At 52.8% G+C, this 57,518-nt stretch carries 52 protein-coding genes (2 of these 52 cut by a window edge); 18 read left to right on the top strand and 34 right to left on the bottom strand.

Annotated elements, in window-relative coordinates; all coding sequences use genetic code 11:
* On the top strand, positions 1-826 hold the 3' portion of the coding sequence (locus K3T83_RS38415) for an aldo/keto reductase (RefSeq protein WP_220208427.1). Its footprint begins 227 nt before the window's first position; 826 of the gene's 1,053 nt are visible here — the last part of the coding sequence; its start codon lies beyond the left edge, outside the window; the stop codon is at positions 824-826.
* Between the two features lie 166 nt (positions 827-992).
* Here the strand turns inward: K3T83_RS38415 and K3T83_RS38420 are convergent, their stop codons facing one another.
* The 8 genes from K3T83_RS38420 to K3T83_RS38455 form a co-directional block, all read right to left on the bottom strand.
* On the bottom strand, positions 993-3,668 hold the full coding sequence (locus K3T83_RS38420; RefSeq protein ID WP_220208428.1) for a peptidase domain-containing ABC transporter: 2,676 nt from the start codon (positions 3,666-3,668) through the stop codon (positions 993-995).
* A gap of 23 nt (positions 3,669-3,691) precedes the next feature.
* Entirely contained in the window at positions 3,692-3,859 is a 168-nt protein-coding gene (locus K3T83_RS38425; protein WP_220208429.1) for a hypothetical protein, read from the bottom strand.
* Between the two features lie 26 nt (positions 3,860-3,885).
* A complete protein-coding gene (locus K3T83_RS38430) occupies positions 3,886-4,503 on the bottom strand; it encodes a hypothetical protein (protein WP_220208430.1) in 618 nt (205 codons plus the stop codon).
* A gap of 147 nt (positions 4,504-4,650) precedes the next feature.
* The gene (locus K3T83_RS38435; RefSeq protein ID WP_220208431.1) at positions 4,651-4,908 is read right to left on the bottom strand and encodes a hypothetical protein; all 258 of its coding nucleotides are present in this window, start codon (positions 4,906-4,908) and stop codon (positions 4,651-4,653) included.
* Between the two features lie 161 nt (positions 4,909-5,069).
* Entirely contained in the window at positions 5,070-6,956 is a 1,887-nt protein-coding gene (locus K3T83_RS38440; RefSeq protein WP_220208432.1) for a hypothetical protein, read from the bottom strand.
* Between the two features lie 626 nt (positions 6,957-7,582).
* On the bottom strand, positions 7,583-8,146 hold the full coding sequence (locus K3T83_RS38445; protein ID WP_220208433.1) for a GNAT family N-acetyltransferase: 564 nt from the start codon (positions 8,144-8,146) through the stop codon (positions 7,583-7,585).
* A gap of 16 nt (positions 8,147-8,162) precedes the next feature.
* A complete protein-coding gene (gene thiO, locus K3T83_RS38450) occupies positions 8,163-9,284 on the bottom strand; it encodes a glycine oxidase ThiO (RefSeq protein WP_220208434.1) in 1,122 nt (373 codons plus the stop codon).
* Between the two features lie 116 nt (positions 9,285-9,400).
* Positions 9,401-10,831, bottom strand: a complete 1,431-nt coding sequence (locus K3T83_RS38455; RefSeq protein ID WP_220208435.1) for an APC family permease — start codon at positions 10,829-10,831, stop codon at positions 9,401-9,403.
* 448 nt (positions 10,832-11,279) lie between these two features.
* Here K3T83_RS38455 and K3T83_RS38460 point away from each other — a divergent pair, with 448 nt between their 5' ends.
* The gene (locus K3T83_RS38460) at positions 11,280-12,587 is read left to right on the top strand and encodes an MFS transporter (RefSeq protein WP_220208436.1); all 1,308 of its coding nucleotides are present in this window, start codon (positions 11,280-11,282) and stop codon (positions 12,585-12,587) included.
* Here K3T83_RS38460 and K3T83_RS38465 read toward each other — a convergent pair.
* A complete protein-coding gene (locus tag K3T83_RS38465; RefSeq protein WP_220208437.1) occupies positions 12,584-13,621 on the bottom strand; it encodes a helix-turn-helix transcriptional regulator in 1,038 nt (345 codons plus the stop codon). The two genes, K3T83_RS38460 and K3T83_RS38465, sit on opposite strands and share 4 nt — an antisense overlap.
* 441 nt (positions 13,622-14,062) lie before the next feature.
* Between K3T83_RS38465 and K3T83_RS38470 the strand changes: the two genes are divergently transcribed.
* On the top strand, positions 14,063-15,070 hold the full coding sequence (locus K3T83_RS38470; protein WP_220208438.1) for a hypothetical protein: 1,008 nt from the start codon (positions 14,063-14,065) through the stop codon (positions 15,068-15,070).
* 264 nt (positions 15,071-15,334) lie between these two features.
* Here K3T83_RS38470 and argF read toward each other — a convergent pair whose 3' ends face one another.
* The 5 genes from argF to K3T83_RS38495 form a co-directional block, all read right to left on the bottom strand.
* Positions 15,335-16,336: an ornithine carbamoyltransferase gene (argF, locus tag K3T83_RS38475; protein ID WP_220211052.1), complete on the bottom strand. Its 1,002-nt coding sequence runs from the start codon at positions 16,334-16,336 to the stop codon at positions 15,335-15,337.
* A gap of 407 nt (positions 16,337-16,743) precedes the next feature.
* Positions 16,744-17,190: a hypothetical protein gene (locus tag K3T83_RS38480; protein ID WP_220208439.1), complete on the bottom strand. Its 447-nt coding sequence runs from the start codon at positions 17,188-17,190 to the stop codon at positions 16,744-16,746.
* Between the two features lie 84 nt (positions 17,191-17,274).
* Entirely contained in the window at positions 17,275-18,090 is an 816-nt protein-coding gene (locus K3T83_RS38485; RefSeq protein ID WP_220208440.1) for an NAD(P)-dependent oxidoreductase, read from the bottom strand.
* Positions 18,091-18,168: 78 nt separating this feature from the next.
* Positions 18,169-18,555, bottom strand: coding sequence for a MerR family transcriptional regulator (locus K3T83_RS38490; protein WP_220208441.1), 387 nt, complete (start codon positions 18,553-18,555; stop codon positions 18,169-18,171).
* Between the two features lie 82 nt (positions 18,556-18,637).
* Positions 18,638-19,222: a VanZ family protein gene (locus K3T83_RS38495; RefSeq protein WP_220208442.1), complete on the bottom strand. Its 585-nt coding sequence runs from the start codon at positions 19,220-19,222 to the stop codon at positions 18,638-18,640.
* A 287-nt stretch (positions 19,223-19,509) separates the two neighbouring features.
* Here K3T83_RS38495 and K3T83_RS38500 point away from each other — a divergent pair, with 287 nt between their 5' ends.
* The gene (locus tag K3T83_RS38500; RefSeq protein ID WP_220208443.1) at positions 19,510-20,622 is read left to right on the top strand and encodes a carboxylate-amine ligase; all 1,113 of its coding nucleotides are present in this window, start codon (positions 19,510-19,512) and stop codon (positions 20,620-20,622) included.
* Between the two features lie 367 nt (positions 20,623-20,989).
* Here the strand turns inward: K3T83_RS38500 and K3T83_RS38505 are convergent, their stop codons facing one another.
* Positions 20,990-22,015 (bottom strand): ADP-ribosyltransferase, encoded by a 1,026-nt coding sequence (locus K3T83_RS38505; RefSeq protein WP_220208444.1) that lies wholly within the window; start codon positions 22,013-22,015, stop codon positions 20,990-20,992.
* Between the two features lie 243 nt (positions 22,016-22,258).
* On the opposite strand from K3T83_RS38505, the gene K3T83_RS38510 reads away from it, so the two are divergent.
* From K3T83_RS38510 to K3T83_RS38535, 6 genes are all read left to right on the top strand, one after another.
* Positions 22,259-22,864: a TetR family transcriptional regulator gene (locus tag K3T83_RS38510; protein ID WP_220208445.1), complete on the top strand. Its 606-nt coding sequence runs from the start codon at positions 22,259-22,261 to the stop codon at positions 22,862-22,864.
* A 66-nt stretch (positions 22,865-22,930) separates the two neighbouring features.
* Entirely contained in the window at positions 22,931-23,806 is an 876-nt protein-coding gene (locus K3T83_RS38515; RefSeq protein ID WP_220208446.1) for a hypothetical protein, read from the top strand.
* Positions 23,807-23,953: 147 nt separating this feature from the next.
* Positions 23,954-24,505, top strand: a complete 552-nt coding sequence (locus K3T83_RS38520; RefSeq protein ID WP_220208447.1) for an RNA polymerase sigma factor — start codon at positions 23,954-23,956, stop codon at positions 24,503-24,505.
* Positions 24,498-25,961, top strand: a complete 1,464-nt coding sequence (locus K3T83_RS38525; protein WP_220208448.1) for a WD40 repeat domain-containing protein — start codon at positions 24,498-24,500, stop codon at positions 25,959-25,961. Before K3T83_RS38520 ends, K3T83_RS38525 begins: the two co-directional genes overlap by 8 nt.
* Before the next feature lie 212 nt (positions 25,962-26,173).
* On the top strand, positions 26,174-26,713 hold the full coding sequence (locus K3T83_RS38530; protein WP_220208449.1) for an RNA polymerase sigma factor: 540 nt from the start codon (positions 26,174-26,176) through the stop codon (positions 26,711-26,713).
* A gap of 13 nt (positions 26,714-26,726) precedes the next feature.
* A complete protein-coding gene (locus tag K3T83_RS38535) occupies positions 26,727-28,223 on the top strand; it encodes a WD40 repeat domain-containing protein (RefSeq protein WP_220208450.1) in 1,497 nt (498 codons plus the stop codon).
* Positions 28,224-28,309: 86 nt separating this feature from the next.
* On the opposite strand, the gene K3T83_RS38540 is transcribed toward K3T83_RS38535, so the two are convergent.
* A complete protein-coding gene (locus K3T83_RS38540) occupies positions 28,310-29,746 on the bottom strand; it encodes an MFS transporter (RefSeq protein ID WP_220208451.1) in 1,437 nt (478 codons plus the stop codon).
* A gap of 124 nt (positions 29,747-29,870) precedes the next feature.
* On the opposite strand from K3T83_RS38540, the gene K3T83_RS38545 reads away from it, so the two are divergent.
* Positions 29,871-30,563, top strand: a complete 693-nt coding sequence (locus K3T83_RS38545; protein ID WP_220208452.1) for a CGNR zinc finger domain-containing protein — start codon at positions 29,871-29,873, stop codon at positions 30,561-30,563.
* Here the strand turns inward: K3T83_RS38545 and K3T83_RS38550 are convergent.
* From K3T83_RS38550 to K3T83_RS38575, 6 genes are all read right to left on the bottom strand, one after another.
* Positions 30,496-31,758, bottom strand: coding sequence for a zinc metalloprotease (locus tag K3T83_RS38550; protein WP_220208453.1), 1,263 nt, complete (start codon positions 31,756-31,758; stop codon positions 30,496-30,498). The genes K3T83_RS38545 and K3T83_RS38550 overlap by 68 nt on opposite strands.
* Before the next feature lie 89 nt (positions 31,759-31,847).
* Entirely contained in the window at positions 31,848-33,818 is a 1,971-nt protein-coding gene (locus K3T83_RS38555) for a prenyltransferase/squalene oxidase repeat-containing protein (RefSeq protein WP_220208454.1), read from the bottom strand.
* A 308-nt stretch (positions 33,819-34,126) separates the two neighbouring features.
* Positions 34,127-34,318: a hypothetical protein gene (locus tag K3T83_RS38560; RefSeq protein ID WP_220208455.1), complete on the bottom strand. Its 192-nt coding sequence runs from the start codon at positions 34,316-34,318 to the stop codon at positions 34,127-34,129.
* Positions 34,319-35,195: 877 nt separating this feature from the next.
* A complete protein-coding gene (locus K3T83_RS38565; protein WP_236065163.1) occupies positions 35,196-36,095 on the bottom strand; it encodes a GNAT family N-acetyltransferase in 900 nt (299 codons plus the stop codon).
* A 54-nt stretch (positions 36,096-36,149) separates the two neighbouring features.
* Positions 36,150-36,548, bottom strand: coding sequence for a hypothetical protein (locus K3T83_RS38570; protein WP_220208456.1), 399 nt, complete (start codon positions 36,546-36,548; stop codon positions 36,150-36,152).
* Entirely contained in the window at positions 36,511-36,834 is a 324-nt protein-coding gene (locus tag K3T83_RS38575) for a hypothetical protein (RefSeq protein WP_220208457.1), read from the bottom strand. Before K3T83_RS38575 ends, K3T83_RS38570 begins: the two co-directional genes overlap by 38 nt.
* A gap of 486 nt (positions 36,835-37,320) precedes the next feature.
* Between K3T83_RS38575 and K3T83_RS38580 the strand changes: the two genes are divergently transcribed.
* The 4 genes from K3T83_RS38580 (at position 37,321) to K3T83_RS38595 (ending at position 42,433) form a co-directional block, all read left to right on the top strand.
* Positions 37,321-38,541 (top strand): tetratricopeptide repeat protein, encoded by a 1,221-nt coding sequence (locus tag K3T83_RS38580; RefSeq protein ID WP_220208458.1) that lies wholly within the window; start codon positions 37,321-37,323, stop codon positions 38,539-38,541.
* Positions 38,542-39,716: 1,175 nt separating this feature from the next.
* Positions 39,717-40,745, top strand: a complete 1,029-nt coding sequence (locus K3T83_RS38585; RefSeq protein WP_220208459.1) for a patatin-like phospholipase family protein — start codon at positions 39,717-39,719, stop codon at positions 40,743-40,745.
* Between the two features lie 427 nt (positions 40,746-41,172).
* Entirely contained in the window at positions 41,173-41,769 is a 597-nt protein-coding gene (locus tag K3T83_RS38590) for a DNA-3-methyladenine glycosylase I (protein WP_373324738.1), read from the top strand.
* Between the two features lie 181 nt (positions 41,770-41,950).
* Complete coding sequence (locus K3T83_RS38595; RefSeq protein WP_220208461.1) at positions 41,951-42,433, top strand: cupin domain-containing protein; 483 nt, start codon at positions 41,951-41,953, stop codon at positions 42,431-42,433.
* A gap of 302 nt (positions 42,434-42,735) precedes the next feature.
* On the opposite strand, the gene K3T83_RS38600 is transcribed toward K3T83_RS38595, so the two are convergent.
* The 4 genes from K3T83_RS38600 to K3T83_RS38615 all read right to left on the bottom strand — a co-directional run bounded on the left by K3T83_RS38600 (position 42,736) and on the right by K3T83_RS38615 (position 46,958).
* On the bottom strand, positions 42,736-42,990 hold the full coding sequence (locus tag K3T83_RS38600) for a helix-turn-helix domain-containing protein (protein ID WP_220208462.1): 255 nt from the start codon (positions 42,988-42,990) through the stop codon (positions 42,736-42,738).
* Positions 42,991-43,165: 175 nt separating this feature from the next.
* Positions 43,166-43,687: a hypothetical protein gene (locus K3T83_RS38605; protein ID WP_220208463.1), complete on the bottom strand. Its 522-nt coding sequence runs from the start codon at positions 43,685-43,687 to the stop codon at positions 43,166-43,168.
* Positions 43,688-43,762: 75 nt separating this feature from the next.
* The gene (locus tag K3T83_RS38610) at positions 43,763-46,495 is read right to left on the bottom strand and encodes a PEP/pyruvate-binding domain-containing protein (RefSeq protein ID WP_220208464.1); all 2,733 of its coding nucleotides are present in this window, start codon (positions 46,493-46,495) and stop codon (positions 43,763-43,765) included.
* The gene (locus tag K3T83_RS38615; RefSeq protein WP_220208465.1) at positions 46,452-46,958 is read right to left on the bottom strand and encodes a MarR family winged helix-turn-helix transcriptional regulator; all 507 of its coding nucleotides are present in this window, start codon (positions 46,956-46,958) and stop codon (positions 46,452-46,454) included. Before K3T83_RS38615 ends, K3T83_RS38610 begins: the two co-directional genes overlap by 44 nt.
* 244 nt (positions 46,959-47,202) lie before the next feature.
* Here K3T83_RS38615 and K3T83_RS38620 point away from each other — a divergent pair, with 244 nt between their 5' ends.
* Positions 47,203-47,703, top strand: coding sequence for a GNAT family N-acetyltransferase (locus K3T83_RS38620; protein ID WP_220208466.1), 501 nt, complete (start codon positions 47,203-47,205; stop codon positions 47,701-47,703).
* Between the two features lie 92 nt (positions 47,704-47,795).
* Here K3T83_RS38620 and K3T83_RS38625 read toward each other — a convergent pair whose 3' ends face one another.
* The 5 genes from K3T83_RS38625 to K3T83_RS38645 all read right to left on the bottom strand — a co-directional run bounded on the left by K3T83_RS38625 (position 47,796) and on the right by K3T83_RS38645 (position 51,348).
* Positions 47,796-48,152, bottom strand: coding sequence for a hypothetical protein (locus K3T83_RS38625; RefSeq protein ID WP_220208467.1), 357 nt, complete (start codon positions 48,150-48,152; stop codon positions 47,796-47,798).
* A gap of 130 nt (positions 48,153-48,282) precedes the next feature.
* Positions 48,283-49,098, bottom strand: coding sequence for a methyltransferase domain-containing protein (locus K3T83_RS38630; RefSeq protein WP_220208468.1), 816 nt, complete (start codon positions 49,096-49,098; stop codon positions 48,283-48,285).
* Between the two features lie 107 nt (positions 49,099-49,205).
* Positions 49,206-50,099, bottom strand: coding sequence for a mechanosensitive ion channel family protein (locus K3T83_RS38635; protein ID WP_220208469.1), 894 nt, complete (start codon positions 50,097-50,099; stop codon positions 49,206-49,208).
* 213 nt (positions 50,100-50,312) lie between these two features.
* The gene (locus tag K3T83_RS38640; RefSeq protein ID WP_220208470.1) at positions 50,313-50,780 is read right to left on the bottom strand and encodes a hypothetical protein; all 468 of its coding nucleotides are present in this window, start codon (positions 50,778-50,780) and stop codon (positions 50,313-50,315) included.
* A gap of 31 nt (positions 50,781-50,811) precedes the next feature.
* The gene (locus K3T83_RS38645; protein WP_220208471.1) at positions 50,812-51,348 is read right to left on the bottom strand and encodes a MarR family winged helix-turn-helix transcriptional regulator; all 537 of its coding nucleotides are present in this window, start codon (positions 51,346-51,348) and stop codon (positions 50,812-50,814) included.
* Positions 51,349-51,814: 466 nt separating this feature from the next.
* Between K3T83_RS38645 and K3T83_RS38650 the strand changes: the two genes are divergently transcribed.
* The gene (locus tag K3T83_RS38650) at positions 51,815-52,717 is read left to right on the top strand and encodes an aminoglycoside phosphotransferase family protein (protein ID WP_220208472.1); all 903 of its coding nucleotides are present in this window, start codon (positions 51,815-51,817) and stop codon (positions 52,715-52,717) included.
* 156 nt (positions 52,718-52,873) lie between these two features.
* On the opposite strand, the gene K3T83_RS38655 is transcribed toward K3T83_RS38650, so the two are convergent.
* From K3T83_RS38655 to K3T83_RS38665, 3 genes are all read right to left on the bottom strand, one after another.
* Positions 52,874-53,773 (bottom strand): transketolase family protein, encoded by a 900-nt coding sequence (locus K3T83_RS38655; RefSeq protein ID WP_220208473.1) that lies wholly within the window; start codon positions 53,771-53,773, stop codon positions 52,874-52,876.
* A gap of 7 nt (positions 53,774-53,780) precedes the next feature.
* Positions 53,781-54,458, bottom strand: a complete 678-nt coding sequence (locus K3T83_RS38660) for a thiamine pyrophosphate-binding protein (protein ID WP_220208474.1) — start codon at positions 54,456-54,458, stop codon at positions 53,781-53,783.
* 115 nt (positions 54,459-54,573) lie between these two features.
* The gene (locus K3T83_RS38665; protein WP_220208475.1) at positions 54,574-55,638 is read right to left on the bottom strand and encodes a LacI family DNA-binding transcriptional regulator; all 1,065 of its coding nucleotides are present in this window, start codon (positions 55,636-55,638) and stop codon (positions 54,574-54,576) included.
* A gap of 475 nt (positions 55,639-56,113) precedes the next feature.
* Between K3T83_RS38665 and K3T83_RS38670 the strand changes: the two genes are divergently transcribed.
* On the top strand, positions 56,114-57,518 hold the 5' portion of the coding sequence (locus tag K3T83_RS38670; RefSeq protein ID WP_220208476.1) for an ABC transporter substrate-binding protein. It continues 68 nt past the right edge of the window; 1,405 of the gene's 1,473 nt are visible here — the first part of the coding sequence; it begins with the start codon at positions 56,114-56,116; the stop codon falls past the right edge of the window.

Genomic DNA, 57,518 nt, shown 5'->3' on the forward strand with positions numbered 1-57,518 from the left:
TTACGCGAATCGTGACGAAGTGGTGATTGCCACGAAGTTGCGACATCCGATGCGGTCAGGTCCCAATGGGAAAGGGTTGAGTCGCAAAGCCATTATGACTGAGGTAGAGCATAGCCTGAGCCGATTGGGAACTGATTATATTGATCTCTATCAAGTTCATCGCAACGACCATACGACGCCTCTGGAAGAGACGCTTGAGGCGCTCCATGATCTGGTCAAAGCGGGCAAGGTTCGCTACCTTGGAGCCTCATCCATGCCAGCGTGGGAATTTGCTAAAGCGCTTCACATGCAACGTGAGCGCGGATGGACTCGTTTTGTCAGCATGCAGGATCACTATAATCTCCTGGCGCGCGAAGAGGAGCGAGAGATGATTCCGCTCTGTCTTGACGAGGGTGTCGGAACGATCATCTGGAGTCCATTGGCTCGCGGAAGACTTGCACGTGCCTGGAGTGAGGCAAAGTCCACCACACGTTCAACGAGTGATGCGTGGTTTGCCGATATGTTGTACACCCCTTCCACTGAGGCAAGCAACAAGGCCATTATCGAGGCGGTTGGAAAGATTGCTGGTGATCGCGGGAGGAAACGCGCCCAGATCGCGCTGGCATGGCTACGCAGCAAACCGGTGGTGACGGCACCGCTCGTTGGCGCAAGCTCCATTGAACAGGTCGACGATGCGATAGCATCACTCGACATCGAGTTGACGGAACAGGAAATCCAACAACTAGAAGCACCATACACCCCACGCTACGACTTCCAGGGAATCTCTGATGATGCTCAACTCCAGGCGATCATGGCGAAAATACCACAATTTACCACAGCGAGTTGAGGGGGAGAGAAGGAATGAACTCCCATCTCCAGATGAGCAAAAGCGCTCGCTTGAAGAGGGGGTTCATTACTACAGCTCATTAATGACATTCCCAGAACGAACAGGGTATGACGCGATAGAAGCGTAAGGAATGGCTAAAGGTCTCTCATTCACATCATCCTCCTGGTTATCGCGCCGCAAGTTCGCCATTTTGCAGTTGCGTTTGAATCAATTGCGTATAAAATCCTCTTTTACGCAAGAGCTGTTCGTGCGTGCCCTGCTCCACGATTTTTCCCTGATCCAGCACGAGAATTACGTCGGCGTTGCGGATGGTGCTGAGCCGGTGCGCGATGATGATCTGAGTGCATGGACAGCGGTTGAGATTTTGCTCGACGAGATGTTCCGTGACGACATCGAGCGCGCTGGTTGCCTCATCGAGCAGCAGCAACGAGGGACGATGAGCCAGCGCACGAGCCAGGGAGAGCCGCTGACGTTGCCCACCGGAGAAGACGCTGCCACCTTCTGAGACCAGCGTATCGTAGCCCATTGGCATCTTCTGGATATCATCATCGATGGCTGCGATGCGCGCCGCTTGAATGACCTGCTCAAGATCCATATCGGGATTGTTCAGCGCAATATTTTCTCGCACCGAACCGCTAAAGATGAACGATTCCTGCATCACCACACCAAACTGGTTGCGCACCTCCTGATAATTCAGCCGATCGAGCGGGATACCATCGAACAGAATCGATCCCTCGCCCGGCGTAATCAGGCCAACCAGCAGCTTGCCAAGCGTGCTTTTGCCCGATCCGGTGCGGCCAACCAGCGCAACCTTCTGGCCTGGACGAATCCTGATGCTAATGCCATCCAGAATCATCGAGGCCGTCTGGTCATAGCGAAAGCTCACATTGCGTACCTCAACAGCGCCGCGCAATTTATGGGTTGTGGTGGCCTCGGTTGGCGATTGCTCAGGTTCGGCCTGGATCACATCGGAGATGCGAGCAAAGTGCGCCCGCACAATTTGTAGCTCCTGTACGCTGCCCGCAAGCGAAGCGAGCGGTCCCAGCAATTGCGCTGCCAGCGTATCAAGCGCCAGCATCGTGCCCACACTCATTGCGCCGTCGATCACCTGCATCGCACCAATCCAGAGCAACAGCAGCGGCGAAAGGAGGCTGACAGTACTGAGCAGTGTGCCGATGACCGAGGAGAGGTAGCTCAGGCGCAACGAGATATTCATTTCGTCAAAGAAGAGATTCTCCCAGCGCGCGAAGGCCCGGCGCTCGGCTCCAGCCGCCTTGAGCGTGACAATGCCAGAGAGGATCTCGTTCATGTACCCCTGCGCCTTGCCCTGCGCCTCCAGATCGCGCTGGGTCAACCGACGAATAGCAGGCGAGGTCAGTAGTAACAGCGCAATTTGCACGGCACCAATGGCGAGCGTCACTTCAGCGATCAGGCGGGAGAGCGAGATCAGAATAGCAAGATAGACAATCACCGTGCCGCCATCCAGCAGGGTTGAGATCATCTGGTTGGTCAGGATATCGCGAATCGCCCGGTTGCTACTCATGCGAGCCAGAAGATCACCGTTCAGACGTAACTGGAAGAAGCGATAGGGCAGGCTCAAGAGATGCTCGAAAAAGTTGAGCATCATATCTGTATCGATGCGCGTCTGCAAATAGATCAGGAGAGATGAGCGCAGAAATGATGTAAGCCCCTGCATCACCACCAGAATCAACATACCTCCAACCAGCAGAAAGAGCAAATCAGACTCCTTGCCAGGTAGAATGCGATCAACCACTATTTGTGTGAGCAAGGGAGCGCCCAGACCCAGGAGTTGCAATAAGAGCGAGGTGCCGATAATCTGCATAATAATGGCGCGCATTCGCAGCAGCGAGCGCATATAAGACCAGGGAGAGAGCGAGGTCCGGGCCGATTTTTGCTCAAACTGTGGACCCGGCTCAATCATCAGCGTAACGCCGGTAAAGCCTTCGTCGAACTCTTCGGGGGTCAATGTTCGGCGACCAAGCGCGGGATCAAGGACATCAATTTGTTTGGGTGACCAGCGTTCGACGATCAAGAAATGGTTGAACTCCCAATGGACGATGGCGGGCTGGGTCACATAGCGAAAGTCTTCCAGATTAAGCGAGACCGCACGCACGCGCAAGCCATATAAACGGGCAGATTTCACCAGCTCGAGCGCGGTCAGGCCATCACGTCCAACGCCGCAACGCTCCTGCACCTCTGATGTACTGGTGGCATATCCATAATAGTTCAGCAGCATCGCCAGACAAACCGCGCCGCATTCGACTGCCGTCACCTGCCTCATCTCGGGGATGCGCCGCATCTTTCTGCGGAGCTTGCGCCTGGGAGCCTGAATCTGAGCCTGAGTTTGTATTCCAGGTTTTGTCTGAGTAGTGGTGGCAGCAGGTATCACAATAGCCTTCATTTCCTGCGTCTCGGTCTGGATGATCTCCAACAGTTCCGCAGGATAGCGCTCGCTCTGCTGCTCCCATCTGTAATGGCCGGTTGGTCGCGCAAAGGGAACACCACGAGGGTATCCCGGAAATTCTGCCCCGCTCGTATACATGCCCCGCGACGGCATCGGCAACGATCTCACCAGCCGCGATGAGGACAGCTCATCGCTCTGACTCTTGTTCGCCGCTGGTTGCGCCACTTGAGCAAAGGGATCGTTGTTATCCATAGTGATCGGCGGCAACGTTGGCCACTCAGGGATCGGGATCGGCACATTGCCAGTGGTCTCTCTCTTATCTTCCGGTGAGCGATGTGGCAGCAATATTGTCGGGGTGACTATTGCTCGCTTCTTGCTTGTCTGTCCTAACGATCTGGTGGGCTGTACAGGTTCCATAGCGACTACTCACCTCTAATTATTTATTGGTGCATCCGGCAAACCACCCGAATATGGCAGGGGCGATGGCTGGTCTTCGCCCGTTGTTGCCCCATCATTGCGCCTGGGGAGCCGGGCGAGGACCAGCCATCGCCCCTGCCATATTTGATCTTCATCCAGGAGGATTTTGTGGGTGCACCATTTATAAGCATGAATCAAATAATTCCGGTAACGCATGTTATTTAAATAAGCGATGCCATTGTTGCGAGATAGTAGAGAAGAAGGGCGACAAATTATCAATGCCGGGTAACATGGTAACGATACTCTCCGATCCAATCTGTATTTGCGCCTGACACTGACTCCCTAAATATGTTTGCGCCTGTGACATTGGCTCGACAGCAGCGGTGGCAACAACAGCCGGGCCGGAGAGCGTCTGAGCCAGAGGTGCGGCCTGGGCCGTGTACTTGCTGCTGATCGCGGTCGGACTCATGACATCTTTTTCAACCTGATCGATAGTGCTGTTAAAAATAATATTGGACCCGATAGTAATGCGAACGGGCTGCCCGACTTTCAGGTTCGCCTGCTGATTCGTGGGAAGCAGGAGCAAAACAATGATCTTCTGGGCAGTTTTTGTATTAGCTACATTCTGCTCAACGACAACGCCTTTCCCCTGCACAACCACCGGCTCCTGAATGGTCCAGACGAGCGCTCCACCAGCGACGGAAAGCGCCAGCAAAACCCAGAGAAAGACAAACATTGGTGGAGAAACGAGGCGCAAAATAACGTGTCGCTCCCTCTTCTGGATATGCTTTTCTACGGCACGCTGACGAAAAATCGAACGGTCCAGAGCAGCCATGACTTTATCTCTCTCTCAATACTCCAAACAGTATTACATTCATTATGTATGGAAGGGCCGCTCCCATCGCAACGCTCATCATGATGATAGTATGTAGCGACGGCGAGCGGCCTTACAGACAGCTTCTACACGAACCTTCTTCCCTGATTACCAGTGCAAAGGTGGGTTTTTGTAGTTGTTCCAATCGTAAACGTTGGTGTTGTTCGTGGTGGTCGTGCAATTCATCTTCTTGTGATGATGATGGTGATGATGGTGATGATGGTGCTTCATCTTCTTTTTATCATCATCGTCGTCATCGCTTTTGGATGAGGATGAACAAGTCCCGCCAGCGACCTGGAGTAACTGTTCGTCGGTCAATTCCTGTGCAAAGATATCCTGAGCGGGTGCAGCTTTTTTAGAGAACATTGTAATGTTTCCTTTCTACATCACGGTAATCATCGAAGTAATCTGTAGTGATCGAAATCCGATCTACTTATTGACACGACCCAGATATACAATATTTGCAGGATAGGACTTTCAGAACAAAGCATAGGACTTTTGCCTACCCTGCAAATACCATGTCAATATTAGTTGTTATGGTGGCGATGTTTCTTGCCGCCATTGTTCCCAGTATTCCCAGTATTCCCAGTATTCCCAGTGTTTCCATTGGCACCAGTGTTGCCATTGTTGGCAGCCGTGAACGTCACCGTTCCCATCGCGCCGCCGTTCGAGACTGTAACGGGTGCGCTGGCAAGCACATTGCCCTGCGCATCGGTCACAGAGGCTGTCCAGGTTGCGGGCAGCATCGTCACTCCCTGCAAGTTGTTAATGACGGTGGCAGCTGCGTTAGCGCCGTTTGCATCGGTATTTTCTGCCTGATGAAGCACCTGATTGTTATTCGCTGTATCGGTGATATTGACGAAGAACTGCTGGTTAGCAAAGTTGGTAATGTTAAGATTTGTCGCGACATTAGCGTTCCCGGCGTTCTGATCCAGCGTGATGCCGATTGTACCAGTTACGGCTGGGGTGGTGGCAGCACCGCCATTGTTGCCGGTGTTGCCCATGTTTCCATTGTTTCCGTTATTTCCGTTGTTCCCATTGTTAGCAGCGGTGGTCAGGGTTGCGGCGGTCACAATGCCGTTGCCATCGGTAGTGAGCGTGACGGGGTTCTGGATCTTCAACAGGCCGACGCAGTTCAAGCCATCAGCTCCGAGAGCGCCATTCAAGCGGTTTGCCAGGAAGGTGAACATATTGTTGGCCGTTGCGCCACCATCAGGAGATGGGCGGTTCTGGAAATTGGTCATGTCAAGCTGCAAACGTGGGACACCGACATTGACGAGATTCTGACAATACGTGGTAGTACTGGCATCGTTGAGATTGGCGGCGGGCGTCTGGTTCGCGCCAGCGCGATAGAGATTGGTTTTCTGAAGGCTGGGATTGTTATTGACCAGGACCATTGGATCGCCAGCGGGAACCAGCGCGATGGGAGCCTGCTGATCGGCGGCGGCCATCAATTCGTCGGTAGCATATGTTGCGACAGGATTATTGTTGTCGGTCAGGTCAGGCACCGTCCAGGGAGTACAACCGAGTGCCGGATCAAGGAATGTAGTCAGCAACGCGTTGTCGCTGGGGTTGGCGATGACGGTTGCATTCGCCAGTTTCGCCTGGTTCGCGGCTGAGAACTGAGCGATCTGCCCATTACCATTTGCAAGATACTTTGTCTGAACGTTATCGCTCTGGTCCATATCAACCATACCGAAATCGCGGGTCGTCATACACGGCTTGCCATCATTGGCCATGCCCAGAGCCGGAACCTGCAACATGCCAGCCTGAATAGCTTGATTGGCAGCCTGGAAGAAGGCAGGGGCGTTACAATAGGCAAACTGTCCGAAGGGAGAGCCGGGAGTACCGTTGACGCAGTTACCGTTTGTGCCGCCCTGCATGGTCATCTGGATACGCCTGCGACCGTTCATGCCTCGCCCGCCGTTACGAGCATTATTTTGCAAGGTCAGAGTTGCGGAGTTGAAGCCATACCAGATACCCACAACAGCATTTGCAGGCAGCGTGGGAGCGGTGGGCGCAACAGCCGGCTGCGTTCCCTTGTCAACGACGACTGGCGAATAAGTGGTGATCTGACCTGTGGCCGGATCGATAATATCAGCCTGGACAAAGGCAGATTGAGCAATGTTCGCTTCGTTACAGGGGCCATCAGCCGCATTGGTGGCGACCAGTTGATATGGCGTTGCGAGTCCCTGAGCTGACAAGGGGTTCGGCGGCACGATCAGAGTACAGTTCATATTTAAAGCCGCCGCTGCATGCGATGCCAGGCGTTGCTGAATGATAAATCCGCCAACGCCAAGCACTGTGACAAGCACTGTAACACCAATACCGATCAACATAAGCGGGGACATGCGATTCTTTTTGCGCGAAGAGCTGACAAGCACTTTCGCGGGATCACGTGGTTTTGTGAGCATCGTTGTTCTCCTCAAACCTTTTCAATGTACTTCGTACAAAGTCCGTACAAATACATCTCTGACATACTATCTCAAGGACATCTGCTCATATGGTCACAATTGACAGATGTCGATGACCCAAATTCAGCAACCCACTGTCGCGGGATGTCGCGGTTGCAACTGTTCTGTGTGAAATAGTAGCATGCAAATTGAATAATCCTGCTATATTCTCTATTTACCACACGAAAAGTACTATTATCGCATTAAGAAACCTTAACTACGAAAAGCACTTTTTGATACATTTTTACTACAAAAAGGAGATCCTGTAAAAATATGGCTTCTGATACGTGGGCTGTTTATGAAGTCAGGTGGAATAGGTTGGAGAGCCAATGCCTCTCGCCAAACGAGGAAATTTGGAGAGGTTTGCAAGGGTTGCTCTATCTAGTATACATCAACATTGCAGGGATACCATCACCAATAGTACTCCAGAAAAATTATTTTTCTCTTCATGTCGTCGTTTCGCAATAATTGGTGCATCCGGCAAATGCGCCAGGGAGAGAGAGGATTTCCCCACACGTAGCGACAATGGGAGGCCCAATATGCTCTGTTCCCTTAACATTGTCCATTCAATTGCTGGATGCACCCAATTATCCATGCCACTCATGCTTGAGCAAGCCAAAGTAATACTCGTCCTCGAAACGATCTTCAAAGTAATAGCGCTGGCGCAAGTTTCCCTCGTAAGTGAAACCCAGCTTTTCGAGCAACGCTTTGGAGCGCTGATTCTCAATGTCAATAATCGCTTCGATGCGGTGCAATTCGAGCATGGTAAAGCCATAGGTGAGCACGGCAGACATCGCCTCCGCCATCACGCCCCGGCCCCAATAGGCACGATTGAGGTCGTAGCCTGTCTCCACGCATTGTCCATGAGCGGCGAAATGGTGGAAGCTACAGGAGCCGATAATCTCGTTCTGATCGGCAAACGTAATGCCCCAGCGAATCGCCTCGCGTTGTGTATAGCGTGTGTCAACCTGTGCAATCCACTCGCGGGTTTTGTCAAGGGTACTATGAGGGGCATGCCCATAGTACTTCATGGTTTCCTCATCAGAAAAGATGGCGAAGAATGCCTCCGCATCGCCTGGTCGAACCTGCCGCAGCCGCAATCGTTTCGTCGTCAGTTCGGGAAAGCGCGTGAACGCAGCATCGATAGTCATAAGCAGTTCCTTTCTGTCAAGATGGAAACCGTTCAGGGGAGAATGGGCGGATGATCGGCGCGATCTGGCCGGTGATGAGAAACTCGGCGATGGTCTGGCCGGTGAGCGCACCCGTCATGATACCGATGCTGTTGTGTCCCGCCGCCATGACCACGTTCTCCCAACCAGGGAGAGGGCCAAGCAAGGGCTGATTATCGGGCGTCTTTGGGCGCAGGCCAGCCCAGGCCGTGACCATTTCGCTGTGAGCCAGGACTGGCATCAGCCGTTGAGCCGTCGTTTGCAGCCAGGCCGTGCCATCTTCTGTCACCGCCAGATCAAAACCCGCCTCCTCGCGCGTGGCTCCGACAATGATAGTCTCGTCTCCCGGCACCAGATAGGCGGCCTCACCAAAGATGATACGCTGGAGAGGCGGGACAGGTTGTTGCAGGGAGAGCAACTGGCCTCGCAGGGGACGTATGGGTAGCGCATGGGATTGTTCAGGGAAGAGCCACGCGGCACAATACGCGGCCCAGGCTCCCGCCGCGACGACCAGCGATTGACACGGCAACACCTCACCCTGAGCAGTTCGTACTCCCGTCACCCGCGCGCCGCTCCGCTCGATTGCGAGGACCTCTGTATGTGTGCGGAAGATCGCTCCCCGTTGCCGCGCCGCCTGGACGAGCGATTGCACAAACGGTCTCGCCTGAATCTGCCCCTCTGTGGGCGCGTAGACGGCAGCGCACACATCCGGGGAAAGCTGCGGCTCAAGCTGGCGTGCTTCGTCTCCACTCAGCCAGTGCATCGGCAAACCCAACGGCTTCCAGGACTCCCAACGCTTCTTGAGGCGCGCAACGCGTTTCGGATGCAGTACTGTGCGCAACGCTCCGATCTGTCGATAGCCCGTGCGCAAGCCGGTTTCCACCGCTAACGTCTCCACCAGTCGGGGCAGCAACGCGCAACCAGCCAGCAGAAAATCGGCCAGAGGACCAGGGCCAGAGAGTGGACCAAGCGGGGCCAGCAAGCCAGCAGCTGCCCCCGAAGCCTGTGCGCCGATCTCTCCCCGTTCCACGACCATCACGCTCACACTGGCCTTGCTCAGATAATACGCGATGGCACAACCAACGACACCACCACCGATAATAACGATATCCGTTTCCATAATCCAACGATCTCCACGTAGCGACAATCCCTTGCGGTTGTCGCGGGCAACACACCCAATAAGGGCAAACAGCGACAACCGCAAGGGATTGTCGCTACGTGGAGAGCATACACCAATTATACAGGCACCACAAGCCTCTTTCTGACTATAAGCAGCACGACGAGTCCCAGCACGACCCAAACGGCGAGGACATAGGGAATGAAGTTGAGCGGCGCATCTCCCGGCGAGGCCAGCGCCGCAACGAGAATCAACGCAACCATCAAGAGGCTGAGTGCAGGCACGAGGCCATGACGAAGCCAGTGAAATTGCGAGCGTCGTTTGCGCCAGAAGAAACGGATGCAGGCAATATTGACCAGCAAGTACAGCAGCAGGATCAACATAGCATCAAACGTTCCTAGAAAGGCAAAAGCAGCAATGGGAGAGAGAAAGATGCCAAGACCGATGCCAGCAACCAGGCCAACCAGCGAAAGAGCGAGGATTGCGCCCACCGGCGTATGATGCACTGGATGCGTCCAGGCCAACCAGCGCGGCAACAAGCCATCGCGTCCCACTGCAAAAATGATGCGTGCCCCGCCATTAATGATCGCAATAGCGGCGCTGAAAAACGAGAGGATGCCGACGATATCGATAAATGCTGTGAGCGGACCGCCACCAAAGCGGCGACCAATCGTATCGAACGGGGCGGTATCCTGTGCATAACCATTCACCATATGATCGATCCCATAGCCAACCGTCGCAACGTAGGCCATCAGCACGTAGAAGATGCCCACAACGAGCATCGAGCCATAGACGGCGCGCGGAATATTGCGGTGGGGATTGCGCGTCTCCTCGCCCAGCGTGGCAGCTGTCTCAAAACCAATGAAGCTCAGGACAGAGAAGATAATGCCAGCGGTCAGATCGCCATTCGCGGGAACGGCAGCGAGCGTAAATGGTGCTGCGGTGAGACCTCCCTGTTCGCCAACACGAAACAGCACAATCAGCGCCAGAATGAGACAGATAATCGTCTCAAATATCAAGAGCGTAAGATCGACGCTCATAGAGCGCCGAATTCCAGCATAGCTGATGGCAAAGACAATGCCGATGGCAGCGACGAACCAGAAGCTCCAATGCAGATTCAGGCCAAACCAGCGCTGCATCAAGGTCTGGATATTAGCGCTCATCAAAACAAACGAATATGGGACGCCAACCAGCACCGCCATAATGCCGATCCAGGCCGTGAGCAGTCCCCAGCCTGGACCGATCCCCTCGGTCACAAAAGTATATGCCGAGCCACTGGAAGGAAGTTCGCGCGAAAACTCGCTGTACTGATTGGCGACCAGCAGCGCCAGCACGAAGCCAATCAAATAGCAGAGCGGAATGGCCGCACCAACCAGCCCGGCCTGGGGCACGGAATTAAAGAAGATTGAAGCGGCTGGCGACATCACCGCCACCGAAATAACAATCGCATGGCGCAGATCGAGTGTGCCATGCTTGAGCGTCGGGAGATCGCTGGCCGTCATTACCACATTGTCCTCGTCGGCCGGCAGGGGAGAGGCTGTTTCGCTCATGAGATCCTTCCTTAACAAGCAATAACTCACCGAAACGCAGACTTCATATCAGCACATCCGCTAGACTCCGCCGTCAGGATGCACCAGTTATCGAGGAAGAGAAACAAGAATGATACTACTATTGTACCGTATTTGACGCCAGTTATGCGCGCTCTGATCAAAATCATGAGTCATCCCGGATTTTTTTGCGGCGCCTCTGTCCGCACTGCTCGCCGCGCAGCGGCTCGCTGGTTGAGGAGGGGATGGTGGCTAGAGGCAGGCTGTGCCTGCCTCTAGCCACCATCCCCTCCTCAACCAGGACGAAGGGCCGAAGGCGCTGAGGTGTACGAGAACCACAGGAAAAAAATCCGGGATGACTCATAAATATCAAATATGACATAGGGCTGACAGGTAAGCCGCTGTATCCTTGCTTGAGTATATATTGCATGACAACAAGGAGCATTTCTCTATGTCCAGCAAACAGTCTGAACCATCAACCTCCACTAACATAACACTCCAAATAGAAGATGAGTTGAGCAGGCAAACAATAAACAGATCGTTATGGCGTCATGGCGACTTTATGAAATTCTGGCTTGGCGAGACGGTCTCGCTCTTTGGAACGCAGGTGTCCTTGCTGGCGCTACCGTTGACGGCGGTGCTGGTTCTCAACGTCAACGCAGAGCAACTGGGAGTGCTGCGCTTTCTCGAAACCTTCCCATACGCGCTCTTCCCGCTGCTCTTCGGTGTCTGGGTGGATCGCGTGCAGAAACGCCCATTAATGATAGTGGCAAATGCGGCACGCGCCGTTCTGATCGGCCTGCTCCCCTGCCTCGCGTTCTGGCACGAGTTAGCGCTCCCACCGCTCTACGGCATCGCCTTCTGTGTGGGAATCTTTACCGTCCTCTTCGATGTCTGCTGGCAATCGTTTCTGCCCGTTGTGGTATCGCAAGCACGTCTGATTGAGGCCAATGGCAAGGTCGCCACCAGTTCTGCGGCTGCGGAAGTGGGAGGTCCAGGGCTGGCAGGCCTGCTGATCCAGGTCTTTACTGCTCCGATAGCCCTGTTCGCAGATAGCCTCTCGTACGTGGTCTCCGTTGTGTCGCTGCTGCTGATTCGACAAAAAGAGGCACAACCACAGCGCAACGACAAAAAGCATCTCTGGCACGATATCGCAGAAGGGTTGCGCTTCGCCTCTGGCAATCCCTCTCTGCGCACGCTGGCTGTGCAGGCGGCAGGATGGAACTTTTGCTTCCTGCTGGTTGAGACTATCTTTCTCATCTACGCGCCGCGCGTCCTCGGCTTCAGCCCCGGCCTGCTTGGACTGGTCTATGCGGTTGGTGCGATAGGTGGCCTGCTGGGAGCGGGCATTGCCAGCTCGCTGGCACGGCACTTCCGCCTGGGCTGGCTGCTCTGTGGCACTTTCACGCTGGGAACGGTGCCGATGCTGCTGATCCCGCTGGCAACCGGTCCTCTAGCCCCGGTGATATGCGGTGCGGCCCTGTTTCTTATTCGCACCGCGCTGGGTATCTGGTTTGTGCTGACAACGACGTTGCGCCAATCGATTACACCACCACATCTACTGGGGCGGGTCAGCGCCAGCCTGCGCCTGATAGCGTACAGTGGCAGCACAATAGGGGCGTTGGTGGCCGGTTATCTGAGCAGTGTGATCGGGCTACGAGCCGGCCTCTGGGTTGGCAGCATTGGCTTTATCATTACCCTGCTGCCTATCTTCTTCTCACCACTCCCACGCCTGCACACGATGCCTGACAAGCCTTAATCAGAGATGGTCTCATATGCTTTCAACATTGTTTGTAACTCCGTTTTGATCATCTCGCGCCAGGCATACGGCTCTAGCAATTCTGCTCCTGCGCCCAGCCAGCGCAGCAACTCCAGCACAATAGCAGGGTCGCACTCGCCAAAGGTCATCAGCATATCATTGTCGGTGAGCGGCTCAAAACAAGCGTGACGATAATACCAATCCTGTTGGAGCCGCTCTGCCTGCGCGGTTGTGAGTCGAATTTTCACCGGCGCACGCTCTCGCCACCGCTCCATTGCGGGCCGCAACCAGCGCCGCCCCAGCAGATCACTCACATCAAACTCGGCCTTTTCAGAGGCCGCTATTGATTGCCGAATGATCTTGATGACGCGGTCGGCCCGCCAGATGCGCTGCATAAATCCGCCCTCCAGTTGCGTTCCCGCCAGATACCAGTGATTGCGATCCCAGAAGAGTCCCTGCGGCTGGACAGGAAACATGTGCCCCCTCTCGCGATACGGGGATTGATAATGGATGCTCACGATACAGCCTTCGAGAATGGCCTGAAGGAATATGCTGATAATGCCGTTCTCGGCGTCGCGCCCCTGCTGATCTGAAGCCGCTTCAGGGATGGACTGCGGCTCAGGATGAAAGATGTCATGAGGTAGTTCTTCAAAACCGATGATCTTCTCGGCCTCGTTCAGGACTGAGCGCAACGCATCGGGCAACGCCGCCAGGATCTTGCGCTCTGCCTGGGCAATAGCGGTCGGGAAAGGATAGGTATGCAACCGCCGCATCAACGTGAGGGCCAGCAGCAACGAGATGGCTTCATCCCTTGAGAACATCAATGGCGGCAGAAAATAGCCCTCTAGTAGCTGAAAACCACCCTCATGTCCACGCTCGGCATAGACCGGAACACCGGAGGCGCTCAAGGTCTCGATATCTCGATAAATAGTACGTATCGAAACCCCAAAATGCCGGGCCAGTTTGGCGGCCGTGACGGATCGCTGACTCCGCAAAAAGAGCAAAATCCCCAGGATGCGATCAAAACGCTGCATAATACTCAACTTTTCCTATAAATAGCTACATCAGAGCCAATTGTAACAGCATTATTAGATACATTCAACTGAATACTTTGGGGAACCAGGGCTTTTCAGTTCTCCGCTCAAAGGGGGGCAGGGGTCTCCCTGCCGGGGTCTGGGGTGTCCCCAGTTTCCTTCCCTCCTTCGCGCGCCGCCTGCGGCGGCGCGCAAAAGAGAAGAAAAAAGGTTTTTGCGGGGACACCCCGCACCCTGGCAAAGGGCTGCCGCCCTCTGCACTCCTGCTAGATGGGAGAATTGGAAAGCCCTGTTTGGGGAACAAAAAGAGTGTTGTGATGATCCTATTCATCTACATTTCCCTCTATTAATTATCCGAGCAAGTGAGGCGAGAGCAATCTCAATAACTTATACTTTCTTGTGTTGACGTTATTAAAGATTAGAGAAATATAGGAGAAATATATGAGCGAACAAAATCAAAAGGCAAATGAGGTTATAGGGTTAGCAAACGTGTCTCATGATGCACTGCCGCTCATCTTTGGCATTTATCCAGGCGGGGCGGCAGGCAACGAAACAGGCGTCGTCGCAGGGCCGCCAGATGATCCGATTCGCATCCAGGAGGCGCTGGACCAGCTTCAAGGCAAGCAGCGCTCATTTATCGTGCGCACCTACATGCAGTATATGGGGGTAGAACAGGAGGCAAGCGTCACGCCGAACGCCGCTGAGCAGTATGTTCGCAATGGGCGACGGCTCGACCTCGTGCTGTGCTTTCGCAAGCCTGATCTTGAAGGCTGGCCGCGCTTTATCAACAGTATTGTTGAGCGCTACGGCCCCTATCTCGCCAAGCTTCAGATCACCGAGGAGCCGAATCTGACTACGATTCCGGCGGTCGATGGCTGCATTCCCCATGTGCGCGAGGCACTCATTCAGGGAGTGATTACCGCCAAAGATGCTGCCCGGCGCTATAGCTATGACATTCAGATTGGCTTCAATGCAGTCATCTCATTTGATCCACAAGACGATTTCTGGCCGACGATTGCCACTACCAGTGATGCAGCTTTCCAGGCAGCACTGGACTATGTGGGAATGGATTTCTTTCCCGATGTCTTCCGCCCTATCGAGCCTGACAGGTTGCATGATATGGTGGTAGGAGCGCTCACCCATTTCAGACAGAGCATGTCTATAGGCAATATTGCCACAACTGTACCACTGCACATCAACGAAAACGGCTGGGCAACGGGACAGGAGCGCCCATACGAACGACAAGCGGCAGTGCTGGAGACGGTTGTACGAGCCGTTCATGAGCAACGAGCCGCGCTCAACATCACCCATTACGAACATTTTGATCTACGCGACGCCGATAGTTCCAGCCCCAGCCTCTTCTATCAGTTCGGCCTGCTGCGCGACGACTACACGCCCAAACCAGCCTTTGAGGTCTATCGCCAGCTGATTGCTGAACTTGGAGGATAAAATCTTCGTGTTTGTACGATACTAGGCGTATCTGGCTTCCCCTACTCGTAGCGACAGGGGGTGATGTGGAGGGGGTGCGGGGCCTTGCGCTTGTCGCTGTTCCCCCAACGATGAAACGGCCTGGGGAGTGCGACAAGCGCAAGGCCCCCACCAAGACCCCTCTGCCCCCCTTGTCGCTACGGGAATCTAACATCCTCTGTCTTCCACCATTCCCCCTTCAATTGTCGGATGCACCTAATATCACGCAACTACGAAGGTTGAGGGCTAATCGCCCAGCGTGGCGACCATGATTGCTTTGATGGTGTGGAGGCGATTTTCGGCCTGGTCGAAGATGATAGTGGCGTTGGCCTCAAACACTTCGTCCGTTACCTCAAGAGCTTCCAGGCCGTACTGTTCGTAGATACGCAGGCCCAGCGTTGTCTCTGTATTGTGCAAGGCAGGCAGGCAATGCATAAACTTTGCCTGTGGATTGCCGGTAAGCGCCATCAATTCACTATTGACCTGATAGGGCAGCATTTGTTGAATGCGCTCTCCCCACAGATCGGGCGATTTGCCCATCGAGACCCAGACATCGGTATGCAGGAAATCACAGTCCTTGACCGCCGTTTCAACCTCATCAGTAATGGTCAGGCGAGCGCCAGTCTCTCTGGCAACGATCTGTACCTCCTCGATGCGCTCAGGGTCGGGCCAGCACTCACGCGGACCAGCCAACCGCACATCCATGCCCAGCTTCGCACCACCGATCATCAAACTATCGCCCATATTGCCGCCAACATCACCCAGGAAGCAGAACGAGACCTGCTCCAGCGATTGATGAGAGTGTTCCTGCATGGTCAACAGATCTGCCAATACCTGCGTCGGATGAGCCTCATCGGTCAGGCCGTTCCAGACGGGCACACCGGCATATTGAGCCAGTTGTTCCACTTTTTGCTGTGCAAAGCCACGATACTCAATGCCATCATACAAGCGCCCCAGGAAACGCGCTGTATCCTTCATACTCTCTTTATACCCGATATGCGAGCCGGTCGGACCAATATAGGTCACATCCGCCCCCTGCTGACGGGCCGCCACCTCGAAAGAAGAACGGGTACGCGTCGAATCTTTCTCAAAAATCAGCGCCACCTGCTTCCCCTTCAGACGTTGTACCTCGGTTCCTGTGTATCGTGCCGCCTTTAACTCAGCAGAGAGTTGCAACAGGAAGCGGACCTCCTCTGGTGTGAAGTCGTCCAACTTCAAAAAGTGTCGATTCCGTAGCTTGAAAGCTATGTCGAAAGCCATGTCTTGCCCCTTCATAAATGAAAACACCAGATAGTGTACTGGCTTGAAAGCTTAGAGAGTACTGATCGTGACGCTCAGCAGGGTCTCACAGGAGGAATGCATCGGCGGTTGCATAGAAAATGCATCGTATACAAAATGTATAGGGTAAAGTCTGGGGTGAGTACTTCTTCATTGAAGGCATCGCCTGGACACGGGACAGGCTAGCATGTTCTCTCTTTCCATCTGGACCCACCAAATGCATAATATACACTGTGTATTGTATAGATAGAAAAAACCGCTGTCAATGTGCAAGAGCTACAGCGTCAGCGGCCTTGTGGGTGATGATTTTTCATACATATCTTAGTGAGGGCGTCAGGCATGCTCTATTGAATGGAGATGCTGGCGCAGGAACTGGATCAAATTGCTCCCTTCGCGATCATCTGATCCAGTTCCTGCCAGAACTGCTGGGTTCCCTGGCGCATATCGCTGCCAATCATCATCTTCTTGCAGCCATAGCGCTCAGCTGTGACCGTTTCTACATCCTTTCCTCCCTGACTAAAGATGAGGGTATAGCGTGGTCCCATCTCCATCGTACACACAGCATCTTTGGGATAGGCAGGCATGGAGTTGACGGTCTGATAGAACTGCTGCACCTGGTCAGCTGGCGAGACGGTAACGGTTTTGGAGGCAGTTTTTTGATCAACCTCGAAGACCTGTATTTGCACCCGGTCCGGCTTTGCAGTGGGAGTGCTATTTGCTCCGGTATTTGAGTTGGTAGTTCCATTTTCGGTGGAACTACCACATCCAGCCAACGCACATATTATAAAGAGACAGAACCAGATCATTCCTCTGTTCAACCTCATAGATCATACTCCTCCTTTCTCATACGAGCATAGACTCAAAGGAGAGACGTTGGCCGGATACGATTGGTTCCATGAAACAGCGGCTTAACGAGCAAGCATCTCTACAGCAATTTCATGCAAGGAATGCGCCAATGGCGAGGGCACACCAACCTTTTGCGCTGTCTGCTCAAACAGGCCGGTATCCTTGACGACAATCCAGTTGCTCTGGTACACGCCCCCATTCGCGACAATCCTCGCGCCATAGCTCTGATAGATGAAGCAAGAGAACAGAGTGGTGGTCAGCATATCCACCACAGCTTTTGGATCGACGCCGTTCTTTTCGGCCATCTGCAACGCCTCCGCTATCGACCGCCCTGCTGAGATAATCAAGAAGTTGCCGCAGAGCTTGACGATATTGGCAGCACCAATCTGATCGCCAAAGTCGAAGATACCCTGGCTGATCGCTTCCAGCAGCGGTCGAACGCGCTCTTTCGCCGCCAACTCTCCCGCGCAACATACCCACAATTGCCGCGCCTCCGCTGCCTCCGGTCGCCCAAAGACGGGTGCCTCGACATACTGAATGCCACGCTCAGCGTGCAAAGCGGCCATCTTGCGGGATGTTTCAGGTGCAACCGTACTCATGACGAGATGCACACCACCCTTGCCGAGTCGCTCTAAGAAGCCCTCACTCGTGACAACGCTTTCCAGCGCGGCATCATCGGACACAACCGTTATCACAATTCCTCCGGTCGTCATCACGTCCTGTAGACTGGACGCCTGTATGCCTCCAAGTGGCAGCAACTCCTCAACTTTACTGGCAGTACGATTATAGATTTTGAGGGAGTAGCCGGCCTTGAGCAAATTGCGCGCAACTGGCTTCCCCAGCAGGCCCAGGCCAATAAATCCAATAGTCTCGCTCATTTTCTACTTCCTTTCACAACAGATATTACTATAGGAAAAATGATCTTGACGTTAACGTCATGTTCTGGACAAAAAAAGCTACTGCTGGGCAGCTTCCAAAAAGCGCTCGAAGCGTTCGATATTGGCCTGTAATTCGGCACGAAACTGCTGCAACGAGCTGATCTTGTGATCCGCTTCTGCTAGATGTTTGCGCAACATTGTCAATACCTTCTGTTTGGGCTGGATGCCGCTGGGATCGATAAAGTAAAGGTCGATGACCTCGCCAATCTCCTCCAGGCTCAGCCCAAGCTTCTTGAGCTGATCGATCTTACGCAAGCGAGCCAGTGCCTCTTCTGTATAATAGTGATGCCCGTGTCCCTCGCGCTCGCTGGGAGGAAGTAGCCCGATGCTCTCATAATAGCGAACGGTGCGCTGCGAGACGCCTGCTCGTTCGGTCAATTCACCTATTCGCATGAGATCGTTCATCGCTCTTCCTCCAATATGACGTTAACGTTACGTTTGTAGTATATAAGAGACGGGACAGGATTGTCAAGAATCAAACACTATCTTAGATTTTCCGATTCTGGCGTAAATAGCCGCTCGGCTGCCCAACGCTCAACGTACTACGCTCCTTGTTCATCATTCCCCAGAAAAACCGGAGGCACAGGCCGACGAAGCCGCCCAGGAACAGCCCGGTCAGGTTATTAATAATATCGGTTAACTGGCAGGTTCGCCCGATATCAGGCACGAAATGTTGGAAGCCCTCAATCATGAACGGTAGCGCCATCGCGCACACGAAGAAGAACAGGCCCACGCGACGCTGGGGAGTTGCTGAGATGGTGAGGCCAAGCGGGACGAACAGCCATATATTGAGCGAGCGCTCGCTCAACGCCAGCAGATCGGACGGGCGCGGAAAAGCGACCTTCAGGCTACAATAGGGGCTGGGATTCCAGTTCCCCGGCGTAATCGTGATCGACAGAATCGCCCCGACGCACAACATAAGCGCCAGCACGAACCAGGGACCCGTCCGAAACCTCCGCGCCAGCCAGCGATGAAGCAGCAGCGAGATTATCACCGTCACGATCAACGCCGGAATGGCCCAGGGGGCCGAACTGAATGCATGCCCCAGGCTCAGTGATTTTGATATATGCATATATTATACATTCTCATTTCCCACTATAAGGTCTTTCGTAGTGGAGCGATTTATCGCGTGGGGGAAGCGCTTCCCCCCACGCGATAAATCGCTCCACTACGAAAGAGATTCCGCTTTTGAAAGGAAAATTTCATTATACTTACTACGGAGGATAAGCGCAAAGGTTTTAGCGCTGGTCCCAATGGGGGAGTCTGTATCTCTTCTCTGTCCTCCCAACGTAATATCACCACCAGGAGTCTTAACCGCTCTCGCAAAGAGAGGGGGTACGAAAGAGGAGGTAAGAGGTTATGGCATCTCACGCTGAAACCTTTACGATGGGAGTCGAAGAGGAATATCAGATCATCGATCCAGTGACGCGCGAACTTAGCTCATCATCACATACCTTGCTACCAACCGCTCAACAACACCTGGGGGAGAAGGCCCAACCAGAGCTACAGCTGGCACAGGTGGAGGCGGCAACGCCGGTCTGCCAGACATTGCAAGAGGTACGGCAGGAGTTGATCAAGATGAGGCGCGAGATGATTATAGCTGCGCAACAGGATGGAAAACAGCTTGGGGCAGCGGCCACACATCCCTTCTCTCACTGGAAAAGCCAGCGCATTACGCCTAAAGAGCGCTATCTTGGTATCGTAGAGTATTATCGACAACTGGCGCGAGAACCGATCTTCGGTTGTCACGTCCATATTGGTCTGGCGGACCGTGCAGTGGCGTTACGAGTCATGAATCGCGCCCGCATCTGGCTTGCCCCTCTGCTAGCACTGGCGGCCAATTCTCCTTTCTGGCTGGGCGACGATACTGGCTATGCCAGCTTCCGCACGCTGATGTGGAGCCGCTGGCCGACATCCGGGCAACCACAGTTCTTCCGCTCGCTCGACGACTACAACGCGCTGCTGCAAGCGCTGATCCAGACCGGCTTTATCGAAGATTCGACGAAAATTTATTGGGATATTCGGCTCTCAGAGCGCTTTCCCACCATCGAGTTTCGCGTCACCGATTGCTGTCTGACGGTAGATGAGTGCGTGATGATCGTCGGGCTGATCCGCGCTATCGTCCAGACATGCTACACCTATATCCAGCAGAACAAACCTGCTCCCGACGTGCGGCCCGAACTGCTGCGCGCGGCTCACTGGCAGGCGGCACGTTTCGGCATAGAGGGCGAGCTGATCGATGTGGTGGCACAACGCTCTCTCCCAGCATCAGCGCTGATCGAACATTTGCTAACCACACTCCAACCAGCGCTGGAGGCCGAAGGAAGCTGGGATGAAGTAGTCGGACAGGTGCGCACAACACTGCAACAGGGCAATGGAGCTATTCGCCAGCGCCGCGCCTATCAACGCAACAGGTGCATGGAAGATGTGGTCGATCTGATCGTCGCCGAAACGAAGCGCGGCACTGAATGATAAAATTATTAATGCATCTGGGAAATCCTCCGGGGTGTGACCGCGTATGGCAGGGGCGATGGCTTGTCCTCGCCCGTGAACCCATCGTGCCGCCTGGGGAGGCGGGCGAGGACAAGCCATCGCCCCTGCCATCTTGGGGTGCCGTTCACCGCTCTATTTGCCGAATGCACCAATAATAGCAAAATATTACAAGCTAATTTTCATCCAACAATTTAGAATCGCAGGCAGGTTAGGGCAAGAAGCGTCCTCTGTGCCAGATCCTATCATCTGGCTTGCTCTAACTATCCTTTTTATCAATTTTCCCACCTTCCCTTTTACAAGAGGGAAGACAGTCTTGACCCAATTGACAAAAGAGCCTGTTTCTGTTCTAAAATCTCCATTCACCTTCCACTCTTGTAGCCTGGACGACATAAGTAGGAATAAACTGGAGCCTTTTTCTCTCTTCAGCTGTCAACTCCGACTTATCTATATGAATAATGCGGTCAAGCTGGGTAATCGTTTTGAGAGGCAGCGTCGCCTCATCTTCTGAGGGATTACGCGAAGCATCGCGAATATAAGCTCCCGATGAATCCTTTGGTAGCGTTATATACATTCGGACGGTTTTTGCGTCGGGGCCATAAACTGATGTATATATATGACCGTGCCTGAGGCTTGTAGCAACAAACCATGGATCTACCCATAAGAGTCCTCTTTGTTCTCCTGGCTGTATTGTATTTATATCCTGGCGCTCGCCACGTTCATTAAACAAAAATGTGCCAAACTCCTCTTCTGAGAGATCTGTCTTCGCTATGACCTGTTCAGGAAGCTTCATTCTGCGTGTGACATTATCCATATGTTCGACATGACTTGCAACCTCCTCAAACAGTTCGGGATCATCCATCAGTTCACGGGCAATCCTGGCAGTGTTTCCAACTTGCTCTAGCGCCGGGTCAAACACCTCATCAAAGGTTTTACCTTTCGCCATCTCTTCTCTCATCTTTTTTGCATCAGCCCTGGCAAATGCAGCCATATGTCCCCATTTCATAGAAGAATGATATTCAATAGCAGCTATTTCTTCAGGGCTCGCGTTTTCAAGACCTTGATAGTTGCTTATCCTCTCAAACTGTCCAGGGATCGCCTTCTGATATTCGCTGCTAATACGCATTCTTGCGTCAACATACTGATTAAAAACTTCTTGCTCGTTTGGAGAAAGAGGAGACTTCCAAAGTTTTCTCTCAATCACTTCCATTTTTAGCCACTTACTCCACTCTTGTCTCTTCCGTTCCTGCTCATGTAGCCCGAACTCCTGAAAAAGATTGAGTTGATCTGATGACTTTTGAGGTGCATCTGATGGAATCTCTTTGGGGGGTGGACTATCTGTTTTGGAATCTAGCCCTTTTTTACTTCCAGGCATTACAATACCTCATCTTTCTTACTTTTTTCATGCATTTATCTTCTTGACGATACTTGTTCAAGCGTACCATCGAAAAACGCTCTTTTTGGGGCTGCATAGGGAAACTTTCACAGTACGAACATAGGCTGAAGAAACGCCTCTGGTTGTGAAATATTGGCCCTGCATAGATTCCTCTATGTACTCGAGCCATTGACAAAGTATATATACATACGGTATGTTTGTATAAGGGAGGGAGAAAAGAGCATGCGCCGGACAAAAGAAGATGCTGCCCAGACGCGCGCGCAATTGCTAGAGGCCGCGTTGCACTGTTTTCAGGAAAAGGGCTATGTGAGTACGACGCTCGACGATATCGCACAACGGGCGGGAACCACGCGCGGGGCCATTCACTGGCACTTTGGCAACAAAGCCCAGTTGTTCAATACGCTGGTACGCGAACGTTATACTCAGGCCGCTATCATCTTTCAGGAAGCCTTCGCCCCGGAACTGAGTCCCATTCAGCAGTTCAGGCACTTTCTGATTCGCTGGATGACCTATGCGCAAGAGGATAACGATTTTCGCATCGTGCTGGAGCTTGTCCAGTTAAAAACTGAGCTTGTGCCGGAGCTGGCAGAGGGCATGCAGGAGAAAATTCAGGGCATGCGTGAATCACGAAACATGCTGGCAGGCTTGATTCAGCGCTGCATTACGGCTGGCGAGATCCGAACCGACATCGATCCACAGGCAGCGGCATTGACAGCGTTGGGTATGGCAAACGGCATCACCTCGCTCTGGCTGATGGACCCCGACAGCATCGATCTACCCACCGCTGCACGAGAGAGCGTCGATCTTTTTTTGCGCGGCCTCACATAAGGTTCTCTTTTTTTCTCTATTTTACATACGTTCGGTATGTATGTTAAAAAGGAAAGGATTTCACACATGCAAGCATTGATTCACCGCATCGATCACATTATGATTCGTGTAAACGACGCCACCTATGATCGGGTGTTTTCGCTGTTCGCCGACACGCTGCAATTGCCGATTGCCTGGGATATCCACAACTTCTATCCTCCGTTCAAAGCTGGTGGCATCATGGCGGGCAGCATCAACATGGAGATATTCCGCTCAGGGGAGCAACCGCTTTACCCAGGACAGGCACAATTGTATGGAATCGCTCTTGAACCCGTCCCCATCGTTGAGGCGCTGCCAGAACTGACGCGGCGAGGCATCCCTCATCTGCCACCGTACGCCATTCCCCAGGCCTACCTCAGCAATCCAGACGAGTATTATACCCTGATCTACGTCGGAGAACTGCTGGGAAGTGATCTGTCGCGCCTTTTTCACTCCGAACGGATGGGATTAGGGGCTATCGACAGCCTCATCTTCGATCAGCTTTTCCGTAATGGCACCGTCTTCTTATGCGAGTACAACCCGACGTTCTGGCACATTCCGCAACGGCGAGAGCAAAATAAGATCCAGATGCAAGCAGCACATGGAGGCTCGTTAGGACTTGCTGATGTGCGTGATCTAGTTGTGGGAACGAGCAATCTTGCACAAGCGCGGGAACAGTGGCAGCGCCTCTTCTCGCCGCTCGCACCAATCAACGAGAGTGAGTGGCAATTCGAGAGCGGACCAGCTCTGCGCCTGATACCCCATGAGCGCGATGAGATCGTAGCAATGACCTGGAGGGTTGCCTCGCTCGAACGCGCTCATGCCTTCCTACAAAGCAAGGGCATGCTTGGCGAGACGACAGAATATCAGATCACGATTGCGCCCGAAACAACATATGGATTAGAAATTCGGCTGGTTGAATGAAACTATAAGAAAATCTCTCATCTTCCCTTTCAACATGGACAGGTGAGAGATTTTCCTGTTTTGGTAACGTTTTTGGGTCGAAAGCGACATGTACCTACGGATAAGGTTTTCGCATGCGAAGCAAATCTCACTAAACAGGAAGAGTGAATGTCACAACCGTTATACATGGACGATGTAGATGAACAACCCATTGCCGCCCTCTATCAGCAGTACGCGCCGGGTATTTTCACCTACCTGCGCCTGCATCTGCGCTCGCGGGAGGATGCCGAAGATGTGTTGGCCGAGGTGTTCTTGAGATCCTTTGAGAATGCTTCGTTTCACCAGCTTTCAGAGCAGCAGCAGCGCCTCTGGCTCTGGCGAGTTGCGCGCAACAAGCTGGCCGATCATTATCGCATCGCGGCTCGGAGGCCAACGGTGGATCTTGATGCTTTTGCGGAAGAGATCTACGACGACGAGGAGCTATCCCCTGAGCGGCTGGCAGAGCGCGGCGAGGAGTATCTGCGCCTGAGTGAAGCGCTGGGAGAACTCTCTCCCATGCAGCAACAGATCTTGCGGCTACGTCTCGTCAACGGCCTGCGCTGCGTTGATATTGCGCAACAACTCGGCAAGAGCGAGGGGGCAATACGCACGTTGTTCTCGCGCACGCTCAATCTCTTGCGTTCCATCTATACCCAACAGGAAGGAAAGAGCTATGACTGAACACCCGTTTCATCCAGATGATATTGATGAGCAGATCGACCAGCTCTCTTCCTCCGGTCAACATCGCGCTGTCAACACAGATGAGCGGCTGCTTCATGATATGCAGTTGTTGCTCAACGCGGGGGATATCAACGAGCAACGCCAGGAAGATTGGGCCTCCGTACAACGCGTCTGGACCACGATAACGGCGAAGGGCATTCACGCACAGGCGATACACAACAATCGTCACACTCTTGAGAGGTTTACGCTCATGTCAACACCTTCATCAATGCCCAAACGCTCCACATCCTGGGGCCGTCGTCTCGGCCTGCTCTCCGTTGCCGCTATCACGATAGTGCTTTTAGGTAGCGCCCTTGTCATTTTCACCTTGTCCCAGCGTGAAGGACAGGTCGCACATCAGCCGAATACCAGCGCTGGTGCGGAAACGAGTGCCACACCAACACTACCACCTGTTGGTAAACAGGGAACTACCATGTATACCTACCAGCAACCGGGCGAGGGCATTTACGGGCTGCAATGGTCGCCCGATGGCAAACAGATCATTTCCACAGGTAGTGGCGTCTATGGCTGGGATGCCATGAATGGGGCAAACGTTATCAAGTATGCCAGCCTCACACTTATTGATATAAGCGCAGGAGCAACACAAGAAGAATTAAGACAGCCAAGACAACTCTTTGCCCAACTTTCGCCCGATGGCAAACTACTTGCAGTCTGGAATACTAAGCAAATTGAGATGTACGATACTATAACGGGAAAACAGATCAAAACGTTTACATACAATTTTTCCAGTGATCGTGAGCATTTTTCGTCCTCTGTGGGCTGGTCTACCGATGGCAAGTCACTCAAGGCTATTGCACAACTGACGGAGAACGGAGAGATACACCCAAGCATCAGCAAGCTCGTGACCTATGATGTGGCGACCGGAGAGATGATGCAGGAGGTGACGCTCAATGTGAAGGGAATGCTTGACCGGGTGCGCTGGTCGCCCGATGGCAGATATGTGGCGGCAGGTCTGGGCAGCGAAGGCAGCGTCTATGTGTTCGATAGCACAACTGGGAAGACCATTAGCAAGCACTTTGGGAGCGGCCCCACTGAAACTATAACACTATCCTGGTCGCCCGATAGCAAACAGATCGCCGCGAGCTTTGAGAATGGTATCCACATCTGGGATGCTGCAACAGCAAAGAATGTCGTCATCTATCAAGGCGAAGATAATCCGGTCTGGTCGCCCAACGGAAAGTATATCGCCGTTGTGAATGGTATCGGTCCCGGCACTGTGGGGATTCTCGATGCGGCCACCGGCAAGTTACTCTATACCTACAAAGAGCCTAAGGGTAATATCTACGACCTTGCCTGGTCGCCTGATAGCGTTTATATTGCATCAGGCGACAGTCGGATGAACGCAAAAGGAGGACTCGAGCCTGGCATCGTCGATGTCTGGGTTGCTCGCCCCTGACATCATCTCACGCCAACTGCCGGCCTTGATGAGTTTTTACCGACTTTGTTCGTAAAAACTCATCAAGGCCCAGTATTTTTTTGGTTCTTTATACAACCTCGCAGACAAAAATACCGGTTTCAAACACCCGTCCCCCTCTTGCGTGACGTTTTTATATCCATGTCGATACACTAATTGAGATCTCAAAAACTGTAGATACCGAGGATGCCTGGATGCAACAGAGACAACGCCAAGCACCAGTACCGCTCGACGATTCGCCTATCGCCAGATTATATCAGCAGCACGCCTTATCTCTCATGTCGTATGTACGTCGGCATGTTTCATCACGCGAGGACGCTGAGGACATTGTGCTGGAGGTATTTCTGGCCGCGCTGGAACAGAAAGGATTGGGACAGCTCAGCGAGCCAGAACAACTGGCCTGGCTACGCGGTGTCGCTCATCATAAATGTGTCGATTATCATCGTCGCTCAACGCGTCGGCGCGCCGTTTCCTTAGAGGAAGCCGACGAGGCGCTACTCACGGATGAAGAGAGAGGCCCGGACCAACTGGCTCTACGCTGTGAAGAGGATGCACTCCTCCGTGAGCGCTTTACTCAGTTACCCGACCACTATCAAACGATCTTATTGCTTCGTTTTGCCAGGGGCCTGCGCTGTACCGAGATCGCCCGTCACCTGAACAAAAGCGATGGGGCCGTCCGTATGTTGCTCTCGCGTGCGCTCAACATTTTACGCGAGATCTATACGACATCATAAGGAGGAAAGAGAGATGGCACAACAACCCGAAGAGGCATTTACGCCTGACACCATAGATGAGCGAATAGATCAGCTCGCTTCCCTCCGATCACAGGCATGGACATCTCCAGACGCTCAGGTCGTCCAGCGCCTCTCTATTCTCTGCGAAGAGGATCAACGCTCAACCGAGCGTATCTGGCAGCAGTTGAGACAACATGTGAACGTGTCGAATGAAGGTGAGAGCGACGTGGTAGATCGAGAAACGACCAGTGTTAGAAAGGAAAGAAGAAACATCATGGAAGAGAATCATAGTTCCTGGGAAATGCATCCCCTCACACCGATCAAGAAACGTCCTTCCCCTATGCGGCTTGTGGGGATCGGCCTGATTGCGGCGGTAGTCATCATTACCATTGTCAGCTTCACTGTCTTCTCTGGCGCGCTGCGATCCGCCTCTCAGACGGCCACCAATCGATCAACCCTCACCGGTTCGCAAAATCACCCTCAGCAGCAAACTCAACAGCAGCAGAAAGTAATTAGTAGTGGCAAGCAAGTATGCAGCCTGAACGCGGGTGAAAAAGTCTCAACGAATGGAGCGCCTTGGAGCGCTGATCTCGATTGGTCTGTACAAGGACATCTTGTTGTAGGGACATATTCAAGTTTCAAAGCATACTCGGCGAAGGACTGCTCTCCAATAACGTCCTTTCAACCGGCGATACAGCAGCAACCGATCGCACCTCTCTGGTCGCCCGATGGCAAAAAGCTCCTGCTAGCTGATCCAGGAGACCTCAACTCGACGTATGTGCTGGACAGTAACGGAAAAATCGTGACAAAATTAAAGGGCGACCTCATAAATACGGGCAGGTGGTCATCCGATAGCGCGAAGATCGTTTTCTCTGTGGATGATACCCAGAACTACCCCACAAACAATGTCCCCAGCGGCCCGCAACCCCAGACATTCAAGATGGACATCAAGGCCGTCGATGTAGGTAGTGGGAAGATCACGACATTGACACAACTTCCTCAAGGATACACCCCAATCGCCTGGTCATCTGATGTGAAGACGGTAGTTGTACGGCATCTGACAAGCGACAAAGAGACGATGGATCTCGCAACCTGGAATAGCAATCAGGGGAAGCTGGTAAGCCATACAACCCTCCCCGCACCCCAATTTGATCAGCAGCTCTCGCCTGATGGCTCACTGCTCGCTCTGGACAGCGAGGACAAGATAGAAATCTATTCAACAAACAACTGGAGCTTGTTGGCTTCATTTGCAAATAATGTCGCGGGAATGGGCCTCCATAAGCTGGCCTGGTCCCCCGATGGCAAATATCTGGCTGGGAGCGCGAATGCCATCAAGATCTACGATATGACCTCCCGAAAGCTTGCAACAACGTTCGGCCAGGTTGATGACCAGCGCACGATTACAACCCTTGCCTGGTCCCCCGATGGCACCGGTATCGCTACCTCGTCGATGGTGCAAAGCAATGATCAACCCTCTGATCTCACCATCAACGTCTGGGCGTTGAGCTAAGTTTCTCAGCAAAAAACCTTCATTCTCCTCCTCAAACAAGCGGGGCGGCGACATTATTCGTGTCGTCGCCCCGTTGCTTCTACAGATTATTCGCGAACTCCCAAAAAGGCGATCAGCAGTCCGATAACGCCAAGCACCGTTCCAGCATAAAATGCCCATTGGAAGCCCACCACCAGCGCGACCACCGATGATAGCCCGGCGAGAGCGTTGGCGCGCATGGTGGCAATTGTAACGAGCAGGGCAAGGCCAATTGCGGTGCCAATCTGCGACTCCATGCTCAACAGGCCGGAGGCGAGGCCACGCTCATCCATATGCACCTCTTGCAGGCCAGCAATCGTGATGCTCACTTGCACGATGCTCAAGCCCAGACCTTCCATGATGAGGCCAGGAAGGAGCGTCGCCACGTAGCTGCCATCGACCGAAATGCTTGAAAGCAACAGGGGGGAGAGCAGCAACACGCCCATACCTAGCAGCGTGGCACACCTGAAGCCAAAGCGATTGCATAGCCGGGTGCCAAGCGCTGAACCAAGCAGCAGGGCGGCATTTGTCGGGAGAAAGGCCAGTCCGGTGAGCAGAGGCGAATATCCCCTGACCTGTTGCATATACAGGGCAAAGAAGAAGAGCGGCGTATTGGCAACGGCAGACATCATGAGCATCACCAGATTCACACCGGCAAAGGTACGGTGGCGAAAGATAGACAAAGGAATGAGCGGGTATCGGCTCCGCATCTGGATCACCACAAAGGCTGCTAACAGGAGAAGGGCGAGCAGAAAAATCGCCGCTAGATGAAGGATGTTCAGGCTTGCGTGCGTCATCAGCGTCAATCCATAGACCAGCAGCACGATCCCGCCAACCACCGTCACAGCTCCTGGTATGTCTACTGGTCGGGCAGACGGCTGATCATACTGTTTTGTGAGAATAAACGGCGCAAAAACAACGCCTAGCAGGGTAACAGGGACGCACAGAAAGAAGATCCAGGGCCAGCCGGGATGATCTACCAACACGCCGCCACAGAGGACACCAGCTGTCCCGCCAACTGAGCCAACCATACCCCAGATTCCCAACGCCAGATTACGCTTCCCCCCTTCCGCAAATGTATCAGTGAGTAACGCCATCGAGGTTGGAATCACGATAGCCGACGCGATGCCCTGAAGCGCCCGACCGACGATGAGCAACCATTGCGAGCTTGCCAGACCACACAATAACGATGCCAGGGCAAACAACACCATACCAGGGAGGAAGAGGCGTCTATGCCCGAAATGGTCCGCCACTTTTCCCCCCACGATGAGCAAACCACCAAAGGCCAGAGCGTTGACGCTGACCACCCATTGCAGATTCTCCTGACTGAAGCCCAGACCTTTCTGGATGGCGGGGAGAGCTAGCGTGACCGCCTGAAAATTAAAGACCGTCATAAACTGGGCCACGCACAATAAGGTCAGCACAAGCCAACCACGTGCAGCCATTTCAGTATTTTTGTCGATTGGGCGATCTTCTATAGCTGTAGTATATTCGTTTCCTGACATTCGCGCGCCTCCTCTCGCTGTATAAAGATGCTCTCGTCTTCCATGCCGATGTGATACTATAGAGAGAGCAAGTGTTGCTACCTTCATATTGTATTACGCCGGTAGCAACCCAAAAGGAGACACAATGGATGCCGCAGCACAATTGAAAGAGGCGCTTCAGAAGATGCCCCAACTGATAGGGGAACGTCTATGCCTGGATTTTGCCAATACTGTTGAGCCGCGCGGTGGCATTAGCACGCATCATACATCTTTGCGCGACTATCTCACCAGCTACACCGATCTGATCGCCTGGGGCTACCATGCTCATTTACTGACTGAAGAACGTTCTCTGCATCTTTTACGCGAAGTAGAGCAGCGACCGGACGATGCTCTGGCGCAATGGAAGCGAGCCATCGCGCTGCGGGAAACGATCTATCGCGTGTTCTGGCTTATGGCAAACCATGAACAGCCTTCTCAAGCCGATCTGGACGCCTTGAGGCAGGAGTATCTGGCGGCAGTTAATCACTCCTGGCTGGTCAAGCAAGGGGACAGGTTCGTCTGGCAGTGGGAAGAAGACGACCGGGCGCTGGATCAATTGTTGTGGCCGATAGCTCAATCAGTCACAACATTGCTCACAGGCGAGGATCTGGAGCGGATCAAGGTCTGTCCAGGCGTGCCGGGCGACCCGGTTCTTTGCGCCTGGCTTTTTTTTGATACGAGCAAGAACCGCAATCGTCAATGGTGCAGCATGGCCGACTGTGGCAGTGTCGTCAAAGCGCGTCGCCTGACCGAACGCCGCCGCGCTGCACGAGCCAGCCGCGCAACCCGGAGTTCTTGATGGTGACAAAGATCTGCCAGAGAAAAGGAATGCAAATGCGACAAATCCCTCCTCCATAGAGGATGACGATCAGCGCATTTATTGCCAGTCCTTGTAGATCTACCATCAGCAGCGCACTGTTATTGTAATGTACATGTTTCATAGCGCTTGCTACTATCACTGGATAGTTGCTAACAGTATTATATATGAGAGGAAGAAGTATAAGGAGCAGATATATCCAGAATACAACTTTTAACAGTCCATATATGAGGATGGTGATACAAACTCCTTTGGACCAGCGAAGTGCAGATTGCTGCTTCTTGAATATTGCTCTATAGAAGTAATTGAGGACATACAAGGGTTGTCTGGATAGATTGGCAACATCCATGATATCAGTTAACACCCAATACCCGTCAAACTTCAGAAAGGGGTTCAGGGAAACGAGGCAACTACTCACCAACATGAAGGTCGCCCACTGAAACATGGCCTGCCTCGTGATGACGAAGAGCAAGAGATAGATACCCCCGACACAAAGCTGGAGGTAGATTCCTCCAATGTCTACACGTACCTTGTGCCAGCGCGGAAGTTGCCATGATGCACTCACATCACTATAAAATACGGGGAAAAATAGATATACGGCAACTCCAATCTCGCTTGGTTCCACATCTCCTTTCATACATGCACTGGCATGCCCAAACTCATGCGCGAAGAGCGATACCAGAAAGAGCAGATATGCAGGTATTATCATAATAGGGTTTGCCGGAACGTACGCTGTCAAGCCGCCATACACGACCGCATAAGCAACGAGAAGGCCGATGCTACTGAGTGCCACAACCATTGTGAGCGGATGGAACATGAAAGTGAACGCAGATGCAATTTCTTGCACACTTGCAGCTGGAATAAGTGGAAACTTGAACCAGAACCCCCCTGGATTTTTTTCTTTCTTGCCACTAATTTTGCTGATTTTAGCAACTACATATTCATAAGCCTTCTGTACCTCCTCTGGCGCAATAGTTCTCTCTCCCTCTCTACTGAGGTCTTGAGCAACAGTAGCAAAAGAGTTACCTGCATGAACCTTCTCCAACAGGGTATATGCAAGAGGAGAAATTCGCATGTGTTTCTTATTATGGCCCACGACTATATAGCGTGGATGTTTGCCCGAAGTATCGACCACAATCTGATCGATCACTTCGGGGAGAATGGTTATCTGTTTCATTGGCATAATTTCCCTCCGTCCTGTAATGCCCCCTTTCGTAGTCGCGCGATGTATCGCGCAATCCCGCCCCTGCGCGATACATCGCGCGACTACGAAGTAAGGGAAGGTGCATGTAGCAGGCATTGCCAGGCAGCAGCGGCTTTTATGACATAGGCCGTAGTGACGGACTTACTTCCGTAGGACAGGACGTGCGTTGGGCGTTGCATGCGAATATATTCCTGATACGGCCAGCATTGCCCTTCTTCATCGTAGCTCTGTTGCAAGTACATCAGGGCTTTCTGTACGGAAGGAGCGGCACCCTCCAGTTTCCCAAGCTGTGTCAGATAGGCCCAACTTAATAAAGCCAGAGACGTGTTTAAGGGATCGCCTTCTTTTTCAGGCATCCCCCAACTGCCATCGGCGTGCTGACTGCCCTGCAAAAACGCTTGTACGCGCTCTAATGCCGGTGAAGAGGGTCTGACCTTTGCGAGCAGGCGAGTGCAAACATAAGTGCCATAGAACGGGCCATGATACCACGTACTCACCCAACGACCATCTTCTGCTTGCTGTTTCTCGATATATGCTGTGCCGGACTGAATGACCTCTGCAAAACGCGTCTCATCATAGAGGGCAAGCGTGTAGAGGACATTCGCCATCACATCCACATCACCCCCCATACCCCAGGCATTTGCAGCGTAATCAGCATGGCGTTCTTGCTCAGGTGTGCGATTGTGGGCCGGAATAATCCACGTCTCGAACGAGCCGTCGTTGTGCCGATTCTCTTCCAGCAAGACGCGCAGGGGTCGCTCACAATAGCGGGAAACATCCTCCTGGCGATTGTTCAGAAGAAGTACCTGCATCACCTGGGCCAGATCGTCGGCATCAGGAGGGAGTTCAGGCAAATCAGGGAAATAACCCCAGCCTTCGATACCATAGTGGTGACGATGCTCAATGAAATAGTTTAGCTCGTAGTTGATGACTGGTTGTAGTTCGAGAGAAAATGCCTGGCTAGCGTCGCTGAGAATTTCAGCCATCACTGCCCGTTGAAAAATGTCTCCATATTGGAATTCGCTCTTGCCAGTGAAGCCATGTTTATATGAGAAGCACATTACATGGCGTACTTCGCTAAACCCCTGTTGCCATTGTTGCACCAGATAGCGTAGCCCCTGCCACGCGAGCTGCTGGCACTGTGTCCGGGGAACAGGGAACTCCAGGTGAAACTCTGGTTGTTCCGCAGCTCTCCGGCGGTTGGACTCTGTAATCTTGATAATATCGGTAAGCAAATCCTCACAACGTTCTCGCAGCTTGCTTACCAGATGATGCCAGGATACAACATTCTCTGGTATAACACTGGTCGCCTGGTCGAATGCATCTATGGCTAACTGAAGAACTGCACACATATGGCCTCCGTAGTACAGCTCTCGTGCTATCCGCTCTAGATCCTGCTTCTTTGGCTCTACAGGCTGCTCTTGCAAAAGACCGCACAGAAGAAGTGAGGGCGAGCGGTTCAAATAATCTTCTTTCCAATCACAGATATCGTCGAACATCTGGCAACTAAAATTAAAGAAGTTGAGGGATTTTGTGAACGGAAGCAGATATTGTTCAGTTCCCGCTAAGTCAACCAATCCGGCAATAATGGCCTGACTGACGCTGGACTTTCCTGTAGCAAGCGTCCAGGCTATATTTTCATTGTAATCTCGCCACGGCAATTCACCGGAAACAAACCTTTTCTCGAAGATGCAAGCCTGATAATATTGCCTCATGTAGGAGCGGAAGCGCTCCCAGAAGGGCGAAGAAGCAGGAAATAGCTGATGGAGATACGATAAGGCTTCCGTCTGCAAAGCGATCACATGGAGCATCCTTTGCGCAGATTCATAGGCTTGCAGGCTCTGGTCGATGATTGTATCGGAGATGAATAAAGAGGTAGCAAAGAGACTTGAGGCTACCGAAAAATCGCTCAACCTGCCGGACGGAATGTTTGGGAACGCCTCTTGAAACAGATACGGATAACAGTCATACATGGATATGATATTGGGCCGATCGGAGGGGCTAACATCCGTGACAGTCAACCAATTCTGCATCAACGACTCAACTCGTCTCTTCGTTTGACGAGCAGACTCCAAAATGGTGGGAGAGAAAGCATCCATTGTAAATGATTGTAGAGATTCTTGTGATAGTGTTTTGAGTTTTGTCACCATTTTTTTGTCCTCTAAAATATATCTAGATTCTGAACTCGACTTTGTACAAAACTGCAAATCCGAGCGTGGAAATGTATTACCTCCCGATCAATCAGGAGAGTGGGCACCCTCCTGATTGATCGGGAAACTACAAAAACTTTACCCTGTTTGATCTGAATGGTCCCAGACATACATCCATTTGCAAGTGTGCCTCAAAAAGAGCAGCCATCATGCCAATGAGCCCAACAACTCGGATCATCATACGCACTCGCAACCCCCTGTTCACCATCGATGCTGGCGGGTTTGTTAGCAAACATGGCGGCCAGTTCCAGGCGCTCTTCTAGCTCTTCTACATCCAGACTGTCAAGGTCAATGGTATACATTTCCGTCTTCTTCGTTGCCATTGTCTTATCCTTTCTATTTCTGTAACATACGCTTGCGTGCTACTAAGCTCTATCGGTTGTCAACACAACAACTTGTTTGCCGGTCTGAGCAGAGGTCTGCGCTCTACGCCAATCGTAGTGCTAGCAGACATAAGGCCCATAAGGGTTACAATTACCGCAGTCTATAGCAACCATCTGTTCACCGCTGGTGCTGCCTGGTTTGGTGGCAAATAGGGTGGCTAACTCCAGGCGCTACTCTAACTCTTCCACATCCAGATCGCAAGGGTCGATGGTGAACATTTCCGTCTCTTTCGTTACCATTGTTTGATCCCTTCTCCTTTCCGCTTCTAAGGACTTGCAAAGACTGCCGGCCTTCTGCTAGTTCGGCTCTTCTTGTATCACCTCCTTCACGTAAAAAGTGTTCGTCCACCCGTCAAGTCGTCTACTCTCCAGGATGTCCTGGTTCAAGCAACTGGCCTGCGTCCCGAGAGAACTTGCTCCAAGAGGGCTTACCACCAGAGATAGAATTTCCGGTCTTGCTAAAGATTAACGGCGAAAGTTGGCATTGGGAACGATATTTCCCTCTCGCAGAGGCCACTATTGACAGAAGTCAAGCATGAAGAGCGAAAAGTTTCTTTGAAGTAAATATCTCTTGAGACGTTCTGCCAACGAACACTTGTTGATATCATTATCAACTACTTTTTTCTTAGTTCCCCTATAATTAGCACCAGACGGCTTCTTACCGCCAATACAAAGTATTGATGACTCAGGGAAAATCTTACTGCAAGCGCTTGCAATGAACAAGAAGCATAGTACATGATTCTTGCGTGGCATATCGACCCTATCTAGCCCCAATTTTGATGAAAAAGCGCTTCCTCCACCAAATATCTGCCGAATGTCAATTGAGCCATTTCCCTTTGCTGTGAACGATATGCGTTTGCTGGAAACCGACCGCATCGTACGCATGGCGGGCCGGAGTACGTTCCAGGTCTGTTTCGACAAGAGCGCAGGTGGCTCCGAGCGCTTGAAAGTGATGGAGCATTGCCAGCAGCAGAACGCGACTGAGACCAAGCATTTGAAAGCGCGGATGCACGCCGAGCGGCTCGATCTGAGCGATGCGACGTTCGGGCGAGAGCCAACCAATGCAAAAGCCAGCCAGTGAGCTGTCCGGGGCCACCACCACCAGATCGAGATCTGAGCGATGCTGCGACGTCTGTATTGTTCGCGCGCGCCATTCGGCGGTCATCGAGGTACTCTCAAATGCGGCACGATGGAGTTTCGCATAGGCTGCGGCCTCCTGCACACCGGCGAGAGGTCGCAACGTAAAGCCATCGGGCAGCGTTGGGATTGGCGCAAGATCTGCCAGCGAGTGTTCCAGGAAAACATAGCTCTCATACTCTTCATCCACAAAACCATGTGCCTCAGCCAACATTTGCCGCTCACGATCATCATCACGAAACTCCACCCAGTAAGGGAGCGGTTTTCCTCGTTCGGCATCGAGTTCACGAAAGCGCTGATCTGCCCAGGCGAAGAGATCTGCTGCAAGCGCTTGCAAATGTGGACCGGGCAAAAGATAGATATCGAGTGCGGCCCAATAATATTGCCAGGCCGCAAAGCCGATCACCTGATCATCGCTGTTTTCCCAGAAGGCGGCATCACGTCCCTCGTTGATCGTTGGTGAACTCAATCGCCAGGGGAAATCGATCACGTGGCGACAGGCCAGCGGCATACGCTGAATCAGGTCAACAACACGCGGCAAATCAACCAGACCGCGAAATGGATGGCGAGAAATAGTCATACATGATCACCTTTCACTAAAACTCAAACGTATTTCCTTTTGCCTGTTTGCTTACTAATTCAAATGAAAGCGATCACGCCGTAATTGCGCAAGCTGGTCACGCAAGTCCCAAAGACTCTCTAGAACCGTTGCGCGTTTTTCCGATGACGGAACTTCCAGATGGAGAAAGATGGCAAAGAGCAGCAATGCCCCCTCAAGGGACTGAATATCTTCTAACCGCAGAGCGAGCAGGTGTCCTTCGTTTTCAGAGCCTAACCGTTGCTGCAAGTGTTCTAAGCGCTCAAATGCAACCTGACAGAGCGCCGCATCACTGGCTGAAGTCGGCACCGGTTTCTGTCGCATCGCCACCAGAAACGCCCGAATCATTTCCGCCAGTGCCGCCCGGTCGGAAGCTGCCAGAGACACTACAGGAACATCAGCAGCCGCGTTTGCATTTTTCTTGTGAAATTCCATCTTTCCCTCTCCCATCATTATAATTCGCTCGTTCCTTTATGATTGCCAATGGGGGAAGAAAGTAATGGAAGACTTCCCCGGCCAGCTTCTTTACGCCCTTACACACCAGAGCCGCCTGTTCATTCCCTACAAGCAGGCCATGATCCATCGACCAGACGGTTAGCACCGGGACATGAGAAGCGCATGCCACCTCTTCCCAGGTGAGCTGGTGACGGACCAGATACGCATGAAAATCAATGGCTGCCAGGAGAGGAAGCGCTTGTCGTTGTGAGATATCACGCTGCATAGATACCTCTTTTCTACTGCCGCACGATTGTAAACATACGATTCACAGCTTCTTCTTCCCTGCCATCTTGCATGAGTCGCAAAATGAGTCCGGCCCTTCGTGCTATTTGAGCCGTCGTGGTTTCATGAGGTGCAAGCATTGCAAAACCGTTTGGTCCTTGTTGTGCAGTTTGTTCTTGCAACGCGTGTTATTGTCGGGATATAGCTACTTCGCTATGCATAGTATCAGCAATACCTTTCTTTGCTTTCATACCTTGCTTGACACTTTTTTATGTGTAATGCATACTCGAAAGGAGGGTGGCAGAAGGATGGCGAAGTCGAAAAGCGGCATCTTTCTGTCCATTCCCATACAACAGTATAAATAGACATTTCTTGTTACCGTCGTCTTTTTTACGAATTTATGCTGGAAAATACGACACTAGACAACTATGATGGATTCCTATACACTACTCAATAACAATGTGGATTTGTGTGAAGGAGGGTATATATGTCTAGAGATGAGGTATCAGGAAACCGGTTGCGAGAGAGGCGAATTGAAGCTGGCTTGAGTGCAGATCAAGCAGCATCGATTTACGGGCAAGCCTTGAAAGGGGTTGCCATTACACGAAAGGCATACCTGAAAATGGAGGAAGGCTACTTACCAAAAAGTCTCAAACGACGCGCAATACTAGCTGGCATGTTAGGAATTGCTCCCGCACTCCTATTACCCGAAATCGTGAACGAGGTTTCCACGCAGAGAGTACCAACCGAGAAAGGGAAGGCGCTCAACATCAAAGAATACCGTGCCAAGCTCCTCACTGTAGAGAAACAAGGATATCGTAGCGCTGATGAAGCTTTACGGGAGGCCACTCGACGCATCCATACATTACACAGCAGGATTTTCTATGTGAGTTCGCAAGAACAGGAAGAGATGAAACTCCTATTATGTGGATATCAGACATTGTACGCCGATATTGCTCGTGAACGGGGAGATTATAAGTTAGCCCTTGCTCACTACAACATGGCTATTACGCTTGCCTATCAAGAAGGATTCACTGACTTTGAAGCTGCTGCCATCTGTCAACGGGGCAATCTCTTTTTAGATCAACATGATTTAAATTCTGCTCTTCGAGATTTCCAACGGGCCGCATCCTTCAAAACACCCGATCAGTTGAGAGGGTATATTCTTTCGTTACAGGCCGTGACTCAAATGCGCCTTGCACATACAGAACAAGAGAAAACGGCTGCTCTCCGCTTGATAGATGAAACCGAGAACTTAGCATCTCCAACAATTGATGATGCGCTTTACCAGCATATTGATACGTGCAGTTTCCCACCAGATCGATATCTTCGATTTTGGGCGAACACGTTGATGCTAGCGCCGATCAAGAAGCTTCGTTCTCCCGGCCTGGCAACTGAAATCCTTAATGAGCTAGAAATACGGAATCATGGGAGCAACGCTGAAGAAAAGCGTCATAATGCTTATCATCAGATGGAATGCAACTTAGCCTATGCAAGGATATACAAGGATCAAGAATATTTTCCTGTTGTATCAACGTTGCTTCAAGAGGCGTTGACATTAGCTCAGCAAATAAATTCAAGGGTTCATTTACGTTCGATTTCAAATCTTCATAATGATCTCAAAATGAGCAGTTATGGGAAGAACGAGGAAGTAGCTATGCTAGGGGTAGAGATCATGAAAGTACAGCATCCTCACCTCTTCAATTAAGCTTTGCTCATCGGCAAACTCTCAAGGGAAAACAGGTCAACTAAAAAGCTCTGAAGCATTTGGACGCTTCGTGAGGATTGCAAAAAGTGGGAGACGCTATGCCGACAGGCTTGCCGGCATAGCGTCCCTTTGCGCAACTCCTTGTATCATAACAAAGACCCTCTCACGATCATTTGTGAGAGCAGTGAGCCATCACCTGTACACAGGCAATTCATCACGACCAGATCACGCCCTGCCTGGAGGTCTACTCCTCTTTAGCAGTCAGCGTGGTGATATCCCCGCTCGCAGTCGGCACACGAGCACCCGCACCACGGAGTCCACTTCAGGATTTTCATCTTCAGCTTTTTCATGATACACCTCCCTCCAAGAAGAGAGAGACCAGTAGGAAGTCACTAAGCCGTGCACCACTGTCTTTCATGGCGCAGCAAGACCGAGTGACCCTGCCTCCTTTCCCTGAACTACACAGGTAAAAGAAGTATCAGGCTCACAACGCCTCGCGCTGCCAATCCAGCGAAGGGATACACGCCCACTGATTCATCAAGCGAATCAATTAGCAACATGCACAATTATATAGGATAAGAAGATATAAGGCAAGTAAGATAGACCGCGAAACAAGGCTTTTCAGTTCTCCGCTCAAAGGGGGGGCAGGGGTCTCCCTGCCGGGGTCTGGGGTGTCCCCAGTTTCCTTCCCTCCTTCGCGCGCCGCCTGCGACGGCGCGCAAAAGAGAAGAAAAAAGTTTTTTGCGGGGACACCCCGCACCCTGGCAAAGGGCTGCCGCCCTCTGCACTCCTGCTAGATGGGAGATTTGGAAAGCCCTGGACCGCGAAACAAGACTAATGGGTATTTTGCGGCACCCATCAGTGAACAAATCGGATCATTCTGCTCCTTCCGCGTTCGCAATGAGCACGAGAAGGTGGTTCGTCTGTGAGGGATGCAGGCAATTATCCGGCCTCCGGCATTTTTAGCGTGCTCCTACGCAAAAGAAAAAAGGTTACGATAATGTGAAAGCGGTGAAAGATTTTAAAGAGAAATTACACGAATCAAATACGTAGCCGCAAGTTCTTCCGAATCCCCCTTTTTCCCTACAAAGAGAGATTTGCTTGACAACACTGTTCCAGACCAATACACTAATTATGGAAGAAAAAGCAGGCCAGAGGGGAATGGGAGGTATAGTATGAAACATAAGCCATTGAAAGTCGATGGAGTATTCGAGGGCGGCGGCGTCAAAGGTATCGGGCTGGTTGGAGCCGTCTCAGTTATTGAAGAGGCGGGCTACGAGTTTGTCAATCTCGCTGGCACCTCCGCCGGAGCCATTGTTGCAACGCTGCTTGCCGCTGGTTATACCGCCGCAGAGCTAAAACAGATCATCAACAGCCTGGACTTTGCATCATTTCAGGATCTTTCACCGCTAGGTCGTATCACCGGCCTCGGCCCCATTTTCAATTTGCTGTTTCGCAAGGGTCTCTATGAAGGCGATATTCTTCTGAATCTGATGCGAAAGTTGTTGGCCGAAAAGCATATTCATACGTTTCGCGATCTCCTGCTGCCGGAATTTGCCAATGAGGACCGCTACCGCTTCAGAGTTCGCCTCATCGCCTCAGATATCAGTCGCGGGCGCATGCTGGTGCTGCCGCAGGATATCAAGGATTACGGTATGGTGCCGGAAGACCTGGAGGTTGCGCTCGCCATCCGCATGAGCATGAGCTACCCATTTTTCTTTATCCCGGTCGAGCTAAAAAAGTGCTACATCGTGGATGGAGGCATGCTCAGCAACTTCCCGGTTGAGCTGTTTGACTCGCCGGGCGTCCCCGAATGGCCGACCTTTGGCTTCAAGCTGGTTATGTCGGATCAAGCCTCGCCAGAACAGTTTGTGCGCCATCCCATCACGGGGCCGTTCTCGCAATTGGCCGCGATGTTCTACACCGCAATGGAGGCACACGACGCCTATTATCTGGCAAACGCGAAATTTGTGCGCACCATTCCCATCGATTCGCTCATGATCCAATCCACCGATTTCAATCTCAGTGAGCAACAAAAAGAAGATCTCTATCAATCGGGAAGGAAAGCGGCGCAAGATTTTCTCGCCACCTGGGATTTTGAAGCCTACAAAAAGGCGTACAGAAACGGGCAACCTGTGCCGACGCGCCGCGAACTGGTCCAGGAAGCAGCTAGGAGACGGCCCCGCCAGAAAGAGCTGCCATAATACAGCGAACTCTCCCCGCGATAATTGGTGCATTCGGCAATTGAAGGGGAAATGGCTCTGGGCACAGAGGATTTCGGGTCCACCCGTAGCGGCAAGGGGGGGTTGTGGGGTCTTGGCGGGGGCCTTGCGCTTGTCGCCCTCGCCACATCGTTTGTCGGTTTCCCAGTGACCCCAACAGCGACAAGCGCAAGGCCCCCACGCCCTCTCCGCGCCTCCCCTTGTCGCTACGGATGGGGAGAATCTTCCCTCTCCCCGGAACATTTGCCGAATGACCAATAATGGACGTTCACTTTTCAATCTGGGAAGACACGACGGGAGAGCTCATTTGTTAAAACTCATCATTGCTTCTCCGCGTGACAGATGTTCTAATCTGATGTATGATAGGTGCTCTATTAGACGAGTCAATAACGCGATGGGAGTTTTCATGATGCCACAACGATGCTCCTGGTCAACGGGGAGCCAGCTTTATCTCGATTATCACGATGTTGAGTGGGGCGTGCCGCTTCACGACGATCAGAGGCTATTTGAAATGCTCGTGTTGGAGGGAGCACAGGCCGGGTTGAGCTGGTCAACGATCCTGAACAAGCGCGCAGGCTACAGACAAGCATTCGATGGATTCGACGCAGAAAAAGTCGCTCGCTACGATGAACAAAAAGTGCAAGAGCTGCTCTCCAACGCGGGGATCATACGCAATCGCTTGAAGATCCAGGCCGCGATTCAAAATGCGCAACTCTTTTTGCAGATGCGCGAGCGCTACGGCAGCTTCGATACATTCCTCTGGCAATTTGTCGATGGAAAACCGATACAAAACCACCGGGAGACACTGCAAGAGGTGCCAGCATCCACAAAAGAGTCGGATGCGATGAGCAAAGCCTTAAAAAAGCTGGGATTTCGTTTCGTTGGCACAACAATCTGTTACGCTTTTATGCAGGCTACCGGCATGGTCAACGATCACGTGACAACATGTTTCCGTTGGGATGAAATCAGAACCCTCAACGCTGAGCGTTCATCCTCTATTCTCTAAAAAAGCAAAGAAAACAAGCTATTTTGCAGACTTCATCTCTCTCCACGCTTCCAATCATTATCTAGCGTGGGTAAGATTACCCATGCTAGAGAACAGCAAATGATATACACTTTTTGTATCTGATGGGGGGCGCGAACGGCTGGATGTTGTACTATTGCTAGACATGCAGGGAGGAAAAGAGATGAATACAGAGAAAAATCCCTCAACGGGGTTGATCCTCGAAGTTTTCGGACCAACAGTGGAGTTCCTGACATCCCAGGAGAACTTTAGCGTATTAAAGGGCACAGTCCCTCCCGGCGCTTTTGTCCCACTTCATACTCATCCCGATGTGGAGGACTTCACTGTTCTCTCTGGGGAGCTGGAGTGTCTGAGGCAGGACGCAACAGGGCATGAATGGATTGTAGCAAAAGCAGGTGATTACGTCCATGTGCCGGGGGGCGCGCGCCATGCCTGGCGCAACGTCTCCAATGAACCAGCCATCACACTCATCTTCACAACCCAAAAGATGGAACGCTTCTTTCGCGAAATTGGCAGGCCGATAGGTGTGCTTCAACCACCTACACCTGCTGAGCTGGTTCGTTTTGCGGCTATTAGCGATAAATACGGGTACTGGAACGCTTCACCTGAAGACAACGAGAAGGTTGGAATCCACTTCAGTTTCTAGCCTGACAACGAAGATGAACAAACAAACCCGAGAATGGCCTGGGGAGAGAAGGTTCTCCCCCCATCCGTAGCGACAAGGGGCGGTGTGGAGGGGCTGTGGGGGCCTTGCGCTTGTCGCTCTCCCCAGCAGATGATTCCTCCCCCCTCACGGCGCTAGCAGAAATGAAGGGGCCTGGGAGAGCGACAAGCGCAAGGCCCCGTCAAGACCCCCAACACCCCTTGTCGCTACGGGTGAACCCAACATCCTCTTTGCCCATAACCATTCTCAATTGCCGGATGCACATTAGAACTGATGATTTTCTCTTATCCCTCTTTATGGTCTGTCATCAGATCGGACTCTTGCCAGACGAGAGGAGGAGTACGCTTGTATTCGATCAATTCAGCGGGTTCGGTACGTAAAGCCCAGGAGAGCTTATCGAGAGTCACCAGACCGATCTCTGAGTAGGGATCACGGAAGAGCTTTCTTACTGTTTTGTAATCTACATCGGCAATCCGAGCCAGTCGCGTCATGCTTATCTTCTTCGCTTCAGCAATCTCTTTTACCCGTAAGCGTATCATGCACTTGTCCTTAACGTTAGTTAATCTTCAGATAAGTGTAGCAGGTTTAGACGCCTGAGAGTACCTGGATTATATCCCTATAATTGCATTTGTAGAACCTTTTTTCCTGCCAACAAAACCAGGGCAAAACAAAAACGGCGAGGAGCGTTCCTGTTGCTCTGCTCGCCGCTTGCGACTATTTCAAGATATTGATGATCTGGCCGGTTGGCACGGGATAGGGGGAACCCTGATTGTTCACCAGAATACGCTGAACCAGCATGTAGTAGCCGGGAGCGGTCGGCAGTTGCATGTTGGTTGAGACCGCTTTATTGGTCCAGTTATTGGTTTGTACAGTCGGAGCCACCGTAGCAATTTGGCCACCGAGGACGTTGTTGTTATCAAAGCTCACGGCCGCTTTAAGCGCATCAATCGTAGCAAATGGACCAACCAGCCCGGCATCGATCCGGACTGGTTGTGGCTTCGTGTCCTGCGTCTCATTGCCCTGGTGTGGGGTCCACAAGAGAGCTACCTGTTCGCCAGGCCGATAGATATAGGCGTGATCGTCAGGGTTCGTCATACGATCTTTGGGTAAACTCATAATCGAATATGTATATGTCACATGGGAGGATGCCTCCTCAAGCTGGCACGCTCCCAACAGAAAGATCAGCGGCAGGAGCAGCAAAGAGAAGGCGACCGATTTTACTGCATGTTTGAACACGGTGATAATGTATCCTTTCTCGCCTTTTCAGATAGGCGATAGTATTTTACCACCTTTTCGCTGCGTAGAAATCGGTCAATTACTCGACGTGATGATCCCACGCGAACCATCAACTGTGATCTGTTGACCGGTTGTAATCCGCTCGATTGCACCGGAGACGCCCACGACAGCGGGAATGCCGTACTCACGCGCAACGATGGCTCCATGCGACATCGATCCTCCCATTTCCATCACGAGGCCGCTTGCCGTGAAGAAAAGGGGCGTCCAACCTGGATCGGTCGATGGAGCGACCAGGATTTCGCCCGGCTCCAGCCGAGCGCCTGCCGGATCAAGGATCACGCGCGCCTTGCCCGTAACCACACCCGGTGATGCAGGCACCCCCTGAAGCGTCCCCTCCTGAGAAGCGCCCTGAGCAAGCGTTAACGCGGCCTCCGGCTCTGTACCATCGGAGAGCATGATACGCGGGATGTGTCGCCTTCCCAGCTCGCGTTCGTAGCTGCTGCGACGCTCTCGCACAATGGCGCGCATATCGCGTCCGGCGAGCGCCTCGTGTGCCTCTACCAGCGTAATATAGAAGATATCCTCGGCGGCTTCCAGACGATGGCAGCGCGCAAGCTCTTCACCAACAGCAAACAGGCGGCGACGAGCACCTGCAAAAATCAGGACAATATTGAATTTTGGCACTTCGCGCAAACCGGACAACTCGCGCAATCGATGCAGACACAGAGAAGTCAACAGGCCGCGTAGCCAGCCGTGCCGTCGAGCGCGCTGGATCAACGTTTGCGCCATCGCCTCCGCCTCCTGCACGCTCCGTTGGAACTGAATATCAGGTGCGGCCTCAGAATCACCGAGCGCAATATAGTTAGCGAGCATGCCCAGCAGATACGACGGATCTTCAGACCAGCGCGGCAGGCCCAGATCGATCTCTGCCACGCCTCGATGCCCGTAGAGCGCGAGAAAGTCGGACAGGCCAGTTTGCAACGGAGCAGGTAAGGAACCAACGTTATATGCCTGAGCCAGTTGCGCCGGTTCCTGCTCGTGGAACAGTACACGAATCGTTGCATCTTCGCGCAGGCGTTGTGCCAGTTGCCACAACTGCAAATCCATCTCGGTGGTAGGATTATAAGGCAGGCCACGTCGCACGGTCTGAATTTCATCTTCGGTCGCCAATCCACGCAGCAGCCGCCTCGCCAGGGCTGGCAAGCCAAAGACCAGCCCTACAATCGGGATCAAATTGGGAAACATATATGGCATGAGAGAGCGCGCGCCCCCTTCAGCGCTTGCCAGCAGTTTGAGCGGCGTCGTCTCCAACGGCCCCTGGCTCCATAAGCGGATTTGCTGCTGTACGTAAGCAAAGCGCGCCCGAACAAGCGGTGGATCGAGCAAAGCCTGTGCCATACGCAGCAGCGGTAGGCCGCGAGTACGGATGAGCAGTGGGATCAGTTTGCGCATAACGCTCCGACGCGGTGTAGGAACAGGGGCAAAGCGCGGATCGGCGGCCAATTGAGCAAAGACCGGAGCGGAACGCGCCTCCATCTGCCCCATTATGCCGATCAGCGCGGGACGCCAGAAGGTGCTGCGAAACATTGGTGTCACATCCAGAAAGAGGCGATGCGCGGCCTCCTGCGCAAAGGATGGCCCCGCAAGCACATTACGCGGAGGAAAACCGGCGAGCTTTGCTCCCGCAGAGGCCACAAGGCGAAAATAAGACGCCCCCATCGGCGTGAAGGGACGATAGACGCCCTGTGCCACGTTGAGCGAGAAGTAGATACGCGCGTCTTCATCGTTCACAGGTGCATCGGCAGGCAAGGGATAGAGCGTCGTAATAGGTCGCGCCTGCGTCAGCCATAGTTTGCCTGCATCGTCGATGGCCCATTCGGTATCCTGGGGTGCTCCAAAATGGCTCTCCACCTGTGCCCCTAGCATTGCCAGCGATCTTATCTGCTCATCAGTAAGACATGATGTTTCGTCTATTTCATCCAATATCTGCTGCTCTGTACCGCCGCCAGAGAGCGCACGCACACGCAGGCGCTTTTGACCGAGGCGGCGCTCGACAATCTCGCCGCTCTGTGTATTGACCACAAAATGATCAGGAGTAACCGCCCCTGAGACGACCGCTTCTCCTAGTCCTGGACTGGCATCGATGACGGCCTGACGACGACGCCCAGTGAGCGGATTGGCGGTAAAGAGGACGCCTGCTACGGTGGCGTTAATCATACGCTGCACCACGACGGCCAGCCGAACCGTGCGCGGATCAATGTTGTTGCTCGCCCGGTAGCTGACCGCGCGATCATTCCAGAGCGAGGCCCAGCAGCGCCGGACGGCATCAAGCAGGCCGTCAAAACTGATAATGTTGAGCAATGTATCCTGCTGACCGGCAAAACTGGCAAAGGGCAGGTCTTCAGCAGTCGCAGAGGAACGGACGGCAACCGCAACTGGTGTATCATGGGCAAGTTGCTGATAGGACTCACGCAGCGCTTCCACCAGCACAGAGGGGATGGCAACCGCGCCGAGGCGTTGGCGAAGTTCGGCGGCATAGTATTCAAGGTGCGCAATATCGCCAGCATGTGTTGCGGCCAGTTCGTCAAGAAGTTGCTCAAGTCCCGCCTGCTGACTGACCAGATCATAGGCAGCAGTTGTGACACAAAAGCCATCGGGCACCGGCAAGCCTGCCCCGATCAATTCACCTAAATTTGCGCCTTTGCCTCCGACCTGCCCTATCGCGTTTGCATCTAATGTATTCAGAGGCAAAGTCAGTGCATCATTACGTGATTGTACTGTTTGTAGAGGATATGTTTGATCTTGCATGGTCTTCAGCTTGCCTCCTTGCGGCAACAGCGAGTAGTAGCATGGCCTGTGCAACTACGTCCTTCTCTTCAGGTGAAAGATAGGCCATCGTCGCAATCTGAGCATCTACCCGCATTCGTTCGACAGTCTGCACGAAAGCCTGCCCCTGTTCGCTGAGCGAGACGCGTTTGGTGCGTCGATCTCGCTCGTCCTCGTTGCGGTGGACCAGCCCTCGCACGACCAACTGATCGAGCAAGCGACTGGCGGTAGAGACGGAGCGCCCCAACACCTCGGCCACCTGCTTGATCGTTAGCTCGCCTTCGGCACCAAGCAGAAACAGCGTGGCAATCTGGATAGCCGGAATGTCAAAGTTGCTGGTGTTGGCAATGATGCCAAGCATCGTCTCGCGCCACATGGTACGTCGGGCGATAATAATATTTCGTGCTAGCTCTTCATTCTCTTGGTTGTTCGTAATATCTTGCATCTTTCCAAAGTTTGCATATTCGAAATAGTTGCTATATTGCAATGATAACACATATGCAAAGAAATAACAATCCCAGGGGAAAGGTTATTGATAGAAAAGTTGGTTCTTTCCCTCAAAAGTGTTGTCCCAGGTTCTCCTGGAGATGAAAATGGTTAGCTTTGTGTTAGAAACTGTGATACGCTTTACACATGTCTCTCAGGGAGATCCTGAGAAGCGACGTATCCAACATCAAGAGGGAGACTACATGGAACCTATCATTATGCAAGCACGTGTGCGCGACGCTGAAACGATTCTCAAACTCCAATACCTGTGCTATCAGACACAGGCCGCTCTCTACAACGACTACACACTCCCCCCTTTAACGGAGTCCCTCACTGCCCTCCTCTTTGAGTATGACACCCATAGTATCCTGGTTGCTCGACTCGGAGAAGAAGTTGTTGGTTCGGTTCGGGGCCAGTTGCGTGAGGGAACCTGTCATATTGGACGCCTCATTGTCCATCCCAGGCTACAAGGTCACGGCCTTGGCACCAGGCTCATGTACGCCATTGAAGGGCACTTTCACAGCGCCACTCGCTATGAACTGTTCACTGGCTATCGCAGCGAGAGGAATCTGCATTTGTATCACAAGCTTGGGTACACGCGTTTTCGAGAAGAAACCGTCTCACCGCAATTGCGTTTCGTCTATCTCGAAAAACAAATCAGTCACCACATCATCTACGAAGTCGAAAAGGAACGCACGCGATAAAGCCCATCTTATGCAAGAGCCGAACTGCGGGGATTCATCCTTGCAGTTCGGCAGCTAAAGCTCAGTTGTATCATCTTGTTGAGATGCAATCGCTATGACGTGTGCTTGCTGAGCCAGCGTTCTATGACCTCGCCACGTTTGCTGGCGAGTCGATTGACTGAGGTGCATTGCTGTTCGATAACCTCCAGGGAGGCCAGTGGCGCAAAGGTGAGGAGCCACTTTCCCTCCTGATCCTCAAGATGTTGCACGCGCTCATGAAGTTGTTCGCGAGGTAGAGACCAGGAGCCGCCAAAGGAGCAATCCTGTTCCACTATCGCGACAATGATCGTATTCTCAGAAGCCTCCGCACAAGTCCGGGCAATGATGGGAGCGTGCTGGTGCAGCACTTGCGCCGCCTGCGCCGTCCATCGAGCCTGTTCTACTGCCTGCTTTGTCAAAGCAATCGTCATTTCTCGTCTCCTTCACGTGCCCCTCGGTGAAGAGGGCTGCATAACAACGATCATTATAGTTCAAGTGTACTTGAACTCGCGCGAAATTTCCAGGGAAGCGGCTGCTTTCAAGCGGAGGGATGTGAGTATTTTAGCGGGCAAGCGCACGCCGCAGCACCAGTATCTTGCGTTGCCGCAACACACGAACACCCTGCGGAGTCGTATTGTAGCATACATAAAGATCCAGAGCCGGGCGGTCGCTGGCTGGATCATAGGGCTTGCGGGGCTGGGTTTGCGGCAACATCCAGGGAGTTAGCATCGGTCCGACCTGGAGGAGAAACGCCTCCAGATGCTCGCTATCACGAAAGAACTCCTCATAGTAGTATTCTTTGCAACTGACAGGCACAAAACCGTAATCGGCATATCTGTGCAGCAAAAGCGCCTGATCGCTGGCGGGATCGGGAGGATAGTATCTGCGGCCAAATAGTTCGCCAAGCGGGTAGCCATCGCTATTGCTGACGACCTCCTGAATGAAGATGGCCGTTTGCCGCAGAGTGCGCACAAGATGCTCGTTGAGAAGGGGACCGCGACGACTGAAGGCCAGATCGAAGGCGTTCTCTGGCAATTGCTGTACGACGGTCGGATCTTTGACATCGCCATAGAGTATCTGTGCGTTGGACAGCTTTAAATGCTCGATGCGCATGCGTGTGGCCTGAAATAAATCTTCGCCAAGAGTAATGCCCCGGATCAGCTTCACGTCGGGCGCGAGTCGGCAAAGCGTTTGCCCGGCTCCACATCCAATATCCAGCACACTGCTCTCTGGCCCGGCATAGTGATCCAGCAGACGATCAAATTCAACGGTCGGGTCTTCCCCGTAATATTCGATATGGGAGGGATACGCATGGGAGCGATAGCTGGTGAAGACGCCATAGCGTTCTGCCAGCTCGCGATCAAAATCAAACATCATGCATTCCCAACCCTTCATACAGCAAATAATTCATTGATACATCGACTATGTTCGACGATGATGCTCGTGTATGGTAGGGGCGACGGCTTGGCCTCGCCTGTGTTCCCCTACGGTTTGATGCTAATCAAAGCGCCATGCCCGTTGGTTGTGTCGTCTTCCCGCACCTCTTCCAGATGTTTGATCAAGACGGGCGGCGTGGGGAAGAGGTCGATGTGATGCTCCACCAGCCTGTTTTTCAGCATGGTCAGAATCTTGTCCTGAAGATGCAAGAGGTGCGTGTGACTGGAAAGCCGCGTCCAACACTGGATGCGCATAGTGACGCCGCCATCGCCGAGAGCAGCGACCAGCGTCTCTACCGGTGGCTCGTGCAGGATATCGTCAATCGTATGCAGGCCGTGCTGAATCACGCGTTTCACCTCGTCGAGATCATCATCGTAGCCAACGACGATCTCATAGGTCAGACGACGCTTGTTGAAGGCCGTATTGACCGTCACCGACTGCGTGAACAGATCGGTATTGGGGATCACGACGCGGCGGCCATCGTAGGTCTTGAGCGTCGTCGCGCGCGTCTGGATATCTTCGACCGTTCCCTCGAAGTCAGCAACCGCTATCTGATCGCCAATCTTGAAAGGTGCGGTGAGGAGCAGGAGAATACCGGCCAGGAAGTTCTGGAACACGTCGCGGAAGGCGAAACCAACGGCAATACTACCGATGCCAAGCAGTTGGATGAGGTCGCCCGGTTTAAACGAGGGGAACATCACGGCCAGCGCGACCAGCAGCCCGGCAACAATCACGCCCGTCTGCGCCAGCTTGCCCAGGATCACGCCCAGATTACGAGCCTTTTGACGCCGATCCGTTAGACGAACAACAAAGGTTTGAGTTCTACGAGCGAAATAGTAAAAACACATGAAAATCAGCAATGCGAGCAAGAGATCAGGCAGCGCGGCGATGAACCCGTTGACCATATCAACCAGGGTTGTCCAGGCGCGGGCAAAGTCCATGAACGGCTCCTTTTATCAATTTTGATACGCTGGCCGATCACCCAATTGAAGCTGATGTGTCAATGGCGAAAAACATACATCCCCTTCTACGTGACGTGTCGTTGCGCATCCTCTGTCCTATACATGAGTATACACTGATGCCCATACTAATACAAGTAGCCCTTCTCTATATACTCGCGCTGTATGTATCCCTGTTGCCTGATCTTCTGCTCATCAAGCAGGCAACTTGAATGACACAGCTATCAGGAGGCAGGCAAAGGCCAGGATAATTGCCCAAACCCCCACAATATGAAAGCGTTCGGCATGGTCGATTTGCGCCTTCCAATCTGTAGGAGGTGAGTCGAGTTGCCAATCGGCGGTGGCACTATTGATCGGAACCGTACCGATGACCCTGATCGCAATCCAGATCAAGAGGGCAACCACGCCAACGCAACGGTATCCGAAACTCGGTGTACCACCGTTCAGAGCGGTCAGGGTAATGCCTAAGATGGCCGTTGGCGCAAAAAATGCGGGAACCAGCACCCGCAGCTTGAGTATCAGCGCTTTACGCAACTGGAGCTGCGCGTGGTCGGAAAGCTGCTCGGCGGGTTCCCGCACTCCGTAGTGGATGACAAACTCGATGCCAGCTAGCATGCCGGCGAAGAAGAGATTCACGAAGTCAAGAAGAGCCAGGAGAGCCATGATTTTTGTTTTCCTTTCATTTTGCAAACGCTTACTTCTTTGTGCTTTTGTTGCCCTCCATCACAGCCTTTGGGAGGAGATCAAAGCGCTTGCCCACGTCTCCCGCGATCTCAGTGGCGTTCGTAACGAGCCGTTGAAGGTCTGCCAGGAGACGGTCCACCTCTCCTTCAGAAAACCCCTGTCTCAGGCTTTGCTCGAAGGACTCCACCGCAGAAGCCAGGGTGTGTGAGATATCTCTGCCCTCGTCGGTGAGATAGACCTTGACCACGCGGCGGTCTTCACGATCATGTCGCCGATCTACCAGCCCGCTCTGCTCCAATCGCGTGATAATACCTGTTGCCGCTGGAGCATCCACGCCGCGCTTCTGGCTCATGGTCCCGATGGTCATACCATCATCCACGAGCAGGAGCGATAAAGCTCCCCACTGTGGCGGCGTAATAACATATGACTTTCCGCGCTCCTCGCAATGGATACGCAACACCTCCGCGTATGCATAGGTGACACAGCGTTCCGTATAGAAGAGCCAGTACGTAAGACGACCACGATTATCATCAAGAGGTAAATTCATATATCTCCTTTGCGCGCTTAATATTTTCTATGTATAAATATTTTGTGTGTAAATATTTGTATATGCGAAGTATATGTAATAAACTGCCGCCTGTCAAGGTTTTAGCATGTGAATTTGAGGATTGCCCTATTTGACAATTGCTCACTGATCGGGCATACTTTAATGAAGAGAATAAAAAGCAAGCTAATCGAAGGAGCATCTGCTATGTTCGCGCATTATTGACGCTGACACACACTTACCGCAATAAATAGTTGCTCCTCTCTCACCTGCCATTATACAGATGAGCTAGCTTTTTTTGCCCATCTCATCCCCTTTTTATTCCATTACTACCTCACATGCAATCTTGCCGCACGCGCCCCACCACATACTCTTCATCACATATGATGAATTGATGCCTCCATTTCGTAGTTGCGCGATAAATCGCGCAACTACGAAATGTAATATAAATCCTTTAGAAAGGTTTCTCATGTTTGAAATTCCTGAACAGTTTATTCAGCGAATGCTTGTTTTTCATGGTGTGAAAGGGCAGGCATGGATTGAGCGCTTGCCTGCTATTCTGGCGGCCTGCGAGCAGCGTTGGGGCTTGACGATTGGCACTCCCTTCTCAAATCTATCCTTTCATTATGTGACAGCGGCGACGAACCGCGATGGCGAGCCGGTGGTGGTGAAAGCCAGTTCTCCCACCGGCGAGTTTCCGAAAGAGATGGAGGCGGTTCGGCTTTTCGATGGGCATGGAATGGCGCAATTGCAGGCATTTGATACAGATGATGAGGTGATGGTGCTGGAACGCCTGCTACCCGGAACACTGCTCCAGGCAGTTAAAGACGATGAGCAGGCCATGTCCGGGGCAGCTTCTGTTATGAAGCAGTTGTGGCGTCCGGTGCCAGCCGGTGCACCGTTTCCCACCGTTCAAGATTGGGGGAAAGGCTTTACGCGGCTGCGACAACACTACGATGGTGGTCATGGCCCCTTCCCAAAGGCGCTTCTAGAGCAGGCAGAGCGGCTTTTCACGGAGCTGGCGGATTCGATGGCCGAACCGGTCCTGCTGCATGGCGATCTGCATCAAGAGAATATTCTGGCGGCTCAGCGTCATCCCTGGCTCGCTATTGATCCGAAAGGGCTAATTGGCGAACCGGCCTACGAGATCGGCGCTCTGTTGCGCAACAACCTCCCCCTTCAGATGTCCTCTCAGAAACGTGTGCTTGCTCGTCGCGTGGATCAATTAGCCGAAGAACTGGGGTTGGATCGAGAGCGTATTCGTTGCTGGGGACTGGCCCAGGCGGTTCTGTCGGTCTGGTGGGGTGTTGAAGATGAGAACAGGGTATATGAGGAAACCTTGATCTATGCCGAAGCACTCTCTCAGATCTAAGTGTAATAAGCTTCAAAAGTCGTAGTCGAGCGGTTATGAAAAGCTCCTTTCAAAATCGGGAATGCCCATTTCGTAGTGGAGCGATTGATCGCTCCACTACGAAATGGGGGGTTATATTATTTTGCATTCACGAACGTTGCCTGGATACAGTGTTTTTCATATCCCCAAAAATGCTGAGATGCGATTGTGGATGCCCGGCACATCCAGGTCCAGAGCGGCATCGTGCTGTTCGGGGGTGCCGTAATGTGAAAGAACTTTGTGGGGCATGCCGATGCTTTTGATGCGCGTCGGTCGGTCCTCCAGAGCTGCGCTGATCTCCGGCACCAGCACACCTTCGTAATATGGCTCAACCACGACAATATCGCTACTCACCGTATGCGCCCGGAGCGTGTCTCGATCAAAGGGGACAACCGTCGTACAATAGAGAATGGTCACGTCCATATTTTCCGTTGCGGCCAGCACGCGATCTAACATTGGTCCCACCGCAATCACAGTTGCGCGGCTGCCGCTGCGGATCACAGATAGCTTGCCAAAGGAGACGGGCTGTTCGTCGCGATTCTCGTTGACGCTCATCCGGTAATAGGTCGGCGCGCCATTGGCGTAGGCTTCGCGGAAGAGGCGGTCAAACTCGCTGGCATTTCCGGGTACGACGATCTGCATTCCCGGCAGGCTGCGCAAGATCTGCACGTCGCCCGGGCCGTGATGTGTCATACCCTCAGTGCTGTAATCATAGGAACCACCAGTGCTGATGAAGTTTCCACCCAGCCGTTGATAGCAGAAATCGTCCTTGAGTTGCTCAAAAGGGCGCTCAACCAGAAACGGCGTAATCGAGTGGGCGACGGGTATGAAGCCTTCCAGAGCCAGCCCAGCCGCCACGCCGATCATCGTTTGCTCCATGATGCCCACGTTTACAGCTCGCTGTGGATAGCGCTGCAACACATCCTTGAACAGGTCGCGGCTGATCTCGGCCAGCACCAGCGCCAGGCGTTCGTCACTCGCAAAGAGGTCGCTCACCGTGCTGATCATTTGTTCGCGCATCGTTACGGTTGTTGTCATTGTTGTCCTACGCTCCCTTTCTCTCGATTTCAGCAATAACGACGGTTGGCAACTCGGGGTCAGGCTGCGAGAGCGCGGCGTAGATCTGGTCGTGATCGCGCCCATTGATGCTGGTGGCGTGCCAGCCGGAGAGGGCGAATTTGGCCGCCATATCGCCCAGCGAGATGTTGCTGGAATGGTTATTGACAAGGATGCAGGTGAGATTGGCAAGCTTGAGATGACCTGCCAGCAGAATTGCTTCCCAGATGCTCCCCTCGTTGCACTCGCCATCGCCGATCAGCACGAAGACGCGGCGATCGCTCTGCTTTGCTCGCACTCCCAGGGCTACGCCAATAGCCATCGGTAGGCCGTGCCCCAGCGAGCCAGTCGAGACCTCCACGCCCGGAACCTGATTGCGGTCGGGATGTCCACCCAGAAAGCCGTCCCACGTCTCAAACGAGGAGAGAGCGGAGGGCGGGAAAAAGCCCTTGTCGGCCAGAATAGCGTAAAAAGCGATCGGACCATGCCCCTTGCTCAAGAGAAAACGGTCTCGCTGCTCGCTATGAGGATTGCGCGGATCGTAGTGCATGATGCGGTCGTAGAGTACCCAGAGGACATCCAGCGTCGAATGCGCGCTGCTATCGTGCTTCTCATCGCCGGTTGCCAGCGCCATGATACGTCGAATATGTGAAAGATTGGTATTCATTGAAGTCTTCCCTCTTTCGGATGACAGTTATCTTGCTTTGAGCATACACTCGGCTCTGTCATCCCGCCATGCTCCAATGAACAGAAGATACACTGTCCATCGGGACAGGAACGATCTAGACGCGATCAGGCGATGGATGGACTTCAGCGCGTGGGCGAGAACTGCCGCGCACGAAAAACTCGTATTGCAAAAAGATTTCCTGTCGTGGGAGATCAGGCTGTTGCAAGCGCTGCAAGAGGCGGAGGGCGGCGGTTCGCCCTATTTCATAGGCTGGTTGGGTAACGGTTGTGATCGAGGCGAGTTCGGGGATGGCCCAGTGCATCTCATCGAAGCCCACAACGGCGATATCATCAGGTACGCGCTTGCCCTGTGCATAGAGCGCTCTTAACACACCGAGCGTCAGGCGATTATTGGCGGTGATAATCGCTTCCACAGGCGGGTCACAGAGCAACAATCTGTTCGCCCCCTGCTCACCGGCGTCTTCTTTGTATGGTCCGCGCTGCTCCAGCGCTGGATCATACGCAATACCCGCCTCCTGCAATGCCTGACAATAACCGAGCAGGCGATCACTGGCGGTCGTGGCAGATCTGGGGCCAGTGATGATCCCGATGCGCCGATAGCCGTTGTCGATCAGGTGAGTAACAGCCTCTTTCGCCGCCCGAACGGTATCAACCAGCACAGCATCAACCGAGCGGTCATGGACGCGCCGGTCAACGGTCACAACCGGGATATGGCGCGCCTTGAGCAGCGATAGGGCGTCGAGTCGCTCACGCGACGGGACAATGATGGCTCCTGCAACAGGCTCGGCGGCCAGAATTTCAATATATTGCTTCTCTTTTTGCGGATCTTCGGCAGAGTTACAAATAACCAGCAAATACCCGTTTTGTTGCGATACCTCTTCAACTCCGCTCATCATATCCATGTAGAAGGGGTTCTGGATGTCGGTCACAAGCAACCCCAACAATGCCGAGCGACTCCCAGCCAACGCACGTGCGGCCCGGTTTGGCTGGTAATTGAGGCTGGCAATCGCCGCTCGCACCCGCTCCGCCATCTGCGGATCAACTTTCTGCGATCCATTCACCACGCGCGAGACGGTCGCAATCGACACATTCGCCAGCTCCGCAACTTCGCGAATCGTGACTGGCTTGGGCTGCTGAGAATCGTCAGTTACATCAAACATAGCACCCCCATACAAACAAGGGCAAGCCGTTTATTGCCCACACATTACTTCTCCCCTGGTGTAGTAGTCGCGCGACTACTACGTGCTGAAAAGGGAAAACGCTTTCCCATCAAATATTTTTACTTCTGCTTGCCATAAACTTTCTGCCAGATGACGTGCATAGTATAGCTTATTTTTCCCTACAACGCAAGCAACATATGAGTTTTCGCCATTCTCATGAAAAGGGCTTGACAAATCTACCCTCAACAATTTATTCTTTAACGAGAAAGCGTTTTCTGGAAATTCTCGCACCGAAATTTCTCAGCAAGCGACAGCGACCGGTCAGCAATGACGCCCTTATTTTTTCGCGACGAGCTATGCACGCCAACGGTGAGCAGTGCAAAACTCAGGAATCCCTCTCGTACCCATGTGATGTTGTCAGACAGATCTACACACAAAGACCAACGGTCGGTCTTACTCATGGAGGAAACAGGAGATGGAGCATCAAAAGAATGATGCAATTATGCATGACCTTGAGCGCGAAATGATGAAACGCGGCTATAGCAGGCGCGATTTCGTCAAAATTGCCAGCGCACTTGGTGTATCTGGATTGTTAGCGGCATGTGGCGGTAGTGTCAAACCCCAGACGGACGCAGGCAAGAGCGCCGCTGGCACGCCGACACAGGCAAGCAAATCCCTCTACGACATTAACGATGCCAACGGGCTGCAATGGCCGAAAACCGCCGTTGCCGAGCCAACTTCCAAAGTCCAACTCAGCATTGCCCACGCCTGGGACGCCCCTTTCTGGACGCGTCAGCAGCAGTTTGACGAACTGTTCATGAAGCGTCACCCCAACATTACGATCAGCGCCGAAAACACCCAATGGGCCGACTTCCTGCAAAAGTATGTTGCGCAGGCAGCCGGTGGCACCCTGCCCGATGTCATGTACTGCCACTTTAGCTGGATACAGCAATTCGTCACACAAGGTTCGATGTTAGCACTGGACGACTATATCGCTAAACAACCGGACTTCAACATCGGTGACTTCACCAAGCCCTCGCTTGGCTTCTACAAACGCGCCGGGAAGTTATATGGCGTTGCTTACGACTGCGGCCCTGGCCTGCTCTTCTACAACAAAGACATGTTTGACAAGGCGGGCGTCAAGTATCCGACAGCCGATTGGACCTTCGACGATCTGAAGGCAGCGGCTATCAAGATGGTGGGTGGCAGTGGAGCGAGCAAGACGTTTGGCTACATCGGGACGCCCACTCCAAACGACAGCACAATAGCCCCGGCCTATCTCTATCCCTTTGGGGGCCAGTACGTCAATGAGCCTGCCGAAACGGAATGCCTGATCAACAAACCGGAGGCGGTGAAGGCGATGGAGTGGTGGATGGAGTTGCGGCTCAAATATAATGCCGTCCCCTCGCCAGGAGAGCAGCAGGCGATGACCGCACAACAGACCGACGCCTTCACGTTAGGCCGCTGTGCTATGATGATTAATGGCTCCTGGGCCACGCCTGCCCTCTCGCAAAACGCCAACTTCAAGTGGGATATTGCACCCTGGCCGAAGGGACCGGTGAAGCATTCCACCTTCGCTGCTGGCAGCGCCTACACCATCGCGAAAGGCAGCCAGCACCCCGACGCCGCCTGGATTTATCTCAACGAGTATCTCTCCACCGCCGGCCAATCGTTTATGTGGGGCATGACCGGTCGAGGCAGTCCAGCGCGCAGCTCGGCCTGGGAATCCTACTTCAAATCGAAGTACGCTCCCGCCAACGCGAAGGTTGTGCTTGATTCGCTCAACTCTTTTGCCTCCAACGAGATTCTGTTCCAGCCCACCACGCCGAAGGTTACAAACACGGCGAAGGCCATCTGGGATCGCGTCGATGCCGGACAAT

Source organism: Reticulibacter mediterranei (genome assembly GCF_016587455.1).

Excerpts from the sequence above, each read along its gene's own strand:
- K3T83_RS38440 (WP_220208432.1), bottom strand. The coding sequence starts at position 6,956 with ATGCTCACAAAACCACGTGATCCCGCGAAAGTGCTTGTCAGCTCTTCG.
- K3T83_RS38435 (WP_220208431.1), bottom strand. The coding sequence starts at position 4,908 with ATGTTCTCTAAAAAAGCTGCACCCGCTCAGGATATCTTTGCACAGGAA.
- K3T83_RS38655 (WP_220208473.1), bottom strand. The coding sequence starts at position 53,773 with ATGACAACAACCGTAACGATGCGCGAACAAATGATCAGCACGGTGAGC.
- K3T83_RS38420 (WP_220208428.1), bottom strand. The coding sequence starts at position 3,668 with ATGGAACCTGTACAGCCCACCAGATCGTTAGGACAGACAAGCAAGAAG.
- K3T83_RS38620 (WP_220208466.1), top strand. The coding sequence starts at position 47,203 with ATGGAACCTATCATTATGCAAGCACGTGTGCGCGACGCTGAAACGATT.
- K3T83_RS38520 (WP_220208447.1), top strand. The coding sequence starts at position 23,954 with ATGTCACAACCGTTATACATGGACGATGTAGATGAACAACCCATTGCC.
- K3T83_RS38470 (WP_220208438.1), top strand. The coding sequence starts at position 14,063 with ATGAGCGAACAAAATCAAAAGGCAAATGAGGTTATAGGGTTAGCAAAC.
- K3T83_RS38465 (WP_220208437.1), bottom strand. The coding sequence starts at position 13,621 with ATGCAGCGTTTTGATCGCATCCTGGGGATTTTGCTCTTTTTGCGGAGT.
- K3T83_RS38665 (WP_220208475.1), bottom strand. The coding sequence starts at position 55,638 with ATGTTTGATGTAACTGACGATTCTCAGCAGCCCAAGCCAGTCACGATT.
- K3T83_RS38515 (WP_220208446.1), top strand. The coding sequence starts at position 22,931 with ATGCAAGCATTGATTCACCGCATCGATCACATTATGATTCGTGTAAAC.
- K3T83_RS38455 (WP_220208435.1), bottom strand. The coding sequence starts at position 10,831 with ATGAGCGAAACAGCCTCTCCCCTGCCGGCCGACGAGGACAATGTGGTA.
- K3T83_RS38640 (WP_220208470.1), bottom strand. The coding sequence starts at position 50,780 with ATGGCTCTCCTGGCTCTTCTTGACTTCGTGAATCTCTTCTTCGCCGGC.
- K3T83_RS38480 (WP_220208439.1), bottom strand. The coding sequence starts at position 17,190 with ATGAGGTTGAACAGAGGAATGATCTGGTTCTGTCTCTTTATAATATGT.
- K3T83_RS38600 (WP_220208462.1), bottom strand. The coding sequence starts at position 42,990 with ATGATACGCTTACGGGTAAAAGAGATTGCTGAAGCGAAGAAGATAAGC.
- K3T83_RS38630 (WP_220208468.1), bottom strand. The coding sequence starts at position 49,098 with ATGATGTTTGATTTTGATCGCGAGCTGGCAGAACGCTATGGCGTCTTC.
- K3T83_RS38545 (WP_220208452.1), top strand. The coding sequence starts at position 29,871 with ATGGATGCCGCAGCACAATTGAAAGAGGCGCTTCAGAAGATGCCCCAA.
- K3T83_RS38570 (WP_220208456.1), bottom strand. The coding sequence starts at position 36,548 with ATGGAATTTCACAAGAAAAATGCAAACGCGGCTGCTGATGTTCCTGTA.
- K3T83_RS38510 (WP_220208445.1), top strand. The coding sequence starts at position 22,259 with ATGCGCCGGACAAAAGAAGATGCTGCCCAGACGCGCGCGCAATTGCTA.
- K3T83_RS38500 (WP_220208443.1), top strand. The coding sequence starts at position 19,510 with ATGGCATCTCACGCTGAAACCTTTACGATGGGAGTCGAAGAGGAATAT.
- thiO (WP_220208434.1), bottom strand. The coding sequence starts at position 9,284 with ATGGAAACGGATATCGTTATTATCGGTGGTGGTGTCGTTGGTTGTGCC.
- K3T83_RS38635 (WP_220208469.1), bottom strand. The coding sequence starts at position 50,099 with ATGGACTTTGCCCGCGCCTGGACAACCCTGGTTGATATGGTCAACGGG.
- K3T83_RS38495 (WP_220208442.1), bottom strand. The coding sequence starts at position 19,222 with ATGCATATATCAAAATCACTGAGCCTGGGGCATGCATTCAGTTCGGCC.
- K3T83_RS38505 (WP_220208444.1), bottom strand. The coding sequence starts at position 22,015 with ATGCCTGGAAGTAAAAAAGGGCTAGATTCCAAAACAGATAGTCCACCC.
- K3T83_RS38530 (WP_220208449.1), top strand. The coding sequence starts at position 26,174 with ATGCAACAGAGACAACGCCAAGCACCAGTACCGCTCGACGATTCGCCT.
- K3T83_RS38580 (WP_220208458.1), top strand. The coding sequence starts at position 37,321 with ATGTCTAGAGATGAGGTATCAGGAAACCGGTTGCGAGAGAGGCGAATT.
- K3T83_RS38485 (WP_220208440.1), bottom strand. The coding sequence starts at position 18,090 with ATGAGCGAGACTATTGGATTTATTGGCCTGGGCCTGCTGGGGAAGCCA.
- K3T83_RS38590 (WP_373324738.1), top strand. The coding sequence starts at position 41,173 with ATGCCACAACGATGCTCCTGGTCAACGGGGAGCCAGCTTTATCTCGAT.
- K3T83_RS38535 (WP_220208450.1), top strand. The coding sequence starts at position 26,727 with ATGGCACAACAACCCGAAGAGGCATTTACGCCTGACACCATAGATGAG.
- K3T83_RS38460 (WP_220208436.1), top strand. The coding sequence starts at position 11,280 with ATGTCCAGCAAACAGTCTGAACCATCAACCTCCACTAACATAACACTC.
- K3T83_RS38430 (WP_220208430.1), bottom strand. The coding sequence starts at position 4,503 with ATGGCTGCTCTGGACCGTTCGATTTTTCGTCAGCGTGCCGTAGAAAAG.
- K3T83_RS38645 (WP_220208471.1), bottom strand. The coding sequence starts at position 51,348 with ATGAATTTACCTCTTGATGATAATCGTGGTCGTCTTACGTACTGGCTC.
- K3T83_RS38540 (WP_220208451.1), bottom strand. The coding sequence starts at position 29,746 with ATGTCAGGAAACGAATATACTACAGCTATAGAAGATCGCCCAATCGAC.
- K3T83_RS38445 (WP_220208433.1), bottom strand. The coding sequence starts at position 8,146 with ATGACTATCGATGCTGCGTTCACGCGCTTTCCCGAACTGACGACGAAA.
- K3T83_RS38565 (WP_236065163.1), bottom strand. The coding sequence starts at position 36,095 with ATGACTATTTCTCGCCATCCATTTCGCGGTCTGGTTGATTTGCCGCGT.
- K3T83_RS38575 (WP_220208457.1), bottom strand. The coding sequence starts at position 36,834 with ATGCAGCGTGATATCTCACAACGACAAGCGCTTCCTCTCCTGGCAGCC.
- K3T83_RS38615 (WP_220208465.1), bottom strand. The coding sequence starts at position 46,958 with ATGCAAGATATTACGAACAACCAAGAGAATGAAGAGCTAGCACGAAAT.
- K3T83_RS38595 (WP_220208461.1), top strand. The coding sequence starts at position 41,951 with ATGAATACAGAGAAAAATCCCTCAACGGGGTTGATCCTCGAAGTTTTC.
- K3T83_RS38560 (WP_220208455.1), bottom strand. The coding sequence starts at position 34,318 with ATGGCAACGAAGAAGACGGAAATGTATACCATTGACCTTGACAGTCTG.
- K3T83_RS38610 (WP_220208464.1), bottom strand. The coding sequence starts at position 46,495 with ATGCAAGATCAAACATATCCTCTACAAACAGTACAATCACGTAATGAT.
- K3T83_RS38625 (WP_220208467.1), bottom strand. The coding sequence starts at position 48,152 with ATGACGATTGCTTTGACAAAGCAGGCAGTAGAACAGGCTCGATGGACG.
- K3T83_RS38585 (WP_220208459.1), top strand. The coding sequence starts at position 39,717 with ATGAAACATAAGCCATTGAAAGTCGATGGAGTATTCGAGGGCGGCGGC.
- K3T83_RS38425 (WP_220208429.1), bottom strand. The coding sequence starts at position 3,859 with ATGCTTATAAATGGTGCACCCACAAAATCCTCCTGGATGAAGATCAAA.
- K3T83_RS38550 (WP_220208453.1), bottom strand. The coding sequence starts at position 31,758 with ATGAAACAGATAACCATTCTCCCCGAAGTGATCGATCAGATTGTGGTC.
- K3T83_RS38490 (WP_220208441.1), bottom strand. The coding sequence starts at position 18,555 with ATGAACGATCTCATGCGAATAGGTGAATTGACCGAACGAGCAGGCGTC.
- K3T83_RS38660 (WP_220208474.1), bottom strand. The coding sequence starts at position 54,458 with ATGAATACCAATCTTTCACATATTCGACGTATCATGGCGCTGGCAACC.
- K3T83_RS38650 (WP_220208472.1), top strand. The coding sequence starts at position 51,815 with ATGTTTGAAATTCCTGAACAGTTTATTCAGCGAATGCTTGTTTTTCAT.
- K3T83_RS38555 (WP_220208454.1), bottom strand. The coding sequence starts at position 33,818 with ATGCAGAATTGGTTGACTGTCACGGATGTTAGCCCCTCCGATCGGCCC.
- K3T83_RS38525 (WP_220208448.1), top strand. The coding sequence starts at position 24,498 with ATGACTGAACACCCGTTTCATCCAGATGATATTGATGAGCAGATCGAC.